Raw genomic sequence first — 57,671 nt, 5'->3', positions numbered from 1 at the left:
TTATCGCCTTATATAGCGGCATTTCTGAAATGAACTGCAGGAAAAGAAATGCTATTATTCCTTTTAAGGCAAGAAAGGCGAATCAATCAACTGTGATAATTGTCACTTTATTATGTGTGCTAAAAAGTAAAATCGCCCGGCAAACATAACTAATGGAGGAGTTAATGAAAAAAATAATATCCGCGATTCTCTTATTTAGCACCTGTACTTATGCAGATGTTATTCCAGACGCGCAACTTAAAGAAATGTGGTTGTCGCCAAAAATCTCTGCTGAGAAAATGACGTCTAAAATGAGTTTTGAAGAAAAACTGGGGCAAATATTGATGGTTGATATTCGCTCATGGAGTCATACTGATAACAGTAATAAAACGGCATTTATTGAAATTAATGACACTGTCAGTAAGATGATTCGCGATTATCATTTAGGTTCTATTATTCTTTTTCGTGAGAATCTGATTGATACGCCACAAACCGTCAAATTAATTAATAATCTTCAGAAAGCACGCAGTAATCTCCCTCTGTTTATTAGCACCGACCAAGAAGGGGGTTATGTCACCCGTCTACGAGTTGGTACTGAAATGCCGGGTAATATGGCATTAGGCGCGACGGGATCATCTAAGTTTGCTCAGCAGGCTGGAAGTATCCATGGTTATGAATTGTCCAGCTTGGGTTTTAACTTTAATTTTGGTCCAGTAGTTGATGTCAATAATAACCAAAATAACCCTGTTATCGGCGTGCGTTCTTATTCAGATGATCCGGTGCTGGTGGGGGAATTAGCTCGTAGTTATATCAGTGGCATCCACAAATACAATGTACTCACCTCACTAAAACATTTCCCTGGCCATGGCAATGTCACTTCGGATACGCATTTTTCCTTGCCGACTGTCAATATTGATAAAGCTGCATGGCAGCAAGTCGAGCTGAAACCCTTTGTTGACGTCATGCCAGTTACTGATGCAATTATGACTGCCCATGTCGTTGTTCCAGCCCTGGATAATTCAATGCTGACGAATATCAAGGGGGAAAAAGTAGGCACTCCAGCGACATTATCAAAGCCAATTCTAACTGATATATTACGCAATCAGCTCAAGTTTGATGGCTTGATCCTAACAGATGCTATGGATATGGGCGCGATTACCAGTAACTTTGACAGTCATTGGTCTATCAAGCAGGCCATTATGGCTGGCAATGATATTATCTTAATGCCAATGGAAATTAAGAGCAGCGCCAGTATTGAAAAACTCAATGCACTTTATGATTATTTAAAAACCGAGGCTGAAAAAGATCCTGAGCTTAAACAACGTATTGAGAATGCAGCACAGCGGGTAATTTACACCAAATTGAGTAAGCATATTTCTTCGGAACCTCATGATGTTGCTATAGCAGAAAAGGTCGTCGCATCCAAAACTCATAAGGACATTGAGAATTTTATTTCTGAGCAGGCCATTACACTGATTAAGAATGATAATGTTCTGCCTTATCAGATTAAGCCACAAAATAAGATAATGGTATTCTCTGATGAGAAACCACGCAATGAACTCATTACTAAGCATCTTGATGATATTGCTAAGGAATTTCAGGTTGAATTTTCCGTTAACAATGAAGTCATTAAGTTAGATAAAAACGATGTAGCTGTTGAAGCAATAGCAAAGAAAATTAAAGATCAAAACTTTATTATTCTTGCGACTTACAATCTTAAGCTTAATCCTATTAATGCTCAGCGGATTATAGATGAAGCAAATAAAGCTAATATTCCGTTGGTCGTGATATCCAGCCGTAATCCTTACGATATTTCCTATTTGTCCGGAGTAAAGGCCAATATTGCTATTTATGGTATCACTGGATTCGATGTTACCAATAATGTACGAAACAGTTTGGAAACTAATATTCGCAGTGGACTAAGAACATTATTTCAGGGACCAAAAGGGAAATTAGATGTGTTGGCCGAACCACATGGAAAATTACCAGTGGATATCAAAACACCTGATAATAGCCAGATACTCTATCCACGTGGTTATGGACTAACCACGTTATAAAAATAGCGGAAGGTAAAAATGAATATCTTAAAAGGATTTGTGGTTTTCAGCGCCCTAACACTGTGCATACCTGTATTGGCCGATGAATTTGAAACTGACTATGACCAAGAGATTCATAAATTAAATAAACGAATCCAACAAATAGAGCTGGAAAAAAAAGAGGCCCAGGATAAGTTAAAACAAAAAGCCTGGAACTTCGAAACTTATATAGGCGCAGAGCAAGAAATAGACAGTGATGAAAGTTGGAAATTTATTAAAGGTAGTATGGCAACCTCACCTTATATTGGAGCCTATATTTATCAAAATGACTCATTGTGGCTATATGATGTGCAGTTTTTGAAAACATATCTAGATAATAATCCTGAGTATGATCGTACACGTTGGCAGGCAGGCGTAACCAGAACTTTTCCTTTCATCTATGATGGTAAGAGCGGTAATACAAAATTGCGATTAGGTTATCGTAATGACAATTGGCATTATCCTTCAATAAATAATCCGGCATTAGCTGATCTTGAATATAAAGGGGATGTCCGTAAAGGCGAAGAGCGGCATGAAATTTGGATCCGTCCACAGGCATATTATAAATATTCTGAGAATCTAAGTTTTAATGCTAGTTTCTCATTCCGCCTGATTGACCGTAAATTGGACTATGCTCGTGCTAAAGGGAATTATGGGGTATACAAACGAGATTGGAGCCAAATAAATGAGCATTTTGTTGGCACAAATATCACCTTTAATCAGAATAACTCACTTTGGTTAAACTATTTGTATATTGATGAGCAATTGGTCAATACGCTTTATAACAAAGAGCATTTCTTATGGGGCATTTATCGTCATAAGTTTGATAATGGTCTTCTGTTTATGCCTTATACGCGTCTGGCTCTGGTTAAAGGTACACAGAGTTTCCGTGATTCGAATAATCATGAAACTGTGTATAAAGAAAAGAATCGTAGCCGCTATGGTTTACAGGTGCTTTATCCAGTGACAAAGCAAACATCCATATTTGCTGATACCTATTATCGCCCAGAGCAAACTTGGATGAATAGCAACAAAACCAGTAACAACTTTTGGTTTTGGGCCGTGGAGCTAAGACATAATTTCTGATAATTGATAAGATATATCAGAACATCAATTTACTCATTGTGAGAGACAAAGGATGAGGTATTTCCTGCAGGTATTACTATGTCTATGTTCATTGCTTATTACCAGTGCTGGTTATGCCAGCGTTACCCAAGAAATTATTTTAGGCGTTGATCAGGAAAATGTTTATGGGCCACTGCTAAAAAATAAGCGAGTGGGTTTAATGGTCAACCAAAGCTCGATTAACAAGGAAGGGCGTCATACCATCGACAAATTGTTATCTGAGCAAGATAAATTCCATTTTACCGTAAAAAAGCTATTCTCCGTTGAACACGGTATTCGTGGGAATGCAGATGCCGGGTTAGGGGATGATAATCACATTGATAAACAGAGCGGTCTTCCCATTATTTCTCTATATGGGAGGGATAAAGACGGGCGCGTGCGGGCACATCCCACTGAAGCGCAGTTATCTGATGTTGATATCGTTATTTATGATTTACAGGATGTAGGTGTTCGTTATTTCACCTATACCATTTCTATGCATCATATGTTGGAAAGTCTGCAAAAGTATCATAAACAATTTATGGTATTTGACCGGCCTAACCCGCTCGGAAATTATGTGTATGGACCTATTCTCGAAGAAGAGAATATATCTGGTATTGGTATGCATCCTATCCCTATGGTGCACGGACTGACGTCTGGGGAGTTTGCCAGTATGATAATCAATGAGGGCTGGCTAACGAATTTCAATGATTCTAGTTGGCAGGCATTCGGTATCAAAGCTTATCAGTTTCCTCCTGAGGATTTGACTGTCATCACTATGGGAAATTATACGCATAATTCACCATATTCATTACCAGTAAGGCCCTCACCCAATTTACGCAGCGATCTGGCTATTCAGCTTTATCCTTCTTTGGGATTATTTGAAGCAACCAGTGTCAATATGGGGCGAGGTTCCGACCACCCCTTTGAACAATTAGGTTTCCCATCCAAGCGATTTTATATTAACACCTGTTATCACGTCGACATCAACCAGCAGAAAACAGGGTGGCCGCAAGCGGGTAAGGAAGTGTGTGGCGAACAATTTGCTGTCGCCAATATAGCCGACTTTAAGCCGACAATACGTTACTTTGTTGAATGGTGGTTCAAATTTAAAGAAGCCGGTTATTCGATGGTTATTTCTCCACAGATGGAGGCCAATTATCTGGATTATCAGAATGATTATTTTTTAATCCGCCCTCTTTGGCTAGCAAAATTAACGGGCACACGTCATCTGGTTAAGTTAATGGAAGAAGCTGGTGAGAAGAAATTGACTGTCGATGAGACCGTGAATTATCTGGAATCTAACTGGCAGCCCGATCTAGATAATTATCTGAAGTTACGCGAGAAATATAAAATCTATCCTTAAATAATATTATTCTTCTTTGACGTTTGAGGTGCCAGTGAAAGCTGCGCCTCTTTTTTGTGGCTATTATCTTGGGTAGTGCAATCGCTCATTCAAACCAAATAAAAAGGAGTCAGACGATTTCTCATCTAACTCCTTGTTTTATTTGGTGGCCCCTACTGGACTTGAACCAGTGACCAAGCGATTATGAGTCGCGTGCTCTAACCAACTGAGCTAAGGGGCCAAACTTGGACGCTGATTATACGGTAGTTTTTATCCTGCGGTCTAGAGCTGATAAATCAGATGGGTGTTTTCTGCGCAATTTTAAGCGTTTTTAAGCATATAGTGGAAAATAGTAAGCCAATATTAGTATCGGAATCAGAGTTTAAGGCAAAAAGAAAAACCCCGGCATGCCGGGGTTTTTGTGTGCTTGTCACTGCAACTGACGATTAATCGTCCAGGAAGCTGCGCAGCACTTCAGAGCGGCTTGGGTGACGCAGTTTACGCAGCGCCTTAGCTTCGATCTGACGGATACGTTCACGGGTGACGTCGAACTGTTTGCCCACTTCTTCCAGAGTGTGGTCAGTGTTCATATCGATACCGAAACGCATACGCAGAACTTTCGCTTCACGCGCGGTCAGGCCCGCTAACACGTCGTGAGTGGCAGAACGCAGGCTCTCAGAGGTTGCAGAGTCCAGCGGCAGCTCCAGAGTGGTATCTTCAATGAAATCGCCCAGATGTGAATCTTCATCATCACCGATTGGGGTTTCCATTGAGATTGGCTCTTTCGCAATCTTCAACACTTTACGGATCTTGTCTTCCGGCATTAGCATGCGTTCAGCCAGCTCTTCCGGTGTTGGCTCACGGCCCATCTCTTGCAGCATCTGGCGCGAAATACGGTTGAGTTTGTTAATGGTCTCAATCATATGCACCGGAATACGGATGGTACGTGCCTGGTCCGCGATAGAGCGGGTGATCGCCTGACGAATCCACCAAGTTGCATAGGTTGAGAATTTATAACCCCGACGGTATTCGAATTTATCTACTGCTTTCATCAAGCCGATATTACCTTCCTGAATTAAATCAAGGAATTGTAATCCACGGTTGGTGTATTTTTTCGCAATAGAGATAACCAGACGCAGGTTAGCCTCGACCATTTCTTTCTTGGCGCGACGTGCTTTCGCTTCACCGATAGACATACGGCGGTTGATGTCTTTCACTTGCTCAATAGTCAGGCCGGTTTCTTCTTCGATCTGACGTAGTTTCTGCAAGCTACGTTGCACATCGTCCGAAACATCTTTCAGTTTTTCAGACCATGGTTTGCCCATAGCCACTGCTGCCGCAAACCAAGTATCGCTGGTTTCATTGCTGGCAAACAGGGTAACGAAGTTTTTCTTCGGCATTTTGCACTGTTCAACACACAGCTTCATGATGATACGTTCTTGAGTACGAACGCGGTCCATCATGGCACGCATGTTATTGACCAGATAGTCGAATTGCTTCGGCACCAGGCGGAACTGTTTGAACACTTCAGAAAGCTTCAGAATTTCAGCAGCAGCCTTGGCGTGGCTACGACCATTTTTCTTGATCTCCATGCGTGCGTTTTCATACTGCTCACGCAAATCGCTGAATTTCTGGCGCGCCAGCTCTGGGTCGATGCTGTTGTCGTCTTCTTCTTCGTCTTCGTCTTCATCTTCGTCGTCGTCGTCATCCATCTCTTCGGTGGATAATTCAGAACCAACGTGAGTTGCCGTAGGCGCAATATCTTCTTCGGCGTTTGGATCAACAAAGCCGGTGATCAGGTCAGAGAGACGGGCTTCGCCCGCTTCAACACGATCATATTGTTCCAACAGGTAAGTAATAGCTTCAGGGTATTCAGCAACCGAGCACTGAACCTGATTGATACCGTCTTCGATACGTTTGGCGATATCAATCTCGCCTTCACGCGTCAATAGTTCAACGGTACCCATTTCGCGCATGTACATACGCACCGGGTCAGTAGTACGCCCGATTTCGGATTCAACACTGGACAACACCTGTGCAGCAGCTTCAGCCGCGTCATCGTCGGTATCAGTGGTGTTCTCGGCCAGCATTAAATCATCGGCATCAGGGGCTTCTTCCAGCACCTGTATGCCCATGTCATTAATCATCTGGATGATGTCTTCGATCTGATCGGAATCGACGATATCTTCCGGCAGATGGTCATTGACCTCAGCATAGGTCAGATAGCCTTGCTCCTTACCACGGGTGACAAGTAGCTTCAGCTGTGACTGCGGGTTTTGCTCCATAAGACGGTATCCACACTTCAGAGTATTTGGGTTGGTGTCGGTCGGCGAAACCGCCAACAATAGCATTTGGGGCTTTTTTTTGTCGCCGTGGCCCGCTATGACGGCATATTGTGGGGATTTTCCCCCACATTTATCGGCAATTAAGCCGTTAGGTGATTCATTTTTTTCTGGCTAACGCCAGATTCAAAGACCAAAGTTCTTTACGTTCTTCGGCGTTTAATCCATGTGTACGATCACGCGCTATGAGTGTTTCCTGACGTTGCTCCAATATGGAGTCATACAGGCTGGTTAGCGTGTCGACAAAAGTCTGTTCAACCATATCCTCAACAATCATGTGGTTCCATGTTGCGAGAGTTTCAAGCTGTTGGCTGAATTTATTATCACGATACAGTTCTAATAACTGCCCGGTTGTCAGCCCTGGTTGAGCCAAACAGGTTTCAACCAATTCTATAAATAACGGCAAACCCGCTAACTTAGCTTGCTCTACGCCCTGTAATGACGGGATGAGTGTTGCGAGTTGCGGATTTTGAACCAGTAGCCCTATAAGTATACGCATGGTTGTGCGTTTTAGCTGGGGCGGCTGATAGCTATTTATATTTTCAGCCAGTTTCGGCATCAGCTTGTCTAATTGGCTGTCATCAAGCAGGCCCAGCTTATTGCCGAGTTGCTGGCGGAGGTAAAGTCGTAAGGTTTCACCGGGTACCTGGCTGATTAAAGGAAGCGCCAGAGTGCTTAATTTGGCTCGCCCGTCTGGGCTGCTCAAATCCACTTGTGGCATCAATGTTTCGAACAAGAAAGTTGAGAGTGGCTGCGCCTCCTCCATCCGTTGTTCGAATGCATCTTTTCCTTCTTTTCGCACCAGAGTATCGGGGTCCTCACCATCAGGCAAAAACATAAAGCGTAGCTGACGCCCATCATTTAGATAGGGCAGCGCCGTTTCTAATGCACGCCAGGCCGCATCTCTGCCCGCACGATCGCCGTCATAACAGCAAATTACGTTATCTGTAGCACGGAATAATAATTGAATATGCTCCGCGGTAGTCGCTGTGCCCAGTGAGGCAACGGCATAATCAATACCAAATTGCGCCAGAGCTACCACATCCATATAACCCTCAACCACGAGCAACCGTGTTGGGTTAGGATGGTTCACCTGCGCTTCATACAAGCCGTATAACTGGCGGCCCTTATGAAAAATTTCTGTTTCCGGGGAGTTGAGGTATTTCGGCACTCCATCACCCAGAACTCGCCCACCAAAGGCGATTACCCGCCCGCGTTTATCGCGAATAGGGAACATGACGCGCTCACGAAAACGATCGTAAGTCCGCCCTGTATCATTAGTCACCAGCATTCCGGCATCGTTCAGCGCGGTACGGCTTTCACCATCGCGTCCAAAGCGTTTTAAAGCATTGTCCCAACCAGGGGGAGCAAAACCGATAGCGAAATGTTGGATAATTTCTTCACTCAAACCGCGACGTTTAAGGTATTCGCGTGCCTGATTGGCGGTCTGGCCCTTGAGTGACTGCTGATAGAAGGCGTTTAGGCTTTCCATCAATTGATAAAGACTTTGTCGTTGATGACGTTCAATTTGGGTGGTGCCGGTTCCTGCCTCGTAAGGCACTTCCAGCCCATGCATAGTGGCTAATTCTTCGATACTTTCGACAAACTCCAGTCTGTCGTAATTCATCAAGAAATCAACAGCATTACCATGCGCACCACAGCCGAAACAGTGATAAAACTGCTTTTCGCCGTTAACGGTGAATGAGGGTGTTTTCTCATGATGGAACGGACAGCACGCATGATAATTTTTGCCTTGCTTCTTCAGCTTTACCCGAGCATCGATAAGATCGACGATGTCGGTGCGAGCCAGCAAGTCATTGATAAATACACGTGGAATTCGTCCGGCCATAAGCCCCTATTCGGTCAGTCCATAAACGAGAACAAGCCGCGCATTCCTTTCGGAAGGCACGGCCTTCGTATGCAACTACTCGATCTGCGCGTTCTTAGAACATAAAAAACTACGCGATGGGGTTACCCCCGAAGAATTAATACAGACGAGTGCGGCGTGCGTTTTCGCGAGCCAATTTCTTCGCGTGACGTTTTACAGCAGAAGCTTTAGCGCGTTTACGTTCGGTAGTCGGTTTTTCATAGAATTCACGACGACGAACTTCAGCTAAAACACCTGCTTTTTCACAAGAGCGTTTGAAACGACGAAGAGCTACGTCGAATGGCTCGTTTTCACGTACTTTAATTACCGGCATGTGCCTCTCACCTCAATAGAAATCGGTTTGCTGCTGGCCAATCGCCAGCCTTCTCAAAATGGTGCGGAATTTTACTTCAATGGATGCTGCTTTGTAAAGCACCACAGCAAATTGAAACAGGCACGCCCCTGTGATGTCGCCCCCGTTCTTTACAAGAAAGTTGGTGCCAAGGGTGCGACGGCCGCTGATTATATACTAAACAGGGCAATTTATCGAATTTATCAACATTATTTTCAAATGTGACAACTATCAACAACATTCAGGATATCAATGCGCCAAAATGCCGTTTTTCCGTTCAATTTAGGATCAGAAATCATGACGGGCGACAGGGTTATGCTAAACTATCGGCCGCACGTGAATGATGGGAAATGTAATGCGAGTTTTGGGTATAGAAACATCCTGCGATGAAACCGGAATTGCAGTGTATGACGAAGAAACCGGTCTGTTAGCTAACCAATTGTACAGTCAGGTTAAATTGCATGCTGATTATGGCGGCGTCGTTCCTGAGCTGGCTTCCCGTGATCATGTGCGCAAAACAGTGCCATTGATTCAGGCTGCATTGAAAGAAGCCAATTTGAGCGCCAAAGACATTGATGGCGTGGCGTATACCGCAGGCCCAGGGTTGGTCGGTGCATTGTTGGTCGGCGCGACTATCGGCCGGGCATTAGCTTTTGCCTGGGGTGTTCCCGCTGTGCCTGTTCATCATATGGAAGGCCATTTATTGGCACCGATGCTTGAAGATAATGCACCGGAATTTCCGTTTGTCGCGTTACTCGTCTCCGGCGGTCACACGCAATTAATCAGTGTGACCGGCATTGGTGAATATCTGTTATTGGGCGAATCTGTTGATGATGCAGCAGGCGAAGCATTTGATAAAACAGCTAAATTACTAGGTCTGGATTATCCCGGTGGGCCAATGTTGTCGCGTATGGCACAGCTTGGCACGGCGGGGCGCTTTACTTTCCCGCGGCCAATGACTGACCGCCCTGGGCTGGATTTTAGTTTTTCCGGCTTAAAAACTTTTGCGGCGAACACCATTCGTTCCAATGGCGATGATGATCAGACTCGTGCCGATATTGCGCGTGCTTTTGAAGATGCAGTGGTTGACACTCTGGCTATCAAATCAAAACGCGCTCTGGATCAAACTGGTTTTAAACGCTTAGTGATTGCTGGCGGAGTGAGTGCTAACCGCACTTTGCGCACTAAATTGGCCGAAATGATGCAAAAGCGTGGCGGTGAAGTGTTTTACGCCCGGCCAGAGTTTTGCACCGATAATGGCGCGATGATCGCCTATGCTGGGTTGATCAGGCTGAAAAGTGGTGTGAATAGTGAGTTGAGTGTGTCGGTCAGACCGCGCTGGCCGTTGGCAGAATTGCCGAAAGTCTGATCAGAAAGTCTGAGTGGGGCTGTGGCTGTGTTGCCGCGTCATCTCGCGATGCTCACATACTGATGTATGCTCCGCTCTCTCAATTCCTTGCGCCTTGCCTCGCTCCCGCTCAGTCATTCTGGACTCGGTGGGATGGCGAGGTAATTGGGTAAAACTAATCTTCTTTCTCTTCCAATTCTGCTGCTTCTTCAGCGGGCGTTTTTTGTTTTTTCTTCCTGAGTTTATCCCAGATTTTACTTTCTTTGCCGCGCCATAAACGCTGAATATTATCGTGGTGGCGCATCAGAATCAGGCAAGAAAGCATGGCGACCGGAAAGGTGAATTGCGGCTTGAACCACCAGACGTAAAAAGGAGCAATCAGGGCGCTGATAATCGCACCTAAAGATGAATAGCCGCTCAGTAAAACCGTCAGCAGCCAAGTGCCGGTCATCAAGCCAGTCAGATCCCAGCCAATGGGGGCGATAGCGCCAAATGCAGTGGCGACGCCTTTGCCACCTTTAAAATGGAAGAATACCGGATAAATGTGGCCAAGACAGGCTGCAATAGCGGTAAGACCCAAATACAGTGGCGAAACGTGCAGTAGATAAGCTATCCAAACTGGCAACATGCCTTTCAGCACATCGAAAATCAATACTGTGGCGGCGGCAGTGCGGCCACCAATGCGCAGCACGTTAGTGGCACCGGGATTGCCGGAGCCATGCTTACGCGGATCGGGTAATTTGGCAACCCGGCACACCAGAACAGCGCTGGAAATAGAGCCACACAAATACGCGAAGATAATCATGCCAAGCGCGATAGCACTCATAACACCGCCCTGTTGAATAATGGTCGTTTTAATCGCAACATCAGTGGATAATACGCATATTCGGCTGGAAGTGGTATCCGGCAGGCACAAAAACAGAGAATGACGTGATGGACATCGTATTTATTGAGGAACTCAGTGTCATAACCACCATCGGTGTTTATGACTGGGAGCAGACCATTCAGCAGAAGCTGGTGTTCGATATCGAAATGGGCTGGGATAATCGTAAAGCCGCTGCTAGCGATGATGTAAATGATTGTCTGAGCTACGCAGATATTAGTGACGCCGTTATCAAACACGTAGAATCTCAGCGTTTTGCGCTGGTCGAGCGGGTCGCTGAAGAGATTGCCGAGTTATTGTTACAGCAGTTTAAGTCACCTTGGGTGCGGGTTAAGGTGAGTAAACCGGGGGCGGTCGCTCAGGCGCGCAATGTCGGTGTAGTGATTGAGCGCGGTCAGCGGTCTCACTGATTTTTATTACACCACGACATAAAAATGCAACGCTGTATAGATAATGTGGCCTGAATTATTGATTAACGTGATATTTTTTACATGCTGAAATTGAACGGCATGATTTTGTTAACGGCCAATATAATTTTTCACATTGCCGTTTTTTTGTGGATTTCTATTACAGGGCATTGGGTATCATAGATGACGGATATATATTCGCTGTTTGTAGCTTTTGTTTTGGGCGTGGTTGAAGGACTGACTGAGTTCCTGCCGGTTTCATCTACTGGGCATATGATTATTGTCGGCGAGCTATTGGGCTTTACCGGCGAAAAAGCAAAAACCTTTGAAGTCATTATTCAGTTAGGGTCGATTCTGGCTGTGGTGGTGGTGTTCTGGCGGCGCTTATTCGGGCTTATTGGTATCCATTTTGGCAAAGTGCCTCATGAGGGTAAAACCAGCGGGCACCTGACCTTGGGCCATATTTTACTGGCGATGATCCCTGCGGTCGGTTTGGGGTTGGCTTTCCACGACGTCATTAAATCGTTATTTAATCCGCAAAGTGTCATGTACGCCTTGGTTGCTGGTGGTTTGCTCTTACTGGCGGCAGAGTGGTTTAAACCTAAAAATCCGAAGGCAATTGGGCTGGATGATATTACCTATCGCCAAGCCTTTGCTATTGGTTGCTTCCAGTGTTTGGCATTATGGCCAGGTTTCTCGCGATCCGGTGCAACCATTTCAGGCGGGATGTTGGTCGGTGTGAACCGCTATGCGGCCTCTGAATTTTCCTTTATTTTGGCCGTCCCAATGATGCTCGGGGCCAGCGCTTTAGATTTGTATAAAAGTCTACATTTCCTGAGCTGGGGCGATTTACCGATGTTTGCTGTCGGGTTTATTACTGCATTTATCGTCGCACTGATTGCTATCAAAACCTTCCTGTCACTGATTAAGCGTATCTCTTTCGTGCCTTTTGCGATTTATCGCTTTATTGTCGCGGGAGCGGTGTACTGGGTCTTTATGTAACGGCATTGTGGTCACGGAATATAAAAAAAAGCCCTGAATTATCAGGGCTTTTTTATTTATATCTAGGTAATGATTTAGGGTGAAATCACTTCTTGAGTTTGTTTCCATTGGGCTAAGGCTTGTTGACGGCGGCGTTTCAGTTCATCTCGAATAGCCAAACCTTGTAGCCCACTGGCGACTATTTCCTGCACCGACACGCCATTAGCAATATGGTATGCCGCGCGTAAGTAATCGCCCTGTGGATAAGGGTTTTCTTCAAATCCGGTGCGACCCCGGGCATCTGCCTCGCTGGTCATTATCATCTGCTCAAGGCGCTCTGGTTTGCGCCAAACATCAATAGCATCGAACAGTTTAAGCAGAGTTTCAGGGCGGAGCTTATTCGCCGTATGAATAAGATCGTGGTATTCCGCCACTAGTTTGGCTAAATCACGCACTGGATTCGGCACCCGTAAACGCTGGCATAGCTGCTCGACTAATTTGACTCCTGCAGGGCCATGTCCATGATGATGGGGCCAAAATTCTTTCGGTGTCAGCCCTTTACCTAAATCATGACAAAGCGCAGCAAAGCGCACGTCAACTTCAGGGCTGAGTTGAGCGGCAATAGCTAGCGTCATCAGAGTGTGGATGCCGGTATCAATTTCCGGATGCCATTTTTCTGGTGCAGGCACGCCAAATAGGCGCTCAATTTCGGGGAACAGTACAGCCAGTGCACCGCAATCGCGTAATACCTGAAAATAGATCTGCGGGCTTTGGGTTTTCAATGCTTTTTCAGTCTCTTTCCACACTCGTTCGGGTGTTAGAGCCGAAAGTTCGCCACTTTTGGCCATTGATGCCATCAATGATTGAGTCTCTGGGGCTACCGTAAAGCCCAAGTGAGCAAAACGGGCGGCGAAACGGGCAACACGCAAAACACGCAGCGGATCTTCACCAAATGCATCAGAGACATGGCGTAACACGCGGTTCTCTAAGTCTTGCCGGCCATTGTAGGGATCAAATAACTCCCCCTCATTACTGCGGGCAATGGCGTTGATGGTCAAATCGCGGCGCAGTAAATCTTCTTCCAGTGTGACATCGGGGGCAGCGTAGCAAGTGAAACCGGTATAGCCCTGGCCTGATTTACGTTCAGTGCGGGCCAATGCATATTCTTCATGGCTGACGGGGTGAAGAAATACCGGGAAATCTTTACCCACCTGCTGGTAACCCTGCGCAAGCAGCTGTTCTGGCGTAGCGCCCACCACGACCCAATCTTGCTCGGTGACCGGTAGGTTTAATAGGCTGTCGCGTACGGCACCGCCGACCAGATAAATCTTCATATTAACCCTTTGTTCTTGACGTTGTAGCGTTGTTGGCCGCTCTCTTTCACCCGAATTACTTACTTGTGTAAGCTCATCGGGATTCATTCGTTTGCCGTCTAGCTACAATGCCAATGACTGTGGGTTACCCTTTGTTCTTGACGTTGTAGCGTTGTTGGCCGCTCTCTTTCACCCGAATTACTTACTTGTGTAAGCTCATCGGGATTCATTCGTTTGCCGCCTAGCTACAATGCCAATGACTGTGGGTTACCCTTTGTTCTTGACGTTGTAGCGCAGGTGTAAAAGACGATTTTATATCTGGTCGCTAAAATTACCAGTCGTCAGTTCAGTATAGTTGGGAGATGGAAACTAATTAAACAGGCTACCCTGGCAGATAGCCTAATTGTTCATTCTGGACGCCGGTAAGCGCTATCAGTTCATCCAGCGATTATTCTTTTTACGGCTGGGTATCAGATGTGGCAGCACTAAACCAATCAGCAGGCCGATACCGGCTACACCGCCACCGTACATAAACCATTGCAGAATAATAGTGCGCTGCTTGTCATCCAATTGCAGATTCACGGCGCTGACTTTCTTCTGAGCAACGATTAACTGGTTTTTCAGTGACTCATTTTCTTTTTGTAATTCGGAAATGACACTATCACTGGCAGCCACTTTTTGTTGCATTTCTGCGGTGCGCTGATTCCAGCTATTATCAATATTAGCCAACTTATCTGTCAGTGTTTTGACCTGTTGTTCAAGGTCAGGAACCCGGACGCGCAAGCTGGGGGTTTCGCTCAATTGATCCAGTGGGATCCAAGTGGTTTTACCTTTGCTATCGCGGATTTGGCCGTAATTTGTGCTGTCATTAACGCTTATCAAGGTAACTTCATCCCCACCTTTTAGCGTGCCAACAATACGGTATTGGTTACCGGGGCCGCTATGAACGTAGGTATCCAGCTCATCAGAGATGTAGCGTTTTTCTTCAGCGTAAGCGCCCAGAGAAATACTGAGACTGAGCACTGTGAGGCAAATTAGGCGTAATTTCTGCATTAGAGAGTCATTTATGAGTGAATTTATGGGACGATAGTAGTGTGTTCAGTTTGCCGACGCAACGCATAAACCGGAATGAGAACTATCTTACTCTCATAGGCAGTGCGGCTTGGGACATTTTTTTGTTTATTTTAACCGCACTGAAAATTTGTCTTATGAAGCCTTAGGATAGACTTGTGAAAACAGGTTAAAATAGAGTTTGACTCAGGGCTGCCGCGTGCGTGTTTTTTTGTTTTAAAGCAGAGAAATTGGTGTAAAACAGGCAAATCACGGCGAAAGAGGCATAATGCCCGTAATCTCGCAACATACCGGTGTGAATGAAATTATGACCGTTGAAATAGAATTGAAATTTATTGCTACTCCTGCAGCCATTGCTGTTTTACCGGAGCGAATTACCTCTTGGCAAAGCCAGCATTTTGCGCCGCAAACTCTGACGAATATCTATTTTGAAACGGCGGATAACCGTCTACGCCAACATGATATTGGCTTACGAATTCGTGGTTATGACGGCCGCTATGAAATGACGGTTAAAACTGGCGGTAAAGTCGTCGGCGGTTTACATCAACGGCCTGAATATAACGTTGATCTTGATAGCGATAAGTTAGATTTAGCGCGTTTCCCTGCCGATATTTGGCCGGAAGGTTGGGTGGTTGATGCGCTACAAGACGAATTGCAGCCGTTATTCCGTACCGATTTTACTCGTGAGAAGTGGGTAATCACTTACGGTGAGAGCGAGATAGAGCTTGCCCTTGACCAAGGTACAATCTCATCTAAAGCAGCGGATGGCAGCAATGAGCTGTCAGAGCCACTGAGCGAGATTGAGTTGGAGCTCAAAAAAGGCAATCAGGCAGATTTACTGGCACTGGCGGCTGAGCTGGCACAAATCGGCGGTTTGCGTCAGGGGAATTTGAGTAAAGCGGCTCGCGGTTATCATTTGGCACAAGGTAATCCCCCGCGTGAATTGCGCCCATTGTTGGTCTTGCAGCCCGCGCCGAAATCTACCGTCGAACAGGGAATGATTGCGGGGCTAGAAATGGCGTTGGATCACTGGCAATACCACGAAGAGCTATGGTTGCGCGGTGAACCAGCAGCTAAGGCTATGATTATTGAAGCTTTAGGTATGGTTCGCCAAACCTTGGCTATTTTCGGCGGATTGGTGCCACGTAAAGCCAGCACCGAATTACGCGCTTCATTGTTAGCGCTAGAACCCCAGTTAGAGCCGAAAAATGCCAATGCCGAGGTCATCTGCTATAGCGCCGATTATCTGAAATGTAAGTTAGCGCTCACATCGTGGCTGGTGACTGCTGGTTGGCGGCCATTTATGGATGACAAAGCGCTGGCTAAATTTAATGGCTCATTTAAACGCTTCTGCGACATCATGCTCAGCCGCAGTGCCGCTGATCTGAAAGAGGCCTTTGGCCATCATCTGGATGATGATGGCTATTTGGCACAACTCCCGCGTTTAAACCGGCAGATTATGGCGTTCCAATTACTCTCTGGTTTCTATCCACAAAATGAATGGCATCCATACATTGATGGCTGGTTTGGTCTACAACTGGCGATTATGGAACGGCAGGGCCACTGGCGTGATACCGCTCGTAAGGAAGCTTTAGCTCAGCCAGCGTTTTGGCTGAATGGTGCAGCTAGTTAATAGATAGCCGCTTGAGGAATGCTTTATGTTGCCACTCCCTTCGGAATTACAGATTCAGGCGCAGAATATACAGCAGCGCTTTAATGAGTTACCGGCTCCGCCGAGCTTGCGTGAAGAAGATATTGCAGTATTGGCGTTGAGTGATTTTGTCAGTGACATGTTACTGATTCATCCTGATTGGCTGGATGAGCTGCATCAGCAGCCGCCACAACCGCAGGAGTGGCAATTTTATCCCCAATGGCTTAGTCAAGCACTGGCCGAGGTGCAAGACGAAGCCGCGCTATTAGCGGCGCTGCGGCTATTTCGTCGTCGGATTATGGTGCGCATTGCCTGGTCTCAGGCGCTAGAGACCAGCACCACGACAGAGACTTTGCAACAGCTCAGTTGGTTGGCTGAAAGCATGATTGTTGCTGCGCGCGATTGGCTATATCAGACTTGTTGTCGTGAGTTTGGCACGCCCTGTAATGCGGATAATGTGCCGCAGCCCTTGCTGATTTTGGGCATGGGGAAATTAGGCGGCGGTGAACTGAATTTCTCGTCGGATATCGACTTGATTTTTGCTTACCCGGAAAATGGTCAGACTCAGGGCGGGCGGCGTCAGTTGGATAATGCTCAGTTTTTTACCCGCTTGGGCCAACGGCTGATTAAGGCGTTAGACCAGCAAACTATTGACGGTTTTGTCTATCGTGTGGACATGCGTTTGCGCCCATTTGGCGATAGCGGCCCACTGGTGCTGAGTTTTGCCGCACTGGAAGATTATTACCAAGAACAAGGGCGCGATTGGGAGCGCTACGCTATGGTGAAAGCTCGCCTGATGGGCGGTGCGGAAGACCATTACAGCAAGGAACTGCGCCAAACCCTACGGCCCTTTGTTTTCCGCCGTTATATTGATTTCAGTGTGATTCAGTCATTGCGTAACATGAAAGGGATGATTGCCCGTGAAGTGCGCCGGCGCGGTCTGAAAGACAATATCAAACTGGGGGCGGGTGGAATTCGTGAAATCGAGTTTATCACCCAGGTATTTCAGTTGATTCGAGGAGGCCGCGAACCGCGTCTGCAACAGCGCGCTTTGCTGCCGACCTTACAGGCTGTGGCAGAGCTAGGATTATTGCCGGAACAACAGGTGGCCGCGCTCAGTGGTAGCTATCTGTTTTTGCGCCGTTTAGAGAATCTGTTGCAAGCTATTGGCGATGAGCAAACACAAACATTACCCAGTGACGCGCTAAATCAGGCCCGATTAGCTTGTGGTATGGGCTATGCGGATTGGGCTGCTCTGAGTGCCGCGTTAGAGCATAATATGCAAGCAGTGCGCTTGGTCTTTGATGACCTAATTGGCGACGATACCCCCGATATTGGCGAAGATCCTTGCCATGGTTTGTATAAAAGCTTGTGGCAGGATGCATTGGAAGAGAGTGATTTAGCCCCTCTGACTCCGCATTTAGACGAAGCAGCGCGCCGCCAGTTGTTGACCACTATTCATCATTTTCGCCATGATGTTGATAAACGCACTATTGGCCCGCGTGGTCGTGAGGTACTGGACCAACTGATGCCGCGTCTGTTTGCTGAGGTTTGCCCACGCCCCGATGCTAATGTTGCCCTCAGCCGCCTGATTCAATTGCTGCTGAGTATCGTGACCCGCACCACCTATCTGGAATTGCTGGTGGAATACCACGCGGCACTAAAACATGTTATTCGCTTATGTTCTGCCTCTCCGATGGTCGCCAGCCAGTTAGCCCGCTACCCCCTGTTGTTGGATGAACTGCTCGATCCTCAATCTCTCTATCAGCCGTTGGAACCTAGCGCTTATCGTGATGAATTACGTCAATATTTGTTGCGGGTGCCACCCGATGATGAAGAGCAACAACTGGAAGCATTGCGCCAGTTTAAACAGGCTCAACAATTGCGTATTGCCGCCGGAGATATCACCGAGGCGCTGCCGGTAATGAAAGTGAGCGATCACTTAACCTACCTGGCGGAGGCCATTATTGATGCGGTTATCCAGCAAGCCTGGGGGCAGATGGTGGCGCGTTATGGTCAGCCCAGCCATTTGCAGCAGCGCGAGGGCCGTGGTTTCGCGGTGATTGGTTATGGCAAATTAGGGGGCTGGGAGTTGGGTTACAGCTCAGATTTGGATCTGGTATTCCTGCTCGATTGCCCGCTGGATGTGATGACAGACGGCGAGCGCAGCATTGATGGCCGCCAATTCTATTTGCGTTTAGCCCAGCGCGTAATGCATTTATTCAGCACTCGCACCTCGTCAGGGATTCTGTATGAAGTTGATGCGCGGCTAAGGCCATCCGGGGAAGCGGGTATGTTGGTGAGCACCGTCGAGGCTTTTGCTGATTACCAACAAAATGAAGCTTGGACGTGGGAGCATCAAGCGCTGGTGCGCGCCCGCATTGTCTATGGTGACCCTGAGTTGCATCAAGAGTTTGATGCCATTCGCCAACATATCCTTTGCCGCCATCGCGAAGACCCGCAATTACAGCAAGAGGTCCGCGAAATGCGCGAGAAGATGCGCAATCATTTGGGCAGTAAACAGCGCGATATCTTTGATATCAAAGCCGATGAGGGCGGGATCACTGATATTGAGTTTATCGCGCAATATTTAGTGTTGCGCTATGCCGCCAGTGAGCCGCGTTTGACCCGCTGGTCTGATAATGTGCGAATTTTCGAGTTAATGGCCAATTACGACATTATGCCGGAGGCGGAAGCGGCGGCATTGACTCGCGCTTATGTCACCATGCGTGATGAGATTCATCATCTGGCCTTGCAGGAGCAATCTAGCAAGGTCTCTGCTGATTGTTTTGCCGCAGAAAGAGCACAGGTAGCCGCCAGTTGGCATAAATGGTTGGTTGCAGCGCCGACCGGCGCATAGATTCCAGTTATTAGCGTAGATTCCAGTTATTAATAGTATGCAAGGTGTCTGTGATATTATCCGGCACCATATATATTCGTCATACTTCAAGCTGCATGTGTGTTGGCCGCGCTCAATCACCCGAGTCATTGACTAGCGTCGACTCATCGGGATTTACTCGCTTGCCGCCTTCCTGCAACTCGAATTATTTAGAGTATAACAAACACAAAATGGGAGCGAAGAGATGTGTGTTTTCGGGGTTAATAACAGCTCACTTTGGGGGGCTAACGTATGAAAGTCACGCTGCCTGATTTTCGCCGCGCCGGTGTTTTAGTCGTTGGTGATGTCATGTTAGACCGTTATTGGTATGGCCCAACCAGCCGGATTTCACCCGAAGCACCGGTGCCTGTGGTCAAAGTTGATACCATCGAAGAACGCCCCGGTGGTGCCGCGAACGTCGCAATGAACATCGCCTCTCTTGGCGCTATCTCCCGATTAGTGGGGTTGACTGGGATTGATGATGCCGCGCGCGCACTGACCAGCAAGCTCAATGAAGTGCAGGTGCGTTGTGATTTTGTTTCGGTGCCCACTCACCCGACTATCACCAAGCTACGGGTACTTTCCCGTAATCAGCAGCTCATTCGCCTGGATTTCGAAGAAGGTTTTGATGGTGTTGACCCTCAACCTATCTTTGAGCGCATTCAACAAGCGCTACCACAGATTGGTGCTCTGGTGCTGTCCGACTATGCCAAAGGCGCACTGAACAGTGTGCAGGCGATGATCCAACTGGCGCGAAAAGCCAAAGTTCCGGTGCTTATCGATCCTAAAGGCAGCGATTTTGAACGTTATCGCGGCGCAACCCTGCTGACACCTAATTTGTCCGAGTTTGAAGCGGTGGTCGGTCATTGCAAAAATGAAGAAGAATTGGTGAGCCGTGGTATGAAGCTGGTAGCCGATTTTGAGCTTTCAGCTTTGCTGATCACCCGCTCTGAGCAAGGGATGACCTTGCTACAGCCGGGCAAACCGCCATTACATTTGCCGACTCAAGCACAAGAAGTATTTGATGTGACCGGTGCCGGTGACACGGTCATTGGGGTGTTGGCGGCTGCATTGGCGGCGGGAAATACACTTGAAGAATCTTGCTTCCTGGCGAATGCCGCTGCTGGCGTGGTGGTCGGTAAATTGGGGACGTCGACGGTTTCTCCAATTGAGCTGGAAAATGCTATCCGTGGCCGTGCTGAAACGGGTTTTGGCGTGATGGATGAGCAACAGCTGAAAAAAGCGGTGGCGCAAGCCCGCCAGCGCGGCGAAAAAGTCGTGATGACCAACGGCATCTTTGACATTCTCCATGCCGGTCATGTTTCTTACTTAGCCAATGCTCGCAAGCTGGGTGACCGCTTGATTGTGGCGGTGAACAGCGATGCTTCCACCAAACGATTGAAAGGTGAAAAACGCCCCGTAAATCCATTGGATCAGCGCATGATTGTCTTGGGCGCACTGGAAGCCGTGGATTGGGTGGTGCCATTTGAAGAAGATACCCCGCAGCGCTTAATTGCTGATATTTTGCCGGATTTACTGGTGAAAGGTGGCGATTATAAACCGGATGAAATTGCCGGTAGCGCAGAAGTGTGGGCCGCTGGTGGGGAAGTGAAAGTGCTGAATTTTGAAGATGGTGTTTCGACCACTAATATTATTCAGTCCATCAAGAATGGCAGAGGTTAAATACCCTTCGTCCTTGAGGTTGCGGGGGTGTTAGCTGCGCTCACTTACCCGAATTACTTACTGGTTGTTGAATTTAAAATAAGTAAGCTCATCGGGACGCGTTTGCTTGCCGCCTACCCGCAACATCAATGACTTTGGGTATTAAAGAGAATGAGTGGACTAAAACAGGAATTGAGTCTGGCACAGGGAGTCGGGTTGTTGTCCACCTCATTGCTGGGAACCGGTGTCTTTGCCGTGCCAGCACTGGCGGCAATGCTGGCGGGGGCGGATAGTTTATGGGCCTGGCCGCTATTGATAGTGCTGGTTTTCCCGATTGCTATCGCCTTTGCTGCTTTAGGCCGTCATTTTCCCAGTGCTGGTGGCGCAGCCCATTTCGTTACCATGGCATTCGGGCCGAAGCTCGGGAAAGTCACCGGTTGGCTCTTTTTGTCCGTCATTCCAGTCGGTTTACCTGCTGCGTTACAAATAGCGGCAGGTTTCTGGCAAGCCACTTTTGGCTGGAGTGATACCGGGTTATTGATGGTGCAATTGGCGACCTTACTGGTTATTTGGCTGCTGGGGACTCGCAGCGCGGGTTCTAGTGCTAATGTGCAGACATTGATTGCCTTACTGGTTATCGCGCTAGTGGTGGCTATTTGGTGGCAGGGCGATATTCAGCTATCACAGATACCTTGGCCCGCACCGCAAGATATTTCCCCCTCAAATATGTTTAGCGCGCTGGCCGTGATGTTCTGGTGCTTTGTCGGGCTGGAAGCTTTCGCGCACCTGGCGACAGAATTCCGTCATCCAAAACGTGATTTTCCGCGCGCGCTGATGGTCGGATTGTTGGTCGCCGGGGCGGTCTACTGGGGATGCACTGTGGTGGTACTGCATTTCCATGCTTATGGTGAGCAGCAAGCGGCTGCTGCTTCATTGCCGGGAATTGTGGTGCAATTGTTTGGTGAACATGCGCTGTGGATTGCCTGCATTATTGGTTATTTGGCCTGTTTTGCCAGTGTGAATATCTATACTCAAAGTTTTGCCCGCATGGTGTGGTCACAAGCGCAGGTGCGCCCACAAAGTAAGCTGGCGCAGCTGTCTGCTGGGCAAACACCGGTCAATGCACTGACTGCGGTGGTCGGCAGTTGCCTGCTCTTTACTCTGCTGACCTACTGGCTGTCTCTGCCATTGGATTTACTGATTGTTTACGCCAACGGCATTTTTGTGCTGATTTATTTATTGTGCATGCTGGCGGGTATTCGCTTATTAAGTGGGCGCTCGCGGGTGATGTCGGTGATTGGCAGTATTCTGTGTTGTGTATTGCTGGTGATGATTGGTTGGAAAAGCTTATACGCCTTACTGATGTTTGCACTGCTGTGGATGCTGATGTTCAGACGGCGAGAGTCAGTCATACCGCTATAAAAAGGGCGCCACACGGCGCCCTAATGATAACTGGCGACTAATTTATACCTTACTCGCCCGTCTTATCATCAATCGCGGCTGTTGTATCAACGGCGGCCGGAGCACTGTTGAATTTGGCTTCCAGTTCGCCCATGCGTTGTTCCAACAACGCCAGTTTTTCTCTGGTGCGTAGCAATACTTGAGTTTGGACGTCGAACTCTTCACGATTAACCAAATCCAGGCGGGTTAACTGCGATTGCAGCACTAGCCGAATTTTTTTTTCGACGTCGTCCCCGAATTCGCGAATACCTTTTGGCATAGACTCATGCACCTGGCGGGCGATTTGTTCAATTTTTTTCGGGTCAATCATGGTATTTCCCTAATTAGATGTGAAGTTACTCTTACTAGTGTAATGCTTGCTGCCGAATGTATAAACCTCCGCACATCACCATTTTGGTAATTGCTCCGACGAATCAATAGCGTTATAGTCACAGGGCTTATTCTCAGGGCGGGGTGCAAGTCCCCACCGGCGGTAAATTGTGTTGCGGCATTTCGTGTCGTGGTGCAAAAGCCCGCGAGCGCTCACGTTGTTTCTCTTATCAAAGAGAGCAGGGTAGAGGTCAGCAGACCCGGTGTAATTCCGGGGCCGACGGTTATAGTCCGGATGGGAGAGAGTAACGGTATCTGCCGGGCTTATTTATTTTATTAAATAGCTCGCTTGCGTTATTTCGGCTATTTCTATTGTTAGATGAAAAATGGCCCTTTACTCCTCAAGACCGCCCTGATTCTGGTAATCCATAATTTTAATGAGGTTTTTTACCATGAATCAGACCCTTCTATCAGATTTTGGCACGGCTGTTGAGCGTGTGGAACGTGCTATTGACGCGCTGCGTAATGGCCGTGGTGTTATGGTGTTGGATGACGAAAGTCGTGAAAACGAAGGCGATATGGTTTTTGCTGCTGAAACAATGACCGTTGAGCAAATGGCACTGACTATCCGCCACGGCAGTGGCATTGTGTGCCTGTGTATCACTGACGAACGGCGTCAACAGCTTGATTTACCGATGATGGTGACCAACAACTCCAGCCAGTTCCAAACGGCATTTACCGTGACCATTGAAGCGGCTAAAGGCGTGACGACTGGCGTTTCTGCTGCTGACCGTCTGACCACTATCCGCGCGGCAATTGCTGATAACGCGAAACCTGCTGACCTTAATCGCCCTGGTCATGTATTCCCGCTGCGCGGACAGCCAGGCGGCGTATTATCCCGCCGTGGTCATACTGAAGCTTCTATCGATCTGGCGACACTGGCAGGCTACAAACCTGCGGGCGTATTGTGTGAACTGACCAATGACGACGGTAGCATGGCACATGCACCAGAAGTGATTGAGTTCGCTAAATTACATGATATGCCAGTCGTGACTATTGATGATTTGGCTGAGTACCTCCAGTCTCAAGAAAAAAAAGCCAGCTGATTTCTGATGGCAATATCTGCTGATATTGTCTCTGGATAATTTGGTTTACCCACCGGGTTGCTATCATTCTATCGAATAGATCGCCGCCCGGTTATTTTTGACTTTCACCCCCCCGATCTTTGGTATTTTCTCGCTACTTTCCTCTTCAAATTTATTGAATATCTTCATCATCGTTATCCGGCTGTGTAATGAAAAAAAAGCGCGTAATGTACTTCTTATGATTTAAGCGCCACACTTTTTCTTAACATTAAGGATTATCTATGAACACCTCTCGTATGCCTGCACTGTTTCTCGGCCACGGTAGCCCGATGAACGTGTTGGAAGAAAACAGCCACACTCAGGCATGGCGTGCGTTGGGTGAGACGTTACCTCGCCCTAAGGCGATTTTGGCCATTTCTGCCCACTGGTACACCCGTGGCACAGCGGTAACCGCTATGGAAAAACCTCGGACTATCCATGATTTTGGTGGCTTCCCGCAGGCGTTGTTTGATACTGAATATCCGGCCCCAGGCTCTCCAGAGCTGGCAGCCCAGATTCAGCAATTGTTGGCGCCTATCGCCGTGCGAGCGGATACCAGTGAATGGGGGCTAGACCACGGCAGTTGGGGGGTGTTGATCAAAATGTACCCTGACGCGGATATTCCTGTGGTGCAATTGAGTATTGATGGCACCCAACCGGCGGCGTATCACTATGAATTAGGGCGTAAGTTGGCGGTGCTGCGTGAGCAGGGGGTCATGATTGTCGCCAGTGGTAATGTGGTGCATAACTTGCGTATGGTGAGATGGCAGGGCGAAAGCAACCCTTACCCATGGGCGGAGTCTTTCAACCAATTTGTGCGGGATAACCTGAATTATCAAGGTGATAATCACCCATTGATCAATTTTATGCAGCATGAAGGGGCTGAATTGTCCAACCCGTCGCCCGAGCATTATCTGCCATTACTGTATGTATTGGGGGGTTGGGATGGTAAAGAGCCGATTTCGATTCCAACCGATGGGATTGAGATGGGGTCGCTGAGTATGCTGTCGGTTAAGCTAGGCTAATACCCTTCGCCCTTGATGGCTACAGCGTTGTTAGCTGCGTTCTTTCACCCGAATCACTGACCTGAGTCTGCTCATCGGGATTATGAGCCTCTATGAAGCTCACCCTATGGGCCAGCGCAAGCGCTGTTCAACATGGTTTACAACCAAGTTGTCATTCACTTGCTACCTAGCTGTAACGCCAATGACTTTGGGTATTTACTGATAAAATTGAACCAAGGGGAAACGTGCCGTTGGGGCCGCAACGGCGTGAGCCGTCGGAGCGCCCGTAGGTACGGTAAACCCTTGGCTCACGGTATGGTGTGTAGTCTTAGCCCAAAATGATGTGCGGGTAAAAACGTGACAGATCTTGGGTGATCAATTCACGATCTTCGCGCAAACCAATACCACAAGGCTGATCATTCACCAGCCAACTACCAATTAGGGTATAGCTGTCACCGAACTTAGGTAATGGGTGGAATTGCTGAACAATCATACCCTCTTCACCATATGGCCCATCAACTCGCGCTACTTCTTTACCGTTTTCCACTATCTGAATATTGGCACCTTCCCGCGAGAATAGCGGCTTGGTGACATAATGATCCATAACTGGATGATCATCTTCAGCAAAATAAGCAGGCAACAGATTAGGGTGATTTGGGAACATTTCCCACAGTAACGGCAGCAGGGCTTTATTAGAAATAATGCTCTTCCAGGCCGGTTCCAGCCAGCGTACGCCAGCATCTTCCAATTTAGTGGAGAACATTTCGCGGAACATAAATTCCCACGGATAGAGCTTGAACAAATTACTGATAACTTGATTATCCAAGTCGGTAAATTGCCCTTTTTCGCCTAAGCCAATTTCTTCCATAAACATGAATTCAGTTGGCAGGCCAGCTTCCAGTGCGCAATCTTGCAGATATTGCACAGTACCACGATCTTCTTCACTGTCTTGGCAGCAAGCCAGATGCAGCAAACTAAAACCATGGTTGTCGCGCAAATCAACAAAACGCTCAATCAGCTTCTCTTGCATGCTGTTGAATTGGTCAGAATCCTGACTCAAATTGCCTGCATTGATCTGGTCTTCCAACCATAGCCATTGGAAAAAAGCGGCTTCATATAGTGAGGTTGGTGTATCTGCGTTATTTTCCAGCAGCTTAGCCGGATTTACACCGTCATAGGCCAGATCAAGACGCGAATAGAGAGAAGGTTGATTAGACTTCCAAGAGCTACGAACAAAATCCCAGCAATGTTTAGGAATGCGGAATTTTGCCATCAGTTGATCGCTATTGACTACTTTTTCAACCACTTGCAGACACATCTGATGCAACTCTGCGGTGGTGTCTTCCAACTCTTCAATTTGTGCCAGTGTGAATTCGTAATAAGCATCTTCACACCAGTACGGCTCGCCATACATGGTGTGGAAACGGAAACCAAATTCGGTGGCTTTTTCGCGCCAGTCCGGGCGTTCGCTAATCGCTAAACGTTTCATTAATCAGACCTTAGCCACCCATGCTGCGCGTGCTGGTTTTGGATGATGTCGCGGCACTACGTTGCATAGAAGATTGTTTAGCTACTGACTCACCAAAACCGCCACGAGTGATGGTATTGGTCACCGCAGGTTTCGGTGCCATTGCAGTTCTTGGCACTGTCATGGTGCGGCCCGTGGTGGCTGAACCAAAGTTTTTACCCGTTGCGTCAACAAACTTGCCACTCGCCGGGCTATTTGGTGCTTTAGAGGTAAACAATGGCTGACTTGCACCACCGCCCATCATGCGGCCCATCATATAACCGGCCATCAGTGGCATCCACATGCTGCCGCTTTGCTGCGGCGCTGCTGCTGTTGTTTCAGTAGATGATGAAGACGTTGGTACCATACCGGCTTGTGCTGGTGCTTGGGTACACTGTGATTCACCAAATTCAGCCACGCAATCTTCACGGGTTGAGTATTTCGGTGCAGTTTTAGCCGCTTCCTGCAACGCAGTGTTGTAAGCCGTGGTACATTCCGCGCTCTTAGACGGATTTGCTGCAGAGCAATCATCAGCATTTTGATACAAAGAGACGGTTTCATCGGTTTTTTCGCAGCCAGCCAGCATAAATACAGCACTGACAGCTAAAGCTACTGGCGCGAGGCGGTAGCTGCGCCAGGATTTACGGAAAGTCTCTTGATTGATGTTTTGAGTCCGTTTCATCATTATTTGTCTCATTTCCGGGCGTTCAATGCCCTTTCCCAGTAAGTGTCCTAAGAATAGGGGAAATGTGTATGAAATTAAAGCTTGAGGGACGATGAGGTGCAGACTTTACAAAGCTATACGAAATGCTGCGAGTCGCTTCGCTTTTTTCATTGACGAAAGATGCTGGGGAGTCAAGGAGGGAAATAAAAAACCGGGCACAGCTTGATGCCGTACCCGGTGAGTTCACATTCGTAAAAATCAGTTACGGAATGGGTTGCTGTTACCAGCAGCGGCGCTGGCCGGCTGGCTAACCGTTGTCGCACGCGGTGTAGCTCGAGTGCTGGTGCCATCGGCATAAGCATTCTGGTTAGCATCATCCGGTGCCAAGCTGGTGGCTGATGTTGGGACGGGTTTATCCAGTACACCATTCAGGGCCATCAGATCGTTCATGTTCAATGTACCCAGTGCTGACTGGATATTTAGTTGGTTTATCAGGTAGTTATAACGAGCATCGGCCAATTGCTGCTTGGATTGATACAGGTTAGTCGTCGCAGTCAATACATCAAGAATGGTACGCGTTCCTACTTGATAACCTGCTTCCATTGCATCTAATGAGCTTTGGTTAGAAATAACCACTTGCTCATAAGCCTTAATGCTGCTGATGGAGGCTGAAATATTATTAAATGAGGAGCGTACAGTTTGCACCACACTACGGTGTGCGCTTTCCAACTGCTCACTCGCCCCGACGAAATTGTATTGCGCCTGTTTCACTGAGGAATTAGTCGCCCCACCGCTGTACAGCGGTAAGCTCAGTTGCACGCCAATTTTGTTCTGACCAGCATCCATGTTTGCTTGCTGGGTACTTGGAGTGCCGCCGCTGTAGCGAGTATTGGTGACTGAAGTTGATGCCGTTAAATCGATAGTTGGCATGTAGCCTGTTTCTGCCGACTTAATCTGCTCACGAGCCAAATCTTGGCTCAAACGAGCAGAAAGCAAAGAAAGGTTACGTTTTTCAGCTTCTTTCAACAGATTATTTACCGCTTGTGGGCGTTCTGTCTTCAAGCGAGATACATTCAGCGACGCCAGTTCAGGGTAATAAACACCCGTAATTTGACGCAGATTTTCCAGCGCGTTATCCAGGTTATTACGAGCCGTCACTTCCGCTGCTAACACGGTATCGTAGCTAGCACGGGCGTTTTGCACATCAGTAATAGCCACTAAACCGACATTAAAACGCTGAGTCGTTTGGTCTAACTGGCGATACACAGATTGTTTCTGCGCTTCAGTATAAGACAGGCTATCAATGGCTCTGAGAACATTAAAATAGGCAGTTGCCGTGTTCAAGATCAAAGCTTGTTCATTGGTCTGGAACGTCACGTCCTGAATACCGGCGGCTTTCTCTTGTAAAGTCAGAGCGCGCCATTTAGACATGTCGAAAATGGTCTGAGTCAGTTGTAGAGAGCCTGATGTTGCATTGCTATCCGGGCTGTCAGAGGCATCGCGGAAACCATTAGTATGGGTGTAACCGGCACCTAAACCAAGCTGTGGTAACAGCGGGCTGCGAGCTTCATTAATTTTTTCGTATGCAGCATCGCGGTCAGCCGCAGATTTGCGTAAATCCGGGTTACTATCCCTGGCTTGCTTATAAACTTGCAGCAAGTTCTCTGCCTGGCTCATGCTACTGAAACCAGCCAGACTCAGCCCGATAAGAAGGGGGAGCAGTTTCTTCATTTGCAGTCCTTGTTGTGCAGCAGTTGTGCGGCAATATTACTATGGTAGTTGTCGATAGACGAATTGTTGCCGATTCTATCAGAGTCTGCCAATGGGATAAGGTGGCTGATTGTGCCATCTCGCCTAAATTTACTTAAATCTATCACAAAGCTAAATGACTATTCAGACAACTAACTTGTATCACACTATTTTTGTCAAATAATCTTTATAAAACCGTCTTTATAAAATTGCCAACCTCTATTAGCCTGACTGGCATTCATTCATGCTGTCATTAAAAGTCACTATTCAGGCTAGATACTCAAGTAAGGAAATAAGTTATGACATCAAAACAACCCTCACCGGTGACCTTCGGCACGAAGGATGTGGAAATTATTGCACGTGAAACACGGTACAGGGGTTTTTTTTTACTGGATGTGTACCGGTTTCGTCATCGTTTGTTTAATGGCGAAATGAGTGGAGAAGTTAAACGCGAAATTTTTGAGCGCGGCCATGCTGCCGTGCTATTACCTTACGACCCCGTGCGCGATGAAGTGGTGCTGGTTGAACAAATACGGATTGCCGCCATTGACAGCAGCCGGTCGCCTTGGTTATTAGAAATGGTGGCAGGGATGATTGAAGAGGGCGAAACCGTCGAGGAAGTGGTACGTCGCGAAGCTGAAGAAGAAGCGGGAATTCATGTTGGCCGCTGCAAACCGGTGCTCAGTTATTTAGCCAGTCCCGGAGGTACCAGTGAGCGCTTATCTATCATGGTCGGGGAAGTCGATGCGACGACCGCGAGTGGGGTTCATGGGCTGGCCGATGAAAATGAAGATATCCGGGTGCATGTTGTCAGCCGTGAACAAGCTTATCGTTGGGTTGAAGAGGGTGTTATTGATAATGCAGCCTCAGTCATTGCACTACAATGGTTGGCGTTGCACCATCAATCGCTAAGAGCAGAGTGGCAGTCATAAGAAAGAGAGAAAATAATGGGTAAGCGCTACACACCTGATTTTCCTGAAATGATGCGGATATGCGAAACTAACTTCGCGCAATTGCGTCGTTTGATACCGCGTGTCGATGAAGTGGGTGAAAGCGTGGCTTATCAGGTCAATAGCGCCAGTTATCAACTGACAATTATTGAATCAACCCGCTACACTTCTGTTGTCGAGATTGTGCAAACTGAGCCAGCTAGCAGTCATTGGAGCCTGCCATCTATGGTCGTACGGCTTTATCATGATGCGCAGGTCGCGGAAGTGTGTGCCAGTCAGCAGATCTCCCGCTTCAAAGCAAGTTATGATTATCCGAATAAAAAGTTGCATCAGCGGGACGAAAAGCATCAAATTAACCAGTTTCTTGCTGACTGGTTGCGCTATTGTTTGGCGCATGGAGCGGTGGCAGTTCCAGTTTGTTAGACAGACTTATAGCCTGACCAACTGAGATACAGAGACGTGATGAATCTGGTTGGGAAAGGTGCAAAAACAAGGACACCATTTGGAAAGCCTGTTTAAACTGCCTATGGCGAGTGGGGCCAGGGTTAGAATTTTACAAATAACAGATACCCACCTCTTTGCGGGGGAACATGAGACCTTGCTGGGTGTAAATACTTCTCGCAGTTATCGCGCTGTGTTAGATGCGATTATTGCTGAGCAACACCCCTTTGATCTTATTGTTGCGACCGGTGATTTGGCTCAGGATCATTCCGTTGCTGCATATCAGAATTTTGCTGAGGGTATCTCCCGTTTGCCAGCACCTTGTGTCTGGCTGCCCGGCAATCATGATTTCCAGCCCGCGATGGTGGATGCTCTAGCGAATGCCGATATCGCACCGTCAAAGCAGGTTCTGGTCGGTGATAATTGGCAAATACTGTTATTAGACAGCCAAGTTTTTGGTGTCCCTTACGGTGAACTGAGTGACTATCAATTGGAGTGGATGGAACGCTGTCTGATCGCGAATCCAGAACGCTACACATTGATATTATTGCACCATCACCCGATACCCTCGGGTTGCACTTGGCTTGATCAACATAGCCTACGCAACGCGCATATGCTGGCGGCTGTGCTGACTCGCTATCCGCGTGTGACCACCTTGTTGTGCGGCCATATTCATCAGGATCTGGATCTCGATTGGTATGGTAAGCGCCTGCTGGCCAGCCCTTCTACCTGTGTGCAGTTCAAACCGCACTGTACTAATTTTACACTGGATACTGTGGCACCGGGATGGCGCTACCTCGACTTGCTGCCTGATGGAAAACTTGAAACTGAGGTGCGTCGGTTAGCCAGTGATGAGTTCTGCCCGGACATGGACTCGGATGGTTATTGAATGAGTACGCTTCTATATATTCACGGCTTTAATAGCTCACCCAGCTCAGCCAAAGCAACCACATTCAAAAGTTGGTTGCAGCAACACCATCCTCATATTGAGATGCTGATACCGCAATTACCGCCTTATCCGGCGGAGGCCGCAGAAATGCTGGAAAGCATCGTAATGGATAAAGCCGGGCAATCCATCGGCATTGTAGGTTCTTCCCTCGGCGGTTATTTTGCTACCTGGCTTTCCCAGCGTTTTAGTATTCCCGCCGTGGTGGTTAACCCAGCAGTGCGGCCATTTGAGCTGCTCAGCGATTATCTGGGGGAAAATGAGAACCCCTACACTGGGCAACAATATGTGTTAGAGTCTCGACATATTTATGATCTGAAAGCCATGCAGATTGAAAAGTTGGGATCACCGGATTTACTCTGGTTATTGCAACAAACCGGGGATGAAATCCTCGATTACCGTCAAGCGGTTGCTTATTACACCCCTTGTCGGCAAACAGTAGAATCAGGTGGGAATCATGCCTTTGTCGGCTTTGATCATTATTTCTCCCCGATTGTAACTTTTTTAGGGCTAGCGACCGCTTAATATGGCGGTTTAAGCATCACCCGATACCGTAGGTTTTATTACTGCAGTGGGTATTGAACCGCAGGTCGTGATGGCCTGCCGGGCATGTCACCGCTAGCCTTCCAACCATTAGCCGAATATTAATCAAACCATGACTGAATCCAGCTATAACGCTGATGCCATTGAAGTACTCAGCGGTTTAGAACCAGTGCGTCGTCGTCCGGGAATGTACACGGACACCACGCGGCCAAACCACCTTGGTCAAGAGGTGATTGATAATAGCGTCGATGAAGCACTGGCAGGCCATGCCCGCCGCATTGACGTCATCCTGCACGCCGATCAATCACTGGAAGTTATTGATGATGGCCGTGGGATGCCGGTTGATATCCATCCAGAAGAGGGTGTTCCTGCGGTTGAACTGATTATGTGTCGTTTACATGCAGGCGGCAAATTCTCTAATAAAAACTATCAGTTTTCTGGTGGTTTGCACGGTGTGGGTATTTCGGTTGTTAACGCCTTATCCAAGCGGGTAGAAGTGACGGTGCGCCGTGATAGCCAAATCTACAGCATCGCCTTCGAAAATGGCGATAAAGTGCAGGATTTACAGGTTATCGGCACGTGCGGTAAGCGCAATACTGGGACTAGCGTACATTTCTGGCCGGATGTTTCTTTCTTCGACAGCCCACGTTTCTCTGTGTCCCGCTTGTCACATTTGCTGAAAGCGAAAGCGGTACTATGTCCAGGTGTGGAAATCGTCTTTAAAGATCAGGTCAATAATACTGAGCAGCGCTGGTGTTATGCCGATGGTCTGACTGACTACCTGATGGAAGCAGTTAACGGCTTGATTACCTTACCAGAAGTGCCGTTTGTCGGCTCTTTTGCTGGTGATACTGAAGCTATTGACTGGGCGCTGTTATGGTTACCAGAAGGTGGCGAGCTGCTGACTGAAAGCTATGTCAACCTGATTCCGACCATGCAGGGCGGCACTCACGTCAACGGCTTACGTCAGGGTTTACTGGATGCAATGCGCGAATTTTGTGAGTATCGCAATATTCTGCCACGGGGCATCAAACTCTCGGCGGATGATATCTGGGAGCGCTGTGCTTACGTGCTGTCAGTCAAAATGCAGGACCCACAATTTGCCGGCCAGACGAAAGAGCGACTTTCCTCACGTCAGTGCGCGGCCTTTGTCTCCGGCGTAGTAAAAGATGCTTTTAGCCTATGGCTGAATCAGAACGTACAAGCGGCTGAACAGTTGGCTGAGTTAGCTATTTCCAGCGCCCAGCGCCGTATGCGCGCGGCGAAGAAAGTGGTGCGCAAAAAACTGACTAGCGGCCCAGCATTGCCCGGCAAACTGGCCGATTGTACTTCGCAAGATTTGAGCATGACTGAACTGTTTCTGGTAGAAGGGGATTCTGCGGGCGGTTCTGCCAAGCAAGCGCGTGACCGCGAATATCAGGCGATCATGCCGCTGAAAGGCAAGATCTTGAACACTTGGGAAGTCTCTTCCGATGAGGTTCTTGCTTCGCAGGAAGTCCATGATATCTCAGTTGCGATTGGTATTGATCCAGACAGCGAAGACCTAAGCCAATTGCGCTACGGTAAAGTTTGTATCCTTGCGGATGCGGACTCCGATGGTTTGCATATTGCTACCTTGCTGTGTGCGCTGTTTGTTCGCCACTTCCGCGCACTGGTTCGCAATGGCCACGTGTATGTGGCGATGCCACCTTTGTATCGCATTGATTTAGGTAAAGAAGTGTTTTATGCACTGGACGAAGAAGAAAAAGCCGGTGTCCTGGAGCAACTGAAACGTAAACGCGGAAAGCCGAATGTGCAGCGCTTTAAAGGGCTGGGTGAAATGAACCCGTTACAGTTACGTGAAACGACCCTCGATCCTAATACTCGTCGTTTAGTGCAATTGACTATCGGTGACGACGATATTGATAAAACAATGGCCATGATGGATATGTTGCTGGCGAAGAAACGCTCTGAAGATCGCCGCAATTGGCTACAAGAGAAAGGGGATACCGCCGAGATCGAGGTCTGATCGATGACGGGATTTGATCGATGAAAGTGACGTTAGAAGAGTTGCAGGCGTTTATCTCAGTCGTCGACTGCGGCTCAATCACGGCGGCTGCGGAGCAACGCAGCCAGACCACATCCGGTATCAGTCGGGCATTGAGCCGGCTGGAACAGAAACTGGCGACCACTTTACTGCGCCGCACCACTCGGCGGTTGGAGCTGACGGAAGAGGGCGAATTGTTCCTCAATCATGCGCGGCAGATCCTCAGTGCGGTCGATGATGCTGAAGAGCAAATTGCTTTACGGCGACTGAAACCGGCTGGGCGACTGCGGGTGAATGCGGCAGCGCCTTTTATGCAGCATGTGATTGTGCCGATGATCACCGGTTTTCGAGCGCTATATCCGCAAATCATTCTTGAGCTGAATACTGACGACCTGAATATCGATTTGCTGCAACAACGCACTGATATCGCGATCCGCATTGGCGCGCTGCGCGACTCAACTATCCATGCGCGCCTGTTGGGTGCCAGCCGAGTGCGCATCCTCGCTAGCCCAGATTATCTGCAACGCCACGGCACTCCCCATACGATTGACGACTTGGCAAATCACAGTTTGCTTGGTTTTACTCAGCCAGAGTTTCTTAATCAGTGGTCGCTGCCTCATTTGCCGGGCGGGCGGGCGTCGATCATTCCTAATCTGGCTGCATCCAGTGGTGAAACACTGCGTTTATTGGCTTTACAGGGCGAAGGGATCGTCGAACTCTCTGATTTTATGACTCGAGAGGATCAATTGGCGGGGCGCTTAATTGAAGTGATGGCTGAGCAAACTCTGGAAACCTGGCAGCCGATTAACGCGGTTTATTATCGTAATACTCAGCTTGCCGCGCGCATTACCTGTTTTCTGGATTATGTCAGTGAGCAGATTCAGTTGCAGGGCAGCCATTGGCTAAAAGATCCCCTTCGTTCTTAAAGCCGCAGGGGGTTGGCCACTCTCACTTACCCGAATCACTTACTTGAGTAAGCTCATCGGGATGCGTTTGCTTGCCGCCTACCTGCAACTTCAATTACTTTGGGGATAAGTTGATTAAGCGTTATCCAAAATGTGGATGCTGACATCCAGTACATCATCTTTAATCACTTCACGATGCTGATGCATATGTTCCATCTGCAAATGTAACTCCAGATGATGAACACTTTGCCATTTTTCCAGCATGAAAATAGAGTCTGGCGAGTTCTTTTGCCAATCAAGCTGAGTCGGCACGTCAATCATTGGCACATAGCCACCACAACCTTCTTCTGCCAGCACCGCCGGTATTAGCTGCTCGATTGCACCCAGCACTGCTTGGCGACGCCCCGGTTTAACCTTTATTTCTGCAAAAACAGTAATCATAGCAACCCCAATTTATATGTGATATCAAACGGCTTGATGCTTAAAGTTTTCGGCCAAATGCTGACGGTAACGGCTAATGTCACCTTCAATATCGGGCTGTTTAATCACATCGTTACATATAAATGTCGGCAATGGCTTCATGCCAAGGAACTGGTTTGCTTTATGGAAATGCAGGTAAACGCCATCAACACCGACCCCTTCAAAGAACTGATTTGGATCGGTAAAGGCTTCAAGTGGTGCGTTCCAGGTCACTGAAAGCATATAGGTTTTACCCTGAATCAAACCACCAGAACCATAGCCCTTAGTGGCATCAGAGCGCGTGCGACCATCACTTTGGTACAGGCGGCCATGGCCATAGGTAAAGACTTCATCAATGTATTTTTTCAAAATCCAGGGTTCGCCCATCCACCAACCTGGCATTTGATAAATGACGGTGTCAGCCCAGAGATAATTTTCAATTTCACTTTCAATATCATAGCCTTGGTCAACAGTGGTGATTTTAACCTGATGGCCATTTTCTGGTAGAAAATCGGCAGCTACATTAGTGAGAGTCAGATTGAGCGCCCCTTTGGAGTGCGCAAATTCTTTCATTGCGTTAATAATTAGTATGTTACTCATTAGCATAATCCTATTAAAGCGGTGGGCCAGATACTGCCCAGCCCAGAATACTGAGTATGCTAATGGTTTTGCTACCAGAGAGAAATACACAATGATGCATAACACTATTGCTTAAGAAGCAACAAAACCTCGTGATTGGCTCCGCTACTGCCGCCAACACACATCGAGCTGGCCGTGAACCCGCCGCTTGATAGTAGGTACGGCTAATGTTGCAGGACTGAAAGATTGAGATTATCTGTGGGTTGTGACAGTCACCCCGCAGATGAGGTACTATCGCGGGCAGAAATTGACAATGAACTTGCGGTGCCGATCTGCTGACTGACAGTGATCGCCTCCAGAGTCTGAGGATAATTGAGTAATGAGTGATTTGACTCATGACGGTGCAGAACGCTTACCGCTGCACACCTTTACTGAAAACGCCTATCTGAACTATTCCATGTACGTCATCATGGATCGGGCGTTGCCGTTTATCGGCGATGGTTTGAAGCCGGTACAGCGGCGCATTGTCTACGCAATGTCCGAACTGGGGCTGAACAATAGCGCAAAATTCAAAAAATCTGCTCGTACCGTGGGTGACGTGCTGGGTAAATATCACCCGCATGGCGACAGCGCGTGTTATGAAGCTATGGTGTTGATGGCACAGCCATTTTCTTACCGCTATCCATTGGTTGATGGGCAAGGGAACTGGGGTGCGCCGGACGACCCTAAATCCTTTGCAGCAATGCGTTACACTGAATCTCGCTTATCCAAATATGCGGAAGTGTTGCTGGGTGAATTGGGGCAGGGAACCGTTGATTGGGTGCCGAATTTTGACGGCACCATGCAGGAGCCGAAAATGCTACCTGCGCGCCTGCCGAACATTTTACTCAATGGTACCACCGGCATTGCGGTGGGTATGGCAACAGATATTCCCCCCCATAATGTGCGCGAAATTGCGCAGGCGGTGCTGGCACTGATTGATAAGCCAACGTCTTCGCTGGAAGAGTTGCTGGAGTTTGTGCAAGGGCCTGATTTCCCGACGGAAGCAGAAATCATCACTCCGCGTGATGAAATTCGTAAAATTTACCAGAATGGCCGTGGTTCGGTACGGATGCGGGCCTTATGGAAGAAAGAAGATGGCAGCGCGGTGATTACCGCCCTACCGCATCAGGTTTCGGGTGCCAAAGTGCTGGAACAGATTGCCAGCCAGATGCGTGCTAAGAAACTGCCGATGGTTGAAGATTTGCGCGATGAATCTGACCATGAAAATCCTACTCGGCTGGTTATTGTTCCGCGTACCAACCGTGTTGATCTGGACCAAGTGATGAACCATCTGTTCGCGACTACGGATCTGGAAAGAAGTTATCGCATCAACATGAATATGATCGGTTTGGATCATCGCCCAACAGTGAAAGGGCTGGTGGAGATCCTGACCGAGTGGTTGGTATTCCGCCGCCAAACCGTGCGTAACCGGCTGAATTATCGTCTGGAAAAGGTATTGAAGCGGCTGCATATTTTAGAAGGTTTATTGATTGCCTTCCTGAATATCGATGAAGTCATTCATATCATCCGCACTGAAGATGAACCCAAACCGCTGTTGATGCAGCATTTCGCGATCTCTGAGACTCAGGCTGAAGCTATCCTTGAGCTGAAACTCCGTCATTTAGCCAAACTTGAAGAAGTGAAGATCCGTGGTGAGCAGGATGAGTTGGCTAAAGAGCGCGATCAATTACAGGCATTACTCGCATCAGAACGTAAGCTTAATACCCTGATTAAAAAAGAAATTCAGGCCGATGCGGCCGCTTATGGCGATGATCGCCGTTCGCCACTGACTGAACGTGGCGAAGCCAAAGCCATGAGTGAGCATGATATTGTGCCTTCTGAGCCGGTGACTATCGTGTTGTCTGAGATGGGATGGGTGCGCAGTGCTAAAGGCCACGATATTGACCCGAGCGGGCTAAGTTATAAAGCGGGTGATAGCTTCCGTGCTGCGGCACGTGGCAAGAGCAACCAACCCGTGGTGTTTATTGACTCAACCGGCCGTAGCTACGCGTTAGATCCACTGACATTGCCCTCTGCGCGTGGGCAAGGGGAACCGCTGACCGGTAAACTGACCCCGCCACCGGGAGCAACCATTGAACAGGTATTGATGGCACCGGATGACCAGAAATTGTTAATGGCATCAGATGCGGGCTATGGTTTTGTCTGTACTTTCAATGATTTGGTTGCCAAAAATCGCGCTGGCAAGACCATGATTACTCTGCCGGAAAATGCCAAAGCACTGCCGCCATTGGAAATCTATGGGCCGGATGACATGCTGTTATCCATTACTGCCGCTGGCCGCATGTTGATGTTCCCAGTGGCAGATTTACCTGAATTATCAAAAGGTAAGGGCAATAAAATAGTCTCTATCCCAGCGGCGGATGCGGCAGCAGGTAAAGATCGCCTGGTATGGTTGTTTGTCTTACCTCCTCAAACATCAATTACCCTGCACTTTGGCAAACGTAAGTTAACCTTACGGCCTGAAGATTTACAGAAATTCCGAGCCGAACGTGGTCGGAAAGGTTCACCACTGCCTCGTGGGCTACAACGTATTGATCGCGTTGATGTTGATGCGCCAGAGCGTGTAATACCAGCAGATAATGAAGAGTAGTAACCAGTAAATGTAACAGGGAGCGCGCGCAATTTGCGCGCGCTGTCGCGTAACATAATTAGGGTAAGGAATCAGCGCGGTGTTTTGTCTGGAAACCGCTATACTAGCGCCGATTGCGAATTTAAGAGTGTGTGTTTAATAGAAGTAAGTGTTTAATAAAAATAAGTATTTAAGAGGTTGTTATGCTATTAATTTTGCGCACGGTATTGGCAGTTTTATATTGTTTTCTAGTGTGTGTGTTTGGTTCGATTTATTGCCTATTTCGCCCCCGAAATCCACGTAATCTCGCGACGTTTGCTCATCTTTTTGGCCGGATGTCAGTATTATTTGGGATTACGGTTGAGCAGCGTATTCCTAAGGAAGCGGCTAACTACGGTACCTGTATTTATATCGCTAACCATCAAAATAATTACGATATGGTCACGATGTCGAATGTCGTTCAATCCGGCACCGTCACTGTAGGCAAAAAGAGCTTGTTGTGGGTACCTTTATTTGGCCCATTATATTGGTTAACAGGTAATCTGCTTATTGATCGTGATAACCGCGCCAAAGCGCATGGCACTATCGCCCAAGTAGTTGAACAAGTTAAACAAAAGAATGTTTCCATCTGGATGTTCCCAGAAGGAACTCGTAGCCGTGGGCGTGGTTTACTGCCGTTCAAGACAGGCGCCTTCCATGCGGCTATTGCCGCGGGTGTGCCAATCGTGCCAATTTGTGTGTCCAGCACTAACAATATCAAGTTAAACCGTTGGTCAAATGGCAAAGTTATTGTAGAAATTATGCCGCCAGTTGATACCACCGGTTACGGTAAAGATCGCGTTCGTGAGTTAGCGGAGCATTGTCGCAATCTGATGTTGGCTAAAATTGAGCAGCTTGATGCAGAAATTGCCCAGCAGGCAGCAACTGAAAAATAATATATAGCCCGTAGATTTCAAGCTATCAACACATCGGCATCTTGAAAAATGTCGGGCATAAGTAAAGTTTGGATTTCTGTTTCTATTTAAACGACTCTGGTCGTGAGCGTTTTGCCGTCCTTCAGCGTTATTCGCAGTCAGGCAAAATTTTGCAGTAGGTTTGATGGTGGTTTTCCCGGAGAAGATATGTCACTCAGTCGTCGCCAGTTCATTCAGGCTACGGGCTTAGCGCTAGGCGCGGGTTCGTTGCCATTGAGGGCACAGGCTAATAGTACCCAGCAACCCTCGTTGCCTGTCCCACCTTTACTTGAATCTCGCCGTGGGCAACCGCTGTTTTTGACTTTACAGCGGGCGCATTGGGCATTCAGTGGCAAGCAGAAAGCCGCTGTGTGGGGTATCAACGGTATGTATCTAGGGCCGACTGTTCGGGTTTACAGCGGTGATGATGTTAAGCTCATTTACAGCAACCGTTTGACTGAGCCGGTGTCTATGACTATCAGTGGGTTGCAAGTTCCGGGCACATTGATGGGCGGCGCTGCACGTATGATTACCCCCGGTGTTGATTGGTCACCGGTATTGCCTGTACGGCAACCTGCGGCAACTTGCTGGTATCACGCCAATACGCCTAACCGCATGGCTCCCCATGTTTACAATGGGTTAGCCGGGATGTGGCTGGTGGAAGATGAAGTCAGCAAAGCGATGCCACTACCAAGCCATTATGGTGTTGATGATTTCCCGATTATTATTCAGGATAAACGGCTGGATAACTTTGGCGTTCCGCAATATGACCCGCCAGCAAATGGGGGCTTTATGGGGGATACGTTGTTGGTTAACGGCGCACAAAGCCCATTTGTTGAAGTTTCTCGTGGTTGGGTGCGTTTACGTTTATTGAATGCGTCCAATGCCCGCCGCTATATATTGCAACTGAGTGACGGCCGCCCATTGCATGTGGTTGCCAGTGACCAGGGGTTCCTGCCTGCGCCGGTGATGGTACAGCAACTCTCGTTAGCGCCGGGTGAACGACGTGAGGTGGTTATCGATATGTCGCAGGGGAGCGAAGTGTCGATTACGGCGGGTGAGTCTGCCGGGATTATGGACAGGTTGCGCGGGCTATTTGAACCATCAAGTATTCTGATTTCCAGCTTGGTGCTGACATTAAAACCGACCGGTTTGTTGCCATTAGTCACTGATAATCTGCCAATACGTTTGCTCTCTGATCAGATTTTGGATGGCAATGCGGTGCGCTCTCGCGACTTCCGCTTAGGGGATGATTTGCCGGGAATCAATGGCGTTATCTGGGATATGAATCGGGCTGATGCTCAGGCACAGCAAGGTACTTGGGAGCGTTGGACAATACACGCGGACATGCCGCAAGCATTCCATATTCAGGGTGTTTCGTTCCTGGTGAAAAGTGTAAATGGTGCGCCAGCGATGGCCGAAGATAGGGGTTGGAAGGATACAGTTTGGGTTGATGGCGATGTAGAGTTACTGGTGTATTTCAATCAAGTATCTTCCGAGCATTTCCCGTTCTTGTTCTACAGCCAGAGCCTTGAGATGGCGGATCGTGGGTCAGCAGGACAATTGGTAACACAGGCCGCGCCGACACTCGGTTAAGATTAATGGGGTCATTGTTTTGATAGATTATTGTTTCGATAGATTATTGCTTCGACGAATAATTGTCTCGATGAATAATCGTCCAGTGATCCTGTTCTAATTGATGGTGCGAATCATGTTATCAACAGATTTATCCCTCCTCTTTCCATGGATAAATGCGTATAATCGCCGCCCGGTGATGATTTCTTAACCCGAACCACCCCAATTTTCCCCAATTCAAAGAGTATTGCCATGAGTGCCAGCCTGATTCAGCCAGAGCGTGACCTGTTTTCTTATCAGCCTTATTGGGCTGAATGCTATGGCACTGCGCCATTTTTACCGATGTCTCGCGAAGAAATGGACATATTGGGCTGGGATAGCTGCGATATTATTGTCATCACCGGTGATGCGTATGTTGACCACCCCAGTTTTGGCATGGCTATCATTGGCCGCATGCTGGAGGCTCAGGGCTTCCGTGTAGGGATCATTGCTCAGCCAGATTGGACAAATAAAAATGATTTCATGCGCTTGGGTGAGCCGAACCTGTTCTTCGGCGTCACTGCGGGCAATATGGACTCGATGATTAACCGCTATACCGCTGATCGCAAATTGCGCCATGACGATGCTTATACGCCGGATAATCAAAGCGGTAAGCGGCCAGACCGCGCCACTTTGGTGTATAGCCAGCGCTGCAAAGAGGCATATAGCCATGTACCGGTATTGCTTGGCGGAATTGAAGCCAGCTTACGCCGTATTGCCCATTATGATTATTGGTCTGATACTGTGCGCCGCTCAGTCATTGTCGATGCCAAAGCCGATATGCTGGTGTACGGCAATGGCGAGCGGCCACTGGTTGAAGTGGCACACCGTCTGGCTGCGGGTGAGAAAATTGCTGATATTCAGGATGTGCGTAACACCGTTGTGATGCGCAAAACCCCATTACCGGGTTGGAGTGGCGTGGATTCTACTCGGTTGGATAAACCGGGCCGTATTGAAGCTATTCCGAATCCTTATGGTGAAGATTTGCCGTGCGCGACAGACAGTGTTCCCGAGCCGGAAGCCAAACCTATTACCGTACGGGCCGCCAAACCCAAACCATGGGAGAAGACCTATGTCTTGCTGCCATCCTATGACAAAGTGAAAGCAGACAAAGTATTGTATGCCCACACTTCGCGGATTTTACATCATGAAACCAACCCCGGTTGTGCACGGGCTTTGATGCAAAAACACGGCGACCGCTATATTTGGATTAATCCACCGGCTATCCCGCTCAGTACGGAAGAAATGGACAGCGTTTTTGCCCTGCCTTATCAGCGTGTGCCGCACCCGTCTTATGGGAAATCACCTATTCCAGCTTACGATATGATTCGTTTCTCGATCAATATCATGCGCGGTTGCTATGGTGGCTGTTCGTTCTGTTCGATTACCGAGCATGAAGGGCGCATTATTCAGAGCCGCTCTGAAGATTCTATCATTCGTGAGATAGAAGAAATTCGCGATAAAGTTCCTGGTTTTACCGGCATCATCTCTGATCTGGGTGGCCCAACGGCAAATATGTACATGCTGCGCTGCCAGTCACCACGAGCCGAGCAAACTTGCCGCCGTGCATCCTGCGTTTACCCTGAAATCTGCCAGCACATGGACACTAACCATGAGCCGACCATTTCGCTCTATCGGCGAGCGCGTGATTTGAAAGGGATTAAAAAGATCCTGATTGCGTCTGGTGTTCGTTATGATCTGGCAGTAGAAGATCCACGTTATATCAAAGAATTAGCCAGCCATCATGTGGGCGGCTACTTGAAAATAGCCCCGGAACATACTGAAGAAGGGCCACTTTCAAAAATGATGAAACCGGGAATGGGCAGCTATCAGCGCTTTAAAGAGCTGTTTGATACCTATTCCAAGCAGGCCGGTAAAGAGCAATATTTGATTCCGTATTTTATCTCCGCCCATCCGGGGACAGAAGATAAAGATATGGTGAATTTGGCTCTTTGGCTGAAGAAAAACCGTTTCCGTTTGGATCAGGTGCAAAACTTCTATCCATCACCGCTGGCTAACTCCACCACCATGTATTACACCGGCAAGAACCCGCTGAGCAAAGTGGATTACAAGAGTGAGGATGTTGTTGTTCCGAAAGGAGATCGTCAGCGGCGGTTGCATAAAGCATTGTTGCGTTATCATGATCCCGCTAACTGGCCGATGATTCGCACGGCATTAGAGGAAATGGGGCTGCAAAACTTGATCGGTAGCCGCCGTGAATGTTTGGTTCCGGCACCGACTCTGGAAGAACAACGTGAAGCACGCCGGGCGTTTCGTCATCATACACCGGCGCTGACCAAGCACACTGCTATCACTCGTCAGCGTCAACCGGGTAACCGCACGAATGCAGCCTCAACAGGTAAAGCCCCTTTGGGTAAAACCGCGCAGACCACTACGGGCAGTTCCTCGCCCAAGACTGCAGGCAGCAAAACCGGCGCAAACAGAGCGCCGGTGAATAAACCCGCTGGTGTCGCCAGAGGGAAAGCTAAGCATCATTAATAAGCTGATAAATCAGCGGTCAGGCCCTGGGAGCATCTGGGTCTGGCCCCAGTCGTTTACCGCTATCTAACTTCGAAATTGCCGTCAGTTCATCTTTGTGTAGTTTAAAATCAAATACTTCAAAGTTTTCCCTGATGCGCGCCGGTGTCACTGATTTAGGAATAACAATCAGCCCGCTGTCCAGATGCCAACGGATGACTATCTGTGCTGGAGTCTTACCATATTTTTGCGCCAATTCACGAATGATGGCTTGATCGAAAACGCCATCGCCGCCTTGAGCCAGCGGGCTCCAGGATTCTGTCGCAATATGATGTGTGGCATTCCATGCATGGAGCTGCCGCTGCTGGAGCAGGGGGTGAAGCTCAATCTGATTGACAGTCGGGGCAACGCCGGTTTCATCAATCAACCGCTGTAAGTGAGGGATATGGAAGTTACAAACGCCGATACTGCGAATCAAACCTTGCTCTTTCAAGGCGATCAATTCACGCCAGGCACCGACATAGCGGTCTTGTGCTGGGTCAGGCCAGTGAATTAGATAGAGATCCACATAATCGAGCTGAAGTTTTTTCAGACTCTCTTCCAGTGCTTGCTGAGGATTATTTTGGTTACTATTCCACAGCTTAGTGGTAATAAATAGCTCATCACGGGCGACATTGGCCGTTTGCAGCGCCTGACCAACACCCTCTTCATTTTTATAAATAGCCGCTGTATCGATTGAACGATAGCCGATCTCCAGTGCTTTGGTGACAGCAAGCTGTGTTTCTTCAATGCTTGCTTGCCAAACGCCAAGACCGAGTTGTGGCATCAGATTTCCATCGTGCAATTTGATAATGGGTTGCGTCACCATATTGATCTCCTCAGCTAAAATCACATTGTATTTCGCTAAACTATATTATTAGACCGCAGCTTCGTAGATACGTTTGCTATCTGCCAAAGTGATATCACTGTGCTCGCCAAGTGCGGTCATACCGTGCTCTTCTAATTTTTTGATTAAATCAGGAATGGTGCTGCCATCCAGTTTGTAATCAGATAAGCGAGTCGCGACACCCATGTCTTCAAAGAATTGACGGGTCGCTTCAATAGCCGCATCAATGCGTTGGTCTTCAGTGCCTTCACGGAGATCCCAGACACGTTCCGCATATTGCAATAATTTCGCGCGTTTTTGCTGTTTCTTCGCCACCAACAGAGCGGGCAATATCACCGCCAATGTTTGTGCATGATCCAGCCCGTGACGCGCTGTCAGTTCGTGGCCCAGCATATGAGTCGCCCAGTCTTGCGGGACACCGGCACCAATCAGGCCATTTAATGCCATGGTGGCGCTCCACATAATGTTGGCGCGTACATTGTAATTCTCAGGATCAGTTAAGGCTTTCGGGCCTTCTTCAATCAGAGTTAATAACAAACCTTCAGCAAAACGATCTTGAACTTTGGCGTCCACCGGATAAGTCAGGTATTGCTCAATGGTATGTACAAAAGCATCAACTACACCGTTAGCCACCTGGCGCGGTGGTAAGGTATAAGTCACCACTGGATCCAGCACAGCAAAGAGCGGCTGCACATGCGGCGAGAAGAAATGTTGCTTATCACCGGTGCTGCGGCGGCTGATAACTGCGCCACTGTTAGCTTCAGAGCCAGTAGCAGGTAAGGTCAGCACTGAACCCATAGGCAGTGCTTCTTTGATATCGCTGCCGGTGGTTTCCAGAATATGCCATGGGTCTTGCGGATAATTGACGGCCGCCGCGATGAATTTAGTGCCATCCAATACTGAACCGCCACCCACGGCTAGCAGGAAAGTGATTTTTTCTGCTCGGCAAACCTCAACGGCTTTCATTAAGGTTTCATAAGTAGGGTTTGGCTCAATGCCACCAAACTCTAGGTAATCAAAGCCTTGCAGTGCTTGGTGAACTTGGTCGAGTACACCATTTTGTTTGATGCTGCCGCCACCATAGGTAATTAAAATACGTGCATCAGCAGGAATTTCTTTATTCAGTTGCGCTATTTGACCAGTACCGAACAGTACTTTAGTGGGGGTATGAAGGGTAAAGTTTTGCATGATTTGTCTTCCAGCTTAGGGTAAGTATTTATTGATGTACCCAAAATAATTCGAGTTGCAGGAAGGCGGCAAGTGAGAGAATCCCGATGAGCTTACGGTGTTGTAAGTGATTCGGGTGATTGAACGTGGCCAACGCATATGCAGCTTGAAGTATGACGGGTATAGCCATTGTCGGTAACTTGGCGTTATACCTCAATGCACATTTCTGCCTTGCTCTTGCCTATTTCTCTAAATCACTGTAGAAAACTCGCAAAATACTGCACAATTTATGTCGGATCGTTCCAGATAACAGAAGCAGGTGAGGGCGCAATGGTTGAGGTTACGGATATTCAGGTACAGATGGCTGGGATGATTGCTCGTCTGGCTCAAGGCAATGGCTTAACCCCTAGCGCTGTACCAAAGGTGAAAATTCTCTATTCCACCGTACACCAACCGCGTACACCCGTCATGTATACCCCGAGTGTAGTTATTATATTTCAGGGGCATAAAGTGGGTTATCTGGGTAGCAAAGTATTTCAGTATGATCCGAAAAACTACTTGATTCTGACAGTGCCATTACCGTTTGAATGTGAAACTTTTGCCAGCGAGGAAGTGCCGCTGGCCGGGATTTCGATTCATATAGACAGCCAGATGCTACAGGATCTAATTATAGATATTGGTGATGACGAACTCGATAAACCTTTCGGTAATACCTCTGGTGTCAATTCATCTGTATTGACTGAAGAGATGCTATGCGCCACCGAGCGGTTGCTGGATGTGATGGCTAATCCTCGTGATGCCAGGGTGCTTGGCCCACAAATTGTGAGGGAAATCATTTACTACGTGTTATGTGGACAGTGCGGTGGGGCATTACAGGCTTTGGTTAATCGCCATGGGCACTTCAATCAAATTACCAAGACATTGCGGCGTATTGAAAATCAGTTTGCAGATAACCTGAATGTTGAACAATTAGCCGCGGATGTAAACATGAGCGTCTCCGCGTTTCATCATAATTTCAAAGCGGTGACTAACACTTCGCCACTACAATATTTGAAATCTTACCGGCTACATCGTGCGCGAATGATGATGCTACACGATGGGCTAAAGGCCAGTACCGCAGCGAATAAGGTAGGGTATGAGAGTGCTTCACAATTTAGCCGCGAGTTTAAACGCTATTTCGGCGTTACACCGAGTGAAGAAGTCGCCAAGTTACGCACTAACTGAGGTGATATCAATACAAAACGGCGCACTAAGCGCCGTTTAGTTGTTCGAGCGGAGAAGCTTACTCGGTCACACTTTTGCGTTTACACCAGACCAAGACCAGTGTGCCAACCAACCCGACCAATAACAAAACAATCGGCAAAATCATCAGCGCGGTCATGACTTGATTTTCATAATGCTTAACCAGGGGAATATGGCTAAGTGCAAAGCCCAGCCCCACGACACTACCAACCCATAGCAGCCCACTGAGCCAGTTAAAGAACTGAAAACGCGTGCTATTTAGACCTGAAATACCGGCTAAAGTGGGTAATAAAGTCCGGACAAAAGCCAGAAAACGGCCAATAATCAGGGCTGCCAGACCGTGGCGAACAAACAGGTTATGGGCGCGTTGTCGATAATGGGTAGGCAACTGCAACAGCCACCTTTTTACCACTTTGGTATCTCCCAACCATAACCCTTGCAGGTAACTCAGCCAACAACCCAAGCTGGCCGCAGCGGTCAAAATTATCATGGTGGGCCAGAATGCCATGACACCTTTGGCAATCAGTGCACCCGCCAATAGCAACAAGCTATCACCGGGGAGGAAAGAGGCTGGCAGCAAACCATTTTCTAAAAAAAGGGTGGTAAAAAGTATACCGTAAATAACCCAAATCACATTCGGGTCGGCAAGTTTACTAAAATCCTGCTGCCATAAGGCATGAAGGATTTCGCGTAATACATCCATTTCTGTTCCTGTTTGCCTATCGTGTGAGAATATTGTTATAAGGTTTTATCTAGTGTATCGGTAATGGCGCTAATCCACATTGATCTTATCCTCAATAACCGAATTTTTAAGGGCATATATACGTGCCGTTGACACTATTTGTGTAAGAGAGGATGAATGTGCGGAGACTTTGACCGCACATTCACAAACCATAGCGCTCATAAATGTTACTGCGAAGCTTTGATGCGCTCAAACCCAGCGGTTAAATCGTCCTGCAAATCTTGTACATTCTCTAGCCCAATGTGTAAACGGAACAATGTGCCTTTGATTCCCTCACCCTCATATTTGCGGATGGCCCGGATATCCTTGGGTTGATACCCCAGAATCAAAGACTCAAACCCGCCCCACGAGAAAGCCATACTGAAATGGGTAAAGTGGTCGAGATAAGCCTCTAACTGCTGCTGGGTTAACTCTTCTTTTAACTCAAAAGAAAACAAACCATTGCAGCCGGTGAAATCTCGTTTGTAGAATTCATGGCCTTTGCAGCCGGGCAGGGCAGGGTGATAGACCGCCGCAACTTCCGGGCGCTGAATCAGCCAGTTTGCGATTTCGATACTGTTTTTTTCATGCTGCTTTAAACGCACACTCAGCGTGCGTAAGCCCCGGCTGGCAAGATAGGCGGTATCAGCATCCACCATTTGCCCCATTAGATAAGAATCTTCGCGCAGTTGCTCCCAACAGCGGGTGTTGGCGACCGCAATCCCCAGCATGGCATCGGAATGACCAATAATATATTTAGTTCCTGATTGGATGGAGATATCAATATCAAAATCCAGGGCTTTAAACAGCACGCCAGCCGCCCACGTATTGTCCATGATGATAATCATCTCTGGAGAAACCGCGCGAATGGCTTTGACTATCGCGGGAATATCTTGCACTTCCATCGTGATGGAACCGGGCGACTCGAGAAAAACCACTTTAGTTTGCGGTGTGATCAACGAGGCTATTTCGGCCCCTATCATGGGATCAAAATAAGTGGTGGTGATATTCATACGCGATAAGATTTTATCGCAAAAACTTTGTGCCGGTTCATAAGCCGAGCCAGTCATCAACACATGATCGCCGGTGGAAACAAATGACAAAATGGCATTACTAATCGCGGCAGCACCGCAAGGATAAAGCACACAACCCGCGCCGCCTTCCAGTTCTGTCATCGCTTCTTGCAAAGAAAAATGGGTTAGCGTGCCTCTGCGGCCATAAAATAGCGCCCCATTTCCGCGATTAATTGTGGCGTGCTTTTTGGCTTTTACTGACTCAAAAACCAAAGAGGATGCGCGCTGAATGACGGTATTGACCGAGCCTTGGGTGAATTTCTGACTTCTGCCAGCGCTAACTAAGATTGTTTCCAATTTTTCTATCGTGGGTTTATTTGCAGACATAATCGCTTTGCCACCTTCTCATCAGCATGCCCATTATTCCATGGTCAGCATTCATTATTGGGATGTATTTATTCCTTACGTTAGCATGATGATTGTAATGAGAGGGTAGCTTTCACCATGAAAAAAACTAAAGAGGGTGACTCGCTGTTTTCCGCAGATTTGTAATGGAAAAATGCTGTGTAAGTGACGAAATAGGAAATTTATTAAGGGGAGGCCGTTAGGAGAGGGCTTAATTCATGCAAAAGCGCTCTCTGCAATTAATCCTTTTTTATTTTTACATAAAGTGTCACTCAATCTGTACAGCTCAGAATGTTTATCCGTTGATCCTGCTGCGTAGTCCCTGATATCAGGGGGATTCTTATTTTTTCTCAAAAAATAGGCGTAAATACTAATGATAATTACTATCAATCCCCAGTTTGTTTGATATGATCGGCAGCTGATTTCGTCCTTAAATTGATATGCATATTGGGTGGAGGCGCAGCGTGAAAACAGCTGACAAAAAGATTAAAGACAAATCATTCGTGCAAGGCCGAATGATGAAAGGCGCGATGGCATTATTGCTGGTGGCAGGTTTAACCGGTCATGCATTCGCCGCACCGGGCAACAGTAGCGCAGTCGCTGCATCAGTTACGACACCAACGACGACAGCAACATCAACGCCGTTACCTGCACCGGAAATTACATCTGTAGCAGCCCCTGCTAATGCAGAAGCTGTAGTACCCACAATATCGGCACCGTCAGTTCAGCCATTAACGGCTCCTGCCCCACAAGGCTTGGCGATGGATCTCTCCGTTTGGGGCATGTATCAACATGCTGATGTGGTGGTGAAAGGCGTAATGATTGGCTTGGTATTGGCATCAATCGTGACCTGGACCATTCTGTTTTCCAAAGGTACTGAATTATTCCGAGCACGCCGCCGTTTACGGCAAGAACACGAGGTTATCGGCGCGGTTACTGATCTTGATACCGCGTCTGAGCGAGCAGAGGTTTTCTCTCCAGAGAGCATCAGCGGTCTATTACTGCGTGAAGCGCAAAACGAACGCCTATTATCGGCAGAATCAAACGATAACAACGGCATTAAAGAACGTACTGCTTTTCGTCTGGAGCGCCGTGTTGCTGCCATTAGCCGCCAAATGGGCAAAGGTAATGGCTTCTTGGCGACAATCGGTGCCATTTCTCCGTTTGTCGGTTTGTTTGGTACTGTTTGGGGCATCATGAACAGCTTTATCGGTATTGCCCACTCACAGACGACTAATCTGGCTGTTGTTGCTCCGGGTATTGCCGAAGCTTTGCTGGCAACAGCACTTGGCTTGGTTGCCGCAATTCCTGCGGTGGTTATCTATAACATTTTCGCTCGCCTGATTGGTTCTTACCGCGCTCAGGTAGGGGATGTTGCTGCACAGGTATTATTATTGCTGAGCCGTGATCTTGATTTGAGCAGCAGCGCTGAAGCAAAGTCACCTAAGCAGCCTCACCAATTGCGTGCGGGGTGATTTATGGCCATGCGGATGAACGATAACCTCGATGAAAGTGGTGAACTGCACGAAATTAACGTGACACCTTTCATCGATGTCATGCTGGTATTGCTGATTATCTTTATGGTGGCAGCACCATTGGCAACGGTTGATATTAAAGTGGACTTACCGGCATCTTCAGCGGTGCCACAGCCGCGCCCAGAGAAGCCGGTTTTTCTGACAGTGAAAGCTGATAACCAGCTGTATGTCGGCGATCAGCAGGTCGACCGCGATACACTGGCGGCAACATTGGATAAAGTGACCCAATCTAACAAAGAAACCACCATTTTCTTCCAAGCGGATAAAGTAGTGGATTATGAAACTCTGATGAGTGTTATGGATGCTTTACGCAAATCGGGTTATCTCAAAGTGGGGTTAGTCGGCATGGAAGCGGGCGGCGCAAAATAGTTAATAACAGGCGCGGTGAATATTGCCGCGCCTTATCTCAGTTTTTAGGTATATTACGGCCAACTTCATCATTTGCTAAGAGTACTTGCTCTAGGTCTTGCTCCAATTCATGAGCATTATGAGCTAGATAGAAATTATTCTCCCCAACACACTTTTTCCAGTCAATATCCTCTCTTGGAACATATCCAATACCAATAAATACCATTCTAATGTTATTTTCCTTTATTTTTTCACACATTCCTTTATCAACAAGTGTTTTAGTAATATTGAAATAATTTTTATCTTTGTAATCTTCAGAAAGTTTACTGTTAATGTGATTACTATCATCACCGTCAGAAAGAATAATCATTATTTTTTTGTTATGGTGACTTCCCCCTCTAAATATATTATTGCCAGCTAATATCCCTGAGCTTATCAATGTTCCACCAGATACATCAAAATTTAAAGCATCAGATAATATTGAGTTATTATTATTTTCAATAATATGCGAGTTTAGATCTTTTAAGCAAAAACCTTTATTAAGAACGTCAGCCATAGGAATATCTATGATTTTGGTTTTGTTTTTTCGAGTGATTGATTTAATCGTTTTATCATAGTCAATATTATCGGCAATGATTTCCCATATGATTATGGTATAATCAATATAACTAGCCTTGTTTAAAAAATCCAGAGCTTTTGGAATCTGCTTTTTATTAAAAATATTGCTCTTAATTTCATCATCAATGGCTGATAGATCTTCTTCTTTATTGCTTAATTTTCCATACTCAGTATTTAAAATAGGACCTAAATTTTCCAACCCTTGGAATTTTTTTAATCCAGATGCAGTATATTGACGAAGATAATCCCCATTAGGTTTATATTCTTTCGGTACAAATGGAAAGTGGCAAAATGTTTCATTTCCTACAATGATTTTAGTTCCCCAAGAGAATGGCACAAATCCAATAATATTAATGGCATCATTACTATCTATTTTATCATTCAGTTTTTCTAATATTCGCCTCAATGACTCTATTTTACTTTCATTGCTGTCAGAATATTCAAATGACTCACGCATTGAGCCAGAATAGTCAGCGACAAAAATAACATCGGTGGGTTCTGAATGATTAGATAGATATTTTTTGGCAGCACCATTATCAATGGTACTTATATTATTATTTGTCTGAGTAATAAGTGTATTATTTAAGAATATTACAGGGTAATTCATACTAATAGCCACATTATATCGGATGTGGTCTGGGCTGCTGTTTATCTCTATTATTGGAATTGAAAAATATTCTGATGGTAAATACGCCCTGGCATAAGAGTTTACAAGGGAGTTATTATTCTGCCGCTGAGTTGAATTAGGATTGTCATTGTTTTCAACTGTTAATGCTAATGCAGCTTGCTCTATGGCATCAGATAGCCTAGCTTTTTTTTGTATAAAATGAGAAATTTCAAAAGACACAAAAATTAGCCCAACAAAAAAAGGCAATAAAACAATAAATGGTAATAATATCGCACCACTTTCATTTTTTATAAACCTCTGTATCTTTATAAAAGTAATGTTTTCTTTCAACATAAATAGCCTTTACTGTATGAGTGTTGTATTCATATATTTAGATATTAACGTTCGATCGTAATAGAGGATGATTTTATAGGTGCAAATAGGGTTCCAGACCCAGGAGCTGACGATAAACATAATGTCACTTGATAAAGAGGTATCCATCTCCCGGCATTACTGAATGTTGATAACTGAGCTAACTCATTGAGTGGCCTGTTCGGCTCACAAGTCCCAACATTGAAAGACAGACTTTTCGTATTATCAATACTCTTATTTGTGACTGCGGATGATTCGGTTTGATTGAAATGCAGTGTTTCTATATTTATTGCAAGGTTATGAACAGGATTATCTGAATTTAATAACATACTGTCAGCTAACTGTTTTATTTGATTAACCTGTTCTTGTGTTAATATATAATCATTATTGTATAACAGTGATCTTTCTCGTACTATTCCAGCTAATGAATATGAAATGCGATCTAACTTTCCAACGTTTGAGTAATAATCCGAGACTGATATTAATATTTTTATAAAAAGAGTCATGATGAAAATAACAAAAACAAACTCAACAATGATTGCGCCATGTGTATTTTTAATCATGTTTATTTGATTATTTTTCTTGTGCAAGAATAACCTCTCGTGAGAGTAAAATAGTAGGCCAATAAGATAAAGTAGGAAAAAAAACTGGGCGATATAAATAACTGACACTATATTTAGCTAGCGGAAGTTTATTGTTATCTGATGTGTTATGGTTAATCATATCCGAAATGTTTTCACTAAAAACAACATTTGCGTTTAACGCATTGTCCTCAGTGATAAATGAGCCTAAAACTCCTTGATGTGAAACTAATTTCTGCCGTAGCATTGAGGTATAGCTAATATCGTCATGCCGTTCTTTATTCTTGGCTGACTTCGCTGCTTCGGAAACTGCCAAATCTAAATTGGCTGAAATATAAAGTAAACGAGCAATCTCAGCACTAAACAGGAGCATGAGTAAAAATAAAATAAAGACGATTGAAAACTCGATAGTGATAGAACCTTTGTTTTCGTACAAAAAAGTAAAGTTCATTTTTCTCATTAGTCAACCTTGCCAGAAAATTTATCTTGATATGGATTACTCACTTGACTGAGGGCTAATATTAATTCATCAGGATTTTTAGCCATTTTTTCGGCTGAAATTATCTTTTTTGCATATTGATGATCATTGAGCTTAACTAATGAGAAAACCAAATTATGTAATATTAAACTATCTTTTTTTCCTGCCAGATAGTCAGGAAGTAATATTCTGACTGCATCAGAATAACGCTCATCAAGTATGGCGATCACTGCGAGGTTATTCATTGCTGTTTCATCAGAAATAAACAAATTTCTGGATTGTTCAATAGCGTTTTTAGCGTTATTTATTTCGCCATTATTGGCAAAAATAATACCTTTTATATTGTGCGCTTCTGCATTTTTTGGAGAAATAACCAATAATTTATCAATAACAACCTTGGCTGCCGTATCATCATTATTGTTAATAAGGTTTTTGGCCTGTAATAAATAAATAGACTCGTTGGGTTTATGTGCTATTGGGCTCAAGTAGTATAATGATGATTTAGTATCACCAGCAAGGTAATATGTATTGGCTAATTTTAATCTAATATCATCATCTTCTTTTGTTTTTAATTCATTACGGTATAGAGTAATTAGTCCGTTATAGTTTTTTGCTTTGGTTAAAATACTTTCTCGATAAGAAAATTCTTTTTTACTCATGCCATTATTCCAGGAACAACCATTGATCATAAAAGCAAGAATTGAAAACATAATGATTTTTCTAAGTTTTTTATACATAGGTAAGTATCTCCAATATGCTGGGTGATATAACTAATACGATAAATGGAATAAGAATAAAGAGAAATAGCGGGAATGTTAATTTTGCTGATAATTTACTTATTTTTTCCTCTGTCACTAATAATTGCATCTCTCTTATATCTTGAGACAATTTAATCAGTTGTTCATATACACTTGAACCAAAACTAATACTGTATTGAAGCGCACTGCAAAACATTCTTATTTCTGTGGCAGAAGAGCACTGATGAAACTCTTTAATAGCTGATTCTAATCCATTTATCTCTGCATGTTTGGTTATTTTAAGGATCATTCGGCTTAAATCTGAGTTTATTAATGTAAATTTTTTTGCCGTGTAACTGAGAGAGTTATCTATTGTCATACCGGATTGAACACACGCGGCGGTGATATCAATAAAGAAGGGTAGTGATTTAAGCACAGAATCAGTTCTTCTGGTAATAACGTTTTTTATAACTATTTTAGGGAGGTATAGAGTGGTTATCAGAATTGTTAATCCAATAATCAGTGAACTTCTAAAGCTAATTGTTATTATATCAATTGACAACAATATTAATATTACCGTCAAGAGTGCAACGATAATAATAATTTTGAAATAAATGACCTCTTCCAGAAGAAAAGGAATAGAGATGTAGTTAGACAGGGTTTTATCCTGGTTGTTGACTTCTTTTTTATCTTGGTGTTTATCACTTTCGTTTATTTTATTATATATATAAACTCTTTTTACTCTTGATTTTGTTTTTAACAGAAGAATTAATCCTAATGATAACAATAAAATTAAGAATATATTCATAAGGCTTTCCTGAGCATTTTTCTTATTAAGTAAATCCCAATAATTTCACTGGTTATAATATAATAAAATATAATTTCCCCTACAGGATGATTCCACATTGATTCTATGCTGGTAGAATCAATAAAATAAAGTAAAAGAGAAAAGGCGATCGGCATAAAACAAATAATATTGACAGACATTCGTGTCTGAGCAGTCATTACGGCTTTCTTCTGCTCAGAATTTTTATTTTTTGTTATCACCTGTGATAGCCGGCTAGTCAATTCTTTTAATTGCCCCCCTTGTTGAAGATTAAGCAAAATTATTGTAATTAGAAAATAGAATTCAGGGTAATGGAATCTTTTATAGGCATCATAAAAAACAATTTCAGGTGATTCTCCCAGATTTAGTCGACGACAAATAAGGCTCATTTCATGTCCTAGTGGCCCATTTATTTCTTGCCCACAGCGCTCTAGTACTTGATTAATACTGGCTCCACTGCTCACCGCCATGTTTATCATCAAGAGAACTTCTGGAAAGTTTTGTTTAAAAAAAGAATGATGTATTTTTCGGGATAATTTTACTTGAAAAAACACAATACTTATAAACATAAAAATGAAAATGAGAACTATATTAAAATGAAACCATAAAGTATTAATGAAAAAAACACATATTGAATAAATTATTGGCATCGCAATATGCAATTTGTTTTTATCATTAATAATTCCATGCAAATACTGTAACCATTCTGAAATTATTTTTTTAGAAAATAAAATAAATAAATTATCACTTACAGATTTCTTTCTATTATCATTGACGATTGATTTTTTGATTTTCATCCATTTAAAATTGCTCAATAATAGCAATAATATACCGGACGACAGTATTATGTAGTAAATCACTTTTCCACCATAGAAAAAATACTATTTAATTCATCAGATAAGTTATATATGTCGGCATTTATTCTAACAGAGGAACGGCTAAATAATCCATGATTGATAAATTCTCCTTGAATCTTACCTTGTTCATCCCGTAATTTTGCTGGTTCAAATGAAAATATATTCTGTAGTATGACATTATCACCTTCCATTCCCATAATTTCGCTAATATAACGTACTTTTCTTGTACCATCACTCATTCGAGAAACTTGTACAATAATATTGATTGCAGATGCTATATTCCGTCGGATAGTAAAGAGAGGCATATTAACCGGGCCCATCATTATCATACTTTCCAGACGGGCAATAGCATCACGGGGTGAGTTAGCGTGCAATGTTGACATCGAACCATTGTGGCCTGTATTCATTGCTTGAAGCATCTCAAAGGTTTCCTCGCCTCGACATTCGCCGATAATTATTCTATCGGGGCGCATTCGTAGCGAGTTAATTACTAAGTCTCGCATAGTGATTTGTCCTGTATTCTCCAGACCCGCTAACCGGGTTTCCATTCTCACAACATGAGGTTGCTCAAGATTCAACTCTGCTGCATCTTCTAAAGTAATAACTCTCTCACTCTTAGAAATATACTTCGATAAAGCATTAAGTAGCGTTGTTTTTCCCGAACCAGTACCACCAGAGACAACGATATTGACCCTACAACTGGCCGCAATAATCAGAAAGTTAGCCATATTGCTACTCATCGCACCCATATCAACTAAGTCTTCTAGTTTTCGGTTGTTATTACTAAACTTTCGGATAGAAAGTACAGTGCCATCTAGGGCTATGGGGCTCATTGCTACATTGATACGGCTGCCGTCAATTAAACGTGCATCTGCTAAGGGGCGGCCTTCATCAATACGACGATTTACCCTTTGCATTAAACGTTTGGTAATATCTGTCAGTTGATTATTATTAATAAATCGCAGATCAGTTAAAGTGATCAGGCCATAGCGTTCAACAAATATCTTATTAGGTCCATTAACCATAATGTCACTAATTGAGTCATCCTCCATCAGCTCTCTTAATGGCCCAAAACCAGTGATTTCATCAGCAATCATTGAAATTATTTTTTTCTGATCCTGAGTTGTTAATTTATATTCATTATCATTATATAAATCATGAAATGTTTGAGATAATAATCCACTGAGTTTACTGTAATCATCAACAAGATTTTCAACTTTATCTATATCAATATTAGCCAGCATTTTTTCGCGAATTAATTCTTGTATAGTTAATGATGCTTTCATTGTTTACCTTATATTTTTTAGTGTTGCTATTATTTTTTTTGTCAATGTATTCATATCGCTTGATGAGTCTATCTTTATACCTAATGTGTTTTTAGCTAATGTGTTTATTTTTATTTTCTTTCTACCAAAATAAGTAGGATCATTTAATGAAGACTTTGTGTTTTTTATATAAGGTATATGTATGTCAATAGTTCGATTCAATAATGATTGTATGTCGGCAGTATCTAACATATCTTTGGTTACAGGCCTGCTTTCGTTTAAGCAGAGTATTAGTCTGGTTGCTTTTCTATTATCTCTTTTAAAGCGCTCATATATGCTAATAAATTCTTTGGCGATTCTAACTGACATCATACTATTATCTAACAATATAATGATGCAATTAGATTGCTC

At 46.1% G+C, this 57,671-nt stretch carries 49 protein-coding genes, 1 tRNA gene and 1 riboswitch (1 of these 51 running past the window's edge); of the genes, 25 read left to right on the top strand and 25 right to left on the bottom strand.

Annotation, left to right across the window (positions count from 1 at the left end):
- Nucleotides 1-164: 164 nt before the first annotated feature.
- Genes OP863_RS17195 through OP863_RS17185 form a run of 3 tightly spaced genes read left to right on the top strand, consistent with a single transcriptional unit; the run spans nucleotide 165 to nucleotide 4,524 of the window.
- Complete coding sequence (locus tag OP863_RS17195) at nucleotides 165-2,036, top strand: glycoside hydrolase family 3 protein (RefSeq protein ID WP_186368255.1); 1,872 nt, start codon at nucleotides 165-167, stop codon at nucleotides 2,034-2,036.
- A gap of 18 nt (nucleotides 2,037-2,054) precedes the next feature.
- On the top strand, nucleotides 2,055-3,140 hold the full coding sequence (locus OP863_RS17190) for a hypothetical protein (protein WP_145589278.1): 1,086 nt from the start codon (nucleotides 2,055-2,057) through the stop codon (nucleotides 3,138-3,140).
- A 52-nt stretch (nucleotides 3,141-3,192) separates the two neighbouring features.
- Complete coding sequence (locus OP863_RS17185) at nucleotides 3,193-4,524, top strand: DUF1343 domain-containing protein (RefSeq protein WP_265525657.1); 1,332 nt, start codon at nucleotides 3,193-3,195, stop codon at nucleotides 4,522-4,524.
- A gap of 143 nt (nucleotides 4,525-4,667) precedes the next feature.
- On the opposite strand, the gene OP863_RS17180 is transcribed toward OP863_RS17185, so the two are convergent.
- The 4 genes from OP863_RS17180 to rpsU all read right to left on the bottom strand — a co-directional run bounded on the left by OP863_RS17180 (nucleotide 4,668) and on the right by rpsU (nucleotide 9,046).
- Nucleotides 4,668-4,744: transfer RNA gene (locus OP863_RS17180), tRNA-Ile, on the bottom strand.
- 205 nt (nucleotides 4,745-4,949) lie between these two features.
- Entirely contained in the window at nucleotides 4,950-6,788 is a 1,839-nt protein-coding gene (gene rpoD / locus OP863_RS17175; protein WP_038638917.1) for an RNA polymerase sigma factor RpoD, read from the bottom strand.
- A gap of 157 nt (nucleotides 6,789-6,945) precedes the next feature.
- The gene (dnaG, locus tag OP863_RS17170) at nucleotides 6,946-8,694 is read right to left on the bottom strand and encodes a DNA primase (protein ID WP_050291979.1); all 1,749 of its coding nucleotides are present in this window, start codon (nucleotides 8,692-8,694) and stop codon (nucleotides 6,946-6,948) included.
- Between the two features lie 136 nt (nucleotides 8,695-8,830).
- The gene (gene rpsU / locus OP863_RS17165) at nucleotides 8,831-9,046 is read right to left on the bottom strand and encodes a 30S ribosomal protein S21 (protein ID WP_001144069.1); all 216 of its coding nucleotides are present in this window, start codon (nucleotides 9,044-9,046) and stop codon (nucleotides 8,831-8,833) included.
- Between the two features lie 373 nt (nucleotides 9,047-9,419).
- Here rpsU and tsaD point away from each other — a divergent pair, with 373 nt between their 5' ends.
- On the top strand, nucleotides 9,420-10,433 hold the full coding sequence (gene tsaD / locus OP863_RS17160) for a tRNA (adenosine(37)-N6)-threonylcarbamoyltransferase complex transferase subunit TsaD (RefSeq protein WP_038638926.1): 1,014 nt from the start codon (nucleotides 9,420-9,422) through the stop codon (nucleotides 10,431-10,433).
- 154 nt (nucleotides 10,434-10,587) lie between these two features.
- Here the strand turns inward: tsaD and plsY are convergent, their stop codons facing one another.
- Complete coding sequence (gene plsY / locus OP863_RS17155) at nucleotides 10,588-11,238, bottom strand: glycerol-3-phosphate 1-O-acyltransferase PlsY (RefSeq protein WP_038638929.1); 651 nt, start codon at nucleotides 11,236-11,238, stop codon at nucleotides 10,588-10,590.
- A gap of 107 nt (nucleotides 11,239-11,345) precedes the next feature.
- Between plsY and folB the strand changes: the two genes are divergently transcribed.
- Together folB and bacA are read left to right on the top strand one after the other, a co-directional pair.
- On the top strand, nucleotides 11,346-11,705 hold the full coding sequence (gene folB / locus OP863_RS17150) for a bifunctional dihydroneopterin aldolase/7,8-dihydroneopterin epimerase (RefSeq protein WP_038638932.1): 360 nt from the start codon (nucleotides 11,346-11,348) through the stop codon (nucleotides 11,703-11,705).
- Nucleotides 11,706-11,885: 180 nt separating this feature from the next.
- Complete coding sequence (gene bacA, locus OP863_RS17145) at nucleotides 11,886-12,704, top strand: undecaprenyl-diphosphate phosphatase (RefSeq protein WP_145591230.1); 819 nt, start codon at nucleotides 11,886-11,888, stop codon at nucleotides 12,702-12,704.
- 74 nt (nucleotides 12,705-12,778) lie between these two features.
- Here bacA and OP863_RS17140 read toward each other — a convergent pair whose 3' ends face one another.
- Both OP863_RS17140 and OP863_RS17135 read right to left on the bottom strand, forming a co-directional pair.
- Nucleotides 12,779-14,017 (bottom strand): multifunctional CCA addition/repair protein, encoded by a 1,239-nt coding sequence (locus OP863_RS17140; protein WP_145589255.1) that lies wholly within the window; start codon nucleotides 14,015-14,017, stop codon nucleotides 12,779-12,781.
- 411 nt (nucleotides 14,018-14,428) lie between these two features.
- Nucleotides 14,429-15,049: a TIGR04211 family SH3 domain-containing protein gene (locus OP863_RS17135; protein ID WP_050112263.1), complete on the bottom strand. Its 621-nt coding sequence runs from the start codon at nucleotides 15,047-15,049 to the stop codon at nucleotides 14,429-14,431.
- Nucleotides 15,050-15,374: 325 nt separating this feature from the next.
- Between OP863_RS17135 and OP863_RS17130 the strand changes: the two genes are divergently transcribed.
- The 4 genes from OP863_RS17130 to yjeH all read left to right on the top strand — a co-directional run bounded on the left by OP863_RS17130 (nucleotide 15,375) and on the right by yjeH (nucleotide 22,680).
- Complete coding sequence (locus tag OP863_RS17130) at nucleotides 15,375-16,700, top strand: inorganic triphosphatase (RefSeq protein WP_145510062.1); 1,326 nt, start codon at nucleotides 15,375-15,377, stop codon at nucleotides 16,698-16,700.
- Nucleotides 16,701-16,725: 25 nt separating this feature from the next.
- Nucleotides 16,726-19,578: a bifunctional [glutamate--ammonia ligase]-adenylyl-L-tyrosine phosphorylase/[glutamate--ammonia-ligase] adenylyltransferase gene (gene glnE / locus OP863_RS17125; RefSeq protein WP_265525656.1), complete on the top strand. Its 2,853-nt coding sequence runs from the start codon at nucleotides 16,726-16,728 to the stop codon at nucleotides 19,576-19,578.
- 270 nt (nucleotides 19,579-19,848) lie between these two features.
- Nucleotides 19,849-21,279: a bifunctional D-glycero-beta-D-manno-heptose-7-phosphate kinase/D-glycero-beta-D-manno-heptose 1-phosphate adenylyltransferase HldE gene (gene hldE / locus OP863_RS17120; RefSeq protein ID WP_145591228.1), complete on the top strand. Its 1,431-nt coding sequence runs from the start codon at nucleotides 19,849-19,851 to the stop codon at nucleotides 21,277-21,279.
- Nucleotides 21,280-21,429: 150 nt separating this feature from the next.
- Entirely contained in the window at nucleotides 21,430-22,680 is a 1,251-nt protein-coding gene (yjeH, locus tag OP863_RS17115) for an L-methionine/branched-chain amino acid transporter (RefSeq protein ID WP_145585646.1), read from the top strand.
- Between the two features lie 49 nt (nucleotides 22,681-22,729).
- Here yjeH and ubiK read toward each other — a convergent pair whose 3' ends face one another.
- A complete protein-coding gene (gene ubiK / locus OP863_RS17110; RefSeq protein ID WP_038638948.1) occupies nucleotides 22,730-23,029 on the bottom strand; it encodes a ubiquinone biosynthesis accessory factor UbiK in 300 nt (99 codons plus the stop codon).
- Between the two features lie 125 nt (nucleotides 23,030-23,154).
- Nucleotides 23,155-23,339: riboswitch (FMN riboswitch) on the top strand.
- Nucleotides 23,340-23,480: 141 nt separating this feature from the next.
- Here ubiK and ribB point away from each other — a divergent pair.
- Entirely contained in the window at nucleotides 23,481-24,134 is a 654-nt protein-coding gene (gene ribB, locus OP863_RS17105) for a 3,4-dihydroxy-2-butanone-4-phosphate synthase (RefSeq protein WP_265525655.1), read from the top strand.
- Between the two features lie 260 nt (nucleotides 24,135-24,394).
- Nucleotides 24,395-25,177 (top strand): 4,5-DOPA dioxygenase extradiol, encoded by a 783-nt coding sequence (ygiD, locus tag OP863_RS17100; RefSeq protein ID WP_050291976.1) that lies wholly within the window; start codon nucleotides 24,395-24,397, stop codon nucleotides 25,175-25,177.
- Nucleotides 25,178-25,484: 307 nt separating this feature from the next.
- Here the strand turns inward: ygiD and OP863_RS17095 are convergent, their stop codons facing one another.
- The 3 genes from OP863_RS17095 to tolC all read right to left on the bottom strand — a co-directional run bounded on the left by OP863_RS17095 (nucleotide 25,485) and on the right by tolC (nucleotide 29,058).
- Entirely contained in the window at nucleotides 25,485-26,645 is a 1,161-nt protein-coding gene (locus OP863_RS17095; RefSeq protein ID WP_145589252.1) for a glutathionylspermidine synthase family protein, read from the bottom strand.
- A gap of 10 nt (nucleotides 26,646-26,655) precedes the next feature.
- Nucleotides 26,656-27,345, bottom strand: a complete 690-nt coding sequence (locus OP863_RS17090) for a DUF1190 family protein (RefSeq protein WP_038640039.1) — start codon at nucleotides 27,343-27,345, stop codon at nucleotides 26,656-26,658.
- A 240-nt stretch (nucleotides 27,346-27,585) separates the two neighbouring features.
- Entirely contained in the window at nucleotides 27,586-29,058 is a 1,473-nt protein-coding gene (tolC, locus tag OP863_RS17085; protein ID WP_038638960.1) for an outer membrane channel protein TolC, read from the bottom strand.
- Between the two features lie 317 nt (nucleotides 29,059-29,375).
- On the opposite strand from tolC, the gene nudF reads away from it, so the two are divergent.
- From nudF to OP863_RS17055, 6 genes are all read left to right on the top strand, one after another.
- Nucleotides 29,376-30,008, top strand: coding sequence for an ADP-ribose diphosphatase (gene nudF, locus OP863_RS17080; protein WP_038638963.1), 633 nt, complete (start codon nucleotides 29,376-29,378; stop codon nucleotides 30,006-30,008).
- A 15-nt stretch (nucleotides 30,009-30,023) separates the two neighbouring features.
- Nucleotides 30,024-30,449: a DUF1249 family protein gene (locus tag OP863_RS17075; RefSeq protein ID WP_038638966.1), complete on the top strand. Its 426-nt coding sequence runs from the start codon at nucleotides 30,024-30,026 to the stop codon at nucleotides 30,447-30,449.
- 79 nt (nucleotides 30,450-30,528) lie between these two features.
- Entirely contained in the window at nucleotides 30,529-31,356 is an 828-nt protein-coding gene (gene cpdA / locus OP863_RS17070; RefSeq protein ID WP_145589327.1) for a 3',5'-cyclic-AMP phosphodiesterase, read from the top strand.
- Nucleotides 31,357-31,938, top strand: a complete 582-nt coding sequence (gene yqiA, locus OP863_RS17065) for an esterase YqiA (RefSeq protein WP_038638972.1) — start codon at nucleotides 31,357-31,359, stop codon at nucleotides 31,936-31,938.
- Between the two features lie 130 nt (nucleotides 31,939-32,068).
- Nucleotides 32,069-33,964 carry a DNA topoisomerase IV subunit B gene (gene parE, locus OP863_RS17060; RefSeq protein ID WP_004390127.1) on the top strand — a complete coding sequence of 632 codons (1,896 nt, stop codon included), beginning with the start codon at nucleotides 32,069-32,071 and terminating at the stop codon, nucleotides 33,962-33,964.
- Between the two features lie 20 nt (nucleotides 33,965-33,984).
- A complete protein-coding gene (locus OP863_RS17055; RefSeq protein ID WP_265525654.1) occupies nucleotides 33,985-34,908 on the top strand; it encodes a LysR substrate-binding domain-containing protein in 924 nt (307 codons plus the stop codon).
- 114 nt (nucleotides 34,909-35,022) lie between these two features.
- On the opposite strand, the gene OP863_RS17050 is transcribed toward OP863_RS17055, so the two are convergent.
- Together OP863_RS17050 and OP863_RS17045 are read right to left on the bottom strand one after the other, a co-directional pair.
- On the bottom strand, nucleotides 35,023-35,328 hold the full coding sequence (locus tag OP863_RS17050) for a putative quinol monooxygenase (RefSeq protein WP_038638978.1): 306 nt from the start codon (nucleotides 35,326-35,328) through the stop codon (nucleotides 35,023-35,025).
- Between the two features lie 24 nt (nucleotides 35,329-35,352).
- Complete coding sequence (locus OP863_RS17045) at nucleotides 35,353-35,946, bottom strand: NAD(P)H-dependent oxidoreductase (protein ID WP_038638982.1); 594 nt, start codon at nucleotides 35,944-35,946, stop codon at nucleotides 35,353-35,355.
- Between the two features lie 358 nt (nucleotides 35,947-36,304).
- Between OP863_RS17045 and parC the strand changes: the two genes are divergently transcribed.
- The 4 genes from parC to OP863_RS17025 all read left to right on the top strand — a co-directional run bounded on the left by parC (nucleotide 36,305) and on the right by OP863_RS17025 (nucleotide 43,623).
- Entirely contained in the window at nucleotides 36,305-38,578 is a 2,274-nt protein-coding gene (parC, locus tag OP863_RS17040) for a DNA topoisomerase IV subunit A (RefSeq protein ID WP_038638985.1), read from the top strand.
- A 182-nt stretch (nucleotides 38,579-38,760) separates the two neighbouring features.
- Nucleotides 38,761-39,492 carry a 1-acylglycerol-3-phosphate O-acyltransferase gene (locus tag OP863_RS17035; RefSeq protein ID WP_038638988.1) on the top strand — a complete coding sequence of 244 codons (732 nt, stop codon included), beginning with the start codon at nucleotides 38,761-38,763 and terminating at the stop codon, nucleotides 39,490-39,492.
- Between the two features lie 186 nt (nucleotides 39,493-39,678).
- The gene (gene ftsP, locus OP863_RS17030) at nucleotides 39,679-41,106 is read left to right on the top strand and encodes a cell division protein FtsP (protein ID WP_265525653.1); all 1,428 of its coding nucleotides are present in this window, start codon (nucleotides 39,679-39,681) and stop codon (nucleotides 41,104-41,106) included.
- 231 nt (nucleotides 41,107-41,337) lie between these two features.
- Nucleotides 41,338-43,623, top strand: a complete 2,286-nt coding sequence (locus OP863_RS17025) for a YgiQ family radical SAM protein (protein WP_265525652.1) — start codon at nucleotides 41,338-41,340, stop codon at nucleotides 43,621-43,623.
- A 19-nt stretch (nucleotides 43,624-43,642) separates the two neighbouring features.
- Here the strand turns inward: OP863_RS17025 and dkgA are convergent, their stop codons facing one another.
- Together dkgA and yqhD are read right to left on the bottom strand one after the other, a co-directional pair.
- A complete protein-coding gene (dkgA, locus tag OP863_RS17020) occupies nucleotides 43,643-44,470 on the bottom strand; it encodes a 2,5-didehydrogluconate reductase DkgA (RefSeq protein ID WP_038638997.1) in 828 nt (275 codons plus the stop codon).
- A gap of 48 nt (nucleotides 44,471-44,518) precedes the next feature.
- Nucleotides 44,519-45,676, bottom strand: a complete 1,158-nt coding sequence (gene yqhD, locus OP863_RS17015) for an alcohol dehydrogenase (protein ID WP_050291971.1) — start codon at nucleotides 45,674-45,676, stop codon at nucleotides 44,519-44,521.
- A 309-nt stretch (nucleotides 45,677-45,985) separates the two neighbouring features.
- Here yqhD and OP863_RS17010 point away from each other — a divergent pair, with 309 nt between their 5' ends.
- On the top strand, nucleotides 45,986-46,879 hold the full coding sequence (locus tag OP863_RS17010) for an AraC family transcriptional regulator (protein WP_145589246.1): 894 nt from the start codon (nucleotides 45,986-45,988) through the stop codon (nucleotides 46,877-46,879).
- A gap of 58 nt (nucleotides 46,880-46,937) precedes the next feature.
- Here the strand turns inward: OP863_RS17010 and OP863_RS17005 are convergent, their stop codons facing one another.
- Both OP863_RS17005 and metC read right to left on the bottom strand, forming a co-directional pair.
- On the bottom strand, nucleotides 46,938-47,600 hold the full coding sequence (locus OP863_RS17005) for a DedA family protein (RefSeq protein ID WP_038639004.1): 663 nt from the start codon (nucleotides 47,598-47,600) through the stop codon (nucleotides 46,938-46,940).
- A gap of 206 nt (nucleotides 47,601-47,806) precedes the next feature.
- Nucleotides 47,807-49,018 (bottom strand): cystathionine beta-lyase, encoded by a 1,212-nt coding sequence (gene metC / locus OP863_RS17000; RefSeq protein ID WP_145591224.1) that lies wholly within the window; start codon nucleotides 49,016-49,018, stop codon nucleotides 47,807-47,809.
- A 482-nt stretch (nucleotides 49,019-49,500) separates the two neighbouring features.
- Here metC and exbB point away from each other — a divergent pair, with 482 nt between their 5' ends.
- Together exbB and exbD are read left to right on the top strand one after the other, a co-directional pair.
- Complete coding sequence (gene exbB, locus OP863_RS16995) at nucleotides 49,501-50,511, top strand: tol-pal system-associated acyl-CoA thioesterase (RefSeq protein ID WP_186368254.1); 1,011 nt, start codon at nucleotides 49,501-49,503, stop codon at nucleotides 50,509-50,511.
- A 3-nt stretch (nucleotides 50,512-50,514) separates the two neighbouring features.
- Nucleotides 50,515-50,940, top strand: a complete 426-nt coding sequence (exbD, locus tag OP863_RS16990) for a TonB system transport protein ExbD (RefSeq protein WP_145591223.1) — start codon at nucleotides 50,515-50,517, stop codon at nucleotides 50,938-50,940.
- A 37-nt stretch (nucleotides 50,941-50,977) separates the two neighbouring features.
- Here exbD and OP863_RS16985 read toward each other — a convergent pair whose 3' ends face one another.
- The 8 genes in view from OP863_RS16985 to OP863_RS16950 are tightly spaced (at most 44 nt apart) and all read right to left on the bottom strand, a layout consistent with a single transcriptional unit that may run on beyond the window.
- The gene (locus tag OP863_RS16985) at nucleotides 50,978-52,498 is read right to left on the bottom strand and encodes a TadE/TadG family type IV pilus assembly protein (protein WP_265525651.1); all 1,521 of its coding nucleotides are present in this window, start codon (nucleotides 52,496-52,498) and stop codon (nucleotides 50,978-50,980) included.
- Nucleotides 52,499-52,542: 44 nt separating this feature from the next.
- Nucleotides 52,543-53,079 (bottom strand): tight adherence pilus pseudopilin TadF, encoded by a 537-nt coding sequence (gene tadF, locus OP863_RS16980; protein WP_416222829.1) that lies wholly within the window; start codon nucleotides 53,077-53,079, stop codon nucleotides 52,543-52,545.
- A gap of 10 nt (nucleotides 53,080-53,089) precedes the next feature.
- Nucleotides 53,090-53,557: a TadE/TadG family type IV pilus assembly protein gene (locus tag OP863_RS16975; protein ID WP_265525649.1), complete on the bottom strand. Its 468-nt coding sequence runs from the start codon at nucleotides 53,555-53,557 to the stop codon at nucleotides 53,090-53,092.
- A complete protein-coding gene (locus OP863_RS16970) occupies nucleotides 53,557-54,312 on the bottom strand; it encodes a tetratricopeptide repeat protein (protein WP_038639019.1) in 756 nt (251 codons plus the stop codon). Before OP863_RS16970 ends, OP863_RS16975 begins: the two co-directional genes overlap by 1 nt.
- Nucleotides 54,305-55,120, bottom strand: coding sequence for a type II secretion system F family protein (locus OP863_RS16965; RefSeq protein WP_265525648.1), 816 nt, complete (start codon nucleotides 55,118-55,120; stop codon nucleotides 54,305-54,307). The genes OP863_RS16970 and OP863_RS16965 overlap by 8 nt, the downstream gene beginning before the upstream one ends.
- On the bottom strand, nucleotides 55,117-55,998 hold the full coding sequence (locus OP863_RS16960; RefSeq protein ID WP_265525647.1) for a type II secretion system F family protein: 882 nt from the start codon (nucleotides 55,996-55,998) through the stop codon (nucleotides 55,117-55,119). The genes OP863_RS16965 and OP863_RS16960 overlap by 4 nt, the downstream gene beginning before the upstream one ends.
- On the bottom strand, nucleotides 55,995-57,281 hold the full coding sequence (locus OP863_RS16955) for a CpaF family protein (RefSeq protein ID WP_265525646.1): 1,287 nt from the start codon (nucleotides 57,279-57,281) through the stop codon (nucleotides 55,995-55,997). Before OP863_RS16955 ends, OP863_RS16960 begins: the two co-directional genes overlap by 4 nt.
- Nucleotides 57,282-57,284: 3 nt before the next feature.
- Nucleotides 57,285-57,671, bottom strand: the end of a protein-coding gene (locus OP863_RS16950) for a pilus assembly protein CpaE (RefSeq protein WP_265525645.1). The gene runs 747 nt beyond the window's last position; 387 of the gene's 1,134 nt are visible here — the last part of the coding sequence; its start codon lies off the right edge, out of view; its stop codon occupies nucleotides 57,285-57,287.

The sequence above is a fragment of the Yersinia sp. SCPM-O-B-9106 (C-191) genome (genome assembly GCF_026183365.1).
Lineage (GTDB): Bacteria > Pseudomonadota > Gammaproteobacteria > Enterobacterales > Enterobacteriaceae > Yersinia > Yersinia rochesterensis.
The sequence above is the reverse complement of the archived record's forward strand: the minus strand, read 5'-3'. Positions and strand labels throughout refer to the sequence as shown.

What these genes read in the sequence shown, in the direction of transcription:
- parC (WP_038638985.1), top strand. Translation starts at nt 36,305, where the DNA reads ATGAGTGATTTGACTCATGACGGTGCAGAACGCTTACCGCTGCACACC.
- bacA (WP_145591230.1), top strand. Translation starts at nt 11,886, where the DNA reads ATGACGGATATATATTCGCTGTTTGTAGCTTTTGTTTTGGGCGTGGTT.
- ribB (WP_265525655.1), top strand. Translation starts at nt 23,481, where the DNA reads ATGAATCAGACCCTTCTATCAGATTTTGGCACGGCTGTTGAGCGTGTG.
- exbD (WP_145591223.1), top strand. Translation starts at nt 50,515, where the DNA reads ATGGCCATGCGGATGAACGATAACCTCGATGAAAGTGGTGAACTGCAC.
- OP863_RS17135 (WP_050112263.1), bottom strand. Translation starts at nt 15,049, where the DNA reads ATGCAGAAATTACGCCTAATTTGCCTCACAGTGCTCAGTCTCAGTATT.
- yjeH (WP_145585646.1), top strand. Translation starts at nt 21,430, where the DNA reads ATGAGTGGACTAAAACAGGAATTGAGTCTGGCACAGGGAGTCGGGTTG.
- OP863_RS17005 (WP_038639004.1), bottom strand. Translation starts at nt 47,600, where the DNA reads ATGGATGTATTACGCGAAATCCTTCATGCCTTATGGCAGCAGGATTTT.
- ubiK (WP_038638948.1), bottom strand. Translation starts at nt 23,029, where the DNA reads ATGATTGACCCGAAAAAAATTGAACAAATCGCCCGCCAGGTGCATGAG.
- hldE (WP_145591228.1), top strand. Translation starts at nt 19,849, where the DNA reads ATGAAAGTCACGCTGCCTGATTTTCGCCGCGCCGGTGTTTTAGTCGTT.
- rpoD (WP_038638917.1), bottom strand. Translation starts at nt 6,788, where the DNA reads ATGGAGCAAAACCCGCAGTCACAGCTGAAGCTACTTGTCACCCGTGGT.
- OP863_RS17045 (WP_038638982.1), bottom strand. Translation starts at nt 35,946, where the DNA reads ATGAGTAACATACTAATTATTAACGCAATGAAAGAATTTGCGCACTCC.
- folB (WP_038638932.1), top strand. Translation starts at nt 11,346, where the DNA reads ATGGACATCGTATTTATTGAGGAACTCAGTGTCATAACCACCATCGGT.
- ftsP (WP_265525653.1), top strand. Translation starts at nt 39,679, where the DNA reads ATGTCACTCAGTCGTCGCCAGTTCATTCAGGCTACGGGCTTAGCGCTA.
- OP863_RS17185 (WP_265525657.1), top strand. Translation starts at nt 3,193, where the DNA reads ATGAGGTATTTCCTGCAGGTATTACTATGTCTATGTTCATTGCTTATT.
- plsY (WP_038638929.1), bottom strand. Translation starts at nt 11,238, where the DNA reads ATGAGTGCTATCGCGCTTGGCATGATTATCTTCGCGTATTTGTGTGGC.
- ygiD (WP_050291976.1), top strand. Translation starts at nt 24,395, where the DNA reads ATGAACACCTCTCGTATGCCTGCACTGTTTCTCGGCCACGGTAGCCCG.
- OP863_RS16955 (WP_265525646.1), bottom strand. Translation starts at nt 57,281, where the DNA reads ATGAAAGCATCATTAACTATACAAGAATTAATTCGCGAAAAAATGCTG.
- tolC (WP_038638960.1), bottom strand. Translation starts at nt 29,058, where the DNA reads ATGAAGAAACTGCTCCCCCTTCTTATCGGGCTGAGTCTGGCTGGTTTC.
- OP863_RS17190 (WP_145589278.1), top strand. Translation starts at nt 2,055, where the DNA reads ATGAATATCTTAAAAGGATTTGTGGTTTTCAGCGCCCTAACACTGTGC.
- OP863_RS16970 (WP_038639019.1), bottom strand. Translation starts at nt 54,312, where the DNA reads ATGTATAAAAAACTTAGAAAAATCATTATGTTTTCAATTCTTGCTTTT.
- OP863_RS17035 (WP_038638988.1), top strand. Translation starts at nt 38,761, where the DNA reads ATGCTATTAATTTTGCGCACGGTATTGGCAGTTTTATATTGTTTTCTA.
- OP863_RS17195 (WP_186368255.1), top strand. Translation starts at nt 165, where the DNA reads ATGAAAAAAATAATATCCGCGATTCTCTTATTTAGCACCTGTACTTAT.
- OP863_RS17075 (WP_038638966.1), top strand. Translation starts at nt 30,024, where the DNA reads ATGGGTAAGCGCTACACACCTGATTTTCCTGAAATGATGCGGATATGC.
- dkgA (WP_038638997.1), bottom strand. Translation starts at nt 44,470, where the DNA reads ATGGTGACGCAACCCATTATCAAATTGCACGATGGAAATCTGATGCCA.
- yqhD (WP_050291971.1), bottom strand. Translation starts at nt 45,676, where the DNA reads ATGCAAAACTTTACCCTTCATACCCCCACTAAAGTACTGTTCGGTACT.
- OP863_RS17010 (WP_145589246.1), top strand. Translation starts at nt 45,986, where the DNA reads ATGGTTGAGGTTACGGATATTCAGGTACAGATGGCTGGGATGATTGCT.
- OP863_RS16975 (WP_265525649.1), bottom strand. Translation starts at nt 53,557, where the DNA reads ATGAGAAAAATGAACTTTACTTTTTTGTACGAAAACAAAGGTTCTATC.
- dnaG (WP_050291979.1), bottom strand. Translation starts at nt 8,694, where the DNA reads ATGGCCGGACGAATTCCACGTGTATTTATCAATGACTTGCTGGCTCGC.
- OP863_RS16965 (WP_265525648.1), bottom strand. Translation starts at nt 55,120, where the DNA reads ATGAATATATTCTTAATTTTATTGTTATCATTAGGATTAATTCTTCTG.
- OP863_RS17050 (WP_038638978.1), bottom strand. Translation starts at nt 35,328, where the DNA reads ATGATTACTGTTTTTGCAGAAATAAAGGTTAAACCGGGGCGTCGCCAA.
- glnE (WP_265525656.1), top strand. Translation starts at nt 16,726, where the DNA reads ATGTTGCCACTCCCTTCGGAATTACAGATTCAGGCGCAGAATATACAG.
- OP863_RS17055 (WP_265525654.1), top strand. Translation starts at nt 33,985, where the DNA reads ATGAAAGTGACGTTAGAAGAGTTGCAGGCGTTTATCTCAGTCGTCGAC.
- tadF (WP_416222829.1), bottom strand. Translation starts at nt 53,079, where the DNA reads ATGATTAAAAATACACATGGCGCAATCATTGTTGAGTTTGTTTTTGTT.
- OP863_RS17090 (WP_038640039.1), bottom strand. Translation starts at nt 27,345, where the DNA reads ATGAAACGGACTCAAAACATCAATCAAGAGACTTTCCGTAAATCCTGG.
- nudF (WP_038638963.1), top strand. Translation starts at nt 29,376, where the DNA reads ATGACATCAAAACAACCCTCACCGGTGACCTTCGGCACGAAGGATGTG.
- OP863_RS17130 (WP_145510062.1), top strand. Translation starts at nt 15,375, where the DNA reads ATGACCGTTGAAATAGAATTGAAATTTATTGCTACTCCTGCAGCCATT.
- parE (WP_004390127.1), top strand. Translation starts at nt 32,069, where the DNA reads ATGACTGAATCCAGCTATAACGCTGATGCCATTGAAGTACTCAGCGGT.
- yqiA (WP_038638972.1), top strand. Translation starts at nt 31,357, where the DNA reads ATGAGTACGCTTCTATATATTCACGGCTTTAATAGCTCACCCAGCTCA.
- metC (WP_145591224.1), bottom strand. Translation starts at nt 49,018, where the DNA reads ATGTCTGCAAATAAACCCACGATAGAAAAATTGGAAACAATCTTAGTT.
- OP863_RS16985 (WP_265525651.1), bottom strand. Translation starts at nt 52,498, where the DNA reads ATGTTGAAAGAAAACATTACTTTTATAAAGATACAGAGGTTTATAAAA.
- OP863_RS17095 (WP_145589252.1), bottom strand. Translation starts at nt 26,645, where the DNA reads ATGAAACGTTTAGCGATTAGCGAACGCCCGGACTGGCGCGAAAAAGCC.
- tsaD (WP_038638926.1), top strand. Translation starts at nt 9,420, where the DNA reads ATGCGAGTTTTGGGTATAGAAACATCCTGCGATGAAACCGGAATTGCA.
- OP863_RS17025 (WP_265525652.1), top strand. Translation starts at nt 41,338, where the DNA reads ATGAGTGCCAGCCTGATTCAGCCAGAGCGTGACCTGTTTTCTTATCAG.
- rpsU (WP_001144069.1), bottom strand. Translation starts at nt 9,046, where the DNA reads ATGCCGGTAATTAAAGTACGTGAAAACGAGCCATTCGACGTAGCTCTT.
- OP863_RS17140 (WP_145589255.1), bottom strand. Translation starts at nt 14,017, where the DNA reads ATGAAGATTTATCTGGTCGGCGGTGCCGTACGCGACAGCCTATTAAAC.